At 69.1% G+C, this 57,671-nt stretch carries 41 protein-coding genes and 1 tRNA gene (1 of these 42 running past the window's edge); 23 read left to right on the top strand and 19 right to left on the bottom strand.

The genetic code is table 11. From position 1 onward, the window contains the following. Nucleotides 1-101: 101 nt before the first annotated feature. The 7 genes from J2Y58_RS05060 to J2Y58_RS05090 form a co-directional block, all read right to left on the bottom strand. The gene (locus tag J2Y58_RS05060; protein WP_310099632.1) at nt 102-899 is read right to left on the bottom strand and encodes an MBL fold metallo-hydrolase; all 798 of its coding nucleotides are present in this window, start codon (nt 897-899) and stop codon (nt 102-104) included. Beyond that, nucleotides 896-1,675: a TatD family hydrolase gene (locus J2Y58_RS05065; RefSeq protein ID WP_310099635.1), complete on the bottom strand. Its 780-nt coding sequence runs from the start codon at nt 1,673-1,675 to the stop codon at nt 896-898. Before J2Y58_RS05065 ends, J2Y58_RS05060 begins: the two co-directional genes overlap by 4 nt. Next, nucleotides 1,675-3,225, bottom strand: a complete 1,551-nt coding sequence (gene metG, locus J2Y58_RS05070; RefSeq protein WP_310099638.1) for a methionine--tRNA ligase — start codon at nt 3,223-3,225, stop codon at nt 1,675-1,677. Before metG ends, J2Y58_RS05065 begins: the two co-directional genes overlap by 1 nt. A gap of 247 nt (nt 3,226-3,472) precedes the next feature. Continuing rightward, complete coding sequence (locus J2Y58_RS05075) at nt 3,473-4,465, bottom strand: DNA polymerase III subunit delta' (RefSeq protein ID WP_310099641.1); 993 nt, start codon at nt 4,463-4,465, stop codon at nt 3,473-3,475. Further along, complete coding sequence (gene tmk / locus J2Y58_RS05080) at nt 4,462-5,091, bottom strand: dTMP kinase (RefSeq protein ID WP_310099643.1); 630 nt, start codon at nt 5,089-5,091, stop codon at nt 4,462-4,464. The genes J2Y58_RS05075 and tmk overlap by 4 nt, the downstream gene beginning before the upstream one ends. A 29-nt stretch (nt 5,092-5,120) precedes the next feature. Next, on the bottom strand, nt 5,121-6,296 hold the full coding sequence (locus J2Y58_RS05085; RefSeq protein WP_310099646.1) for a D-alanyl-D-alanine carboxypeptidase family protein: 1,176 nt from the start codon (nt 6,294-6,296) through the stop codon (nt 5,121-5,123). 58 nt (nt 6,297-6,354) lie between these two features. After that, nucleotides 6,355-7,383, bottom strand: a complete 1,029-nt coding sequence (locus J2Y58_RS05090; RefSeq protein WP_310099649.1) for a lytic murein transglycosylase — start codon at nt 7,381-7,383, stop codon at nt 6,355-6,357. 132 nt (nt 7,384-7,515) lie between these two features. Between J2Y58_RS05090 and J2Y58_RS05095 the strand changes: the two genes are divergently transcribed. The 3 genes from J2Y58_RS05095 (at nt 7,516) to J2Y58_RS05105 (ending at nt 11,005) form a co-directional block, all read left to right on the top strand. Further along, a tRNA-Ser gene (locus J2Y58_RS05095) sits at nt 7,516-7,605 on the top strand. Nucleotides 7,606-7,643: 38 nt separating this feature from the next. Then, entirely contained in the window at nt 7,644-9,950 is a 2,307-nt protein-coding gene (locus J2Y58_RS05100; protein WP_310099651.1) for a glycoside hydrolase family 3 C-terminal domain-containing protein, read from the top strand. A gap of 17 nt (nt 9,951-9,967) precedes the next feature. Beyond that, on the top strand, nt 9,968-11,005 hold the full coding sequence (locus tag J2Y58_RS05105; RefSeq protein WP_310099654.1) for a glycoside hydrolase family 5 protein: 1,038 nt from the start codon (nt 9,968-9,970) through the stop codon (nt 11,003-11,005). Between the two features lie 142 nt (nt 11,006-11,147). Here J2Y58_RS05105 and J2Y58_RS05110 read toward each other — a convergent pair whose 3' ends face one another. Genes J2Y58_RS05110 through J2Y58_RS05130 form a run of 5 tightly spaced genes read right to left on the bottom strand, consistent with a single transcriptional unit; the run spans nt 11,148 to nt 18,247 of the window. Beyond that, complete coding sequence (locus J2Y58_RS05110; protein WP_310099657.1) at nt 11,148-12,152, bottom strand: cupin-like domain-containing protein; 1,005 nt, start codon at nt 12,150-12,152, stop codon at nt 11,148-11,150. Beyond that, nucleotides 12,149-13,675, bottom strand: a complete 1,527-nt coding sequence (locus tag J2Y58_RS05115) for a tryptophan 7-halogenase (protein WP_310099660.1) — start codon at nt 13,673-13,675, stop codon at nt 12,149-12,151. Before J2Y58_RS05115 ends, J2Y58_RS05110 begins: the two co-directional genes overlap by 4 nt. After that, nucleotides 13,672-15,267 (bottom strand): tryptophan 7-halogenase, encoded by a 1,596-nt coding sequence (locus J2Y58_RS05120; RefSeq protein WP_310099663.1) that lies wholly within the window; start codon nt 15,265-15,267, stop codon nt 13,672-13,674. The genes J2Y58_RS05115 and J2Y58_RS05120 overlap by 4 nt, the downstream gene beginning before the upstream one ends. After that, nucleotides 15,264-16,730, bottom strand: a complete 1,467-nt coding sequence (locus J2Y58_RS05125) for a tryptophan 7-halogenase (protein ID WP_310099666.1) — start codon at nt 16,728-16,730, stop codon at nt 15,264-15,266. Before J2Y58_RS05125 ends, J2Y58_RS05120 begins: the two co-directional genes overlap by 4 nt. Before the next feature lie 2 nt (nt 16,731-16,732). Further along, the gene (locus J2Y58_RS05130; RefSeq protein ID WP_310099669.1) at nt 16,733-18,247 is read right to left on the bottom strand and encodes a tryptophan 7-halogenase; all 1,515 of its coding nucleotides are present in this window, start codon (nt 18,245-18,247) and stop codon (nt 16,733-16,735) included. A gap of 223 nt (nt 18,248-18,470) precedes the next feature. On the opposite strand from J2Y58_RS05130, the gene J2Y58_RS05135 reads away from it, so the two are divergent. Beyond that, on the top strand, nt 18,471-22,010 hold the full coding sequence (locus J2Y58_RS05135; protein WP_310099672.1) for a TonB-dependent receptor: 3,540 nt from the start codon (nt 18,471-18,473) through the stop codon (nt 22,008-22,010). 414 nt (nt 22,011-22,424) lie between these two features. Further along, complete coding sequence (locus J2Y58_RS05140; protein WP_310099674.1) at nt 22,425-23,375, top strand: cation diffusion facilitator family transporter; 951 nt, start codon at nt 22,425-22,427, stop codon at nt 23,373-23,375. Between the two features lie 82 nt (nt 23,376-23,457). Here J2Y58_RS05140 and J2Y58_RS05145 read toward each other — a convergent pair whose 3' ends face one another. The 4 genes from J2Y58_RS05145 to J2Y58_RS05160 all read right to left on the bottom strand — a co-directional run bounded on the left by J2Y58_RS05145 (nt 23,458) and on the right by J2Y58_RS05160 (nt 30,713). Then, nucleotides 23,458-24,504, bottom strand: a complete 1,047-nt coding sequence (locus J2Y58_RS05145; RefSeq protein ID WP_310099677.1) for an arabinan endo-1,5-alpha-L-arabinosidase — start codon at nt 24,502-24,504, stop codon at nt 23,458-23,460. Between the two features lie 81 nt (nt 24,505-24,585). Then, a complete protein-coding gene (locus tag J2Y58_RS05150) occupies nt 24,586-27,222 on the bottom strand; it encodes a TonB-dependent receptor (RefSeq protein WP_310099680.1) in 2,637 nt (878 codons plus the stop codon). Nucleotides 27,223-27,753: 531 nt separating this feature from the next. Then, on the bottom strand, nt 27,754-29,031 hold the full coding sequence (locus tag J2Y58_RS05155; RefSeq protein ID WP_310099682.1) for a sigma-54 dependent transcriptional regulator: 1,278 nt from the start codon (nt 29,029-29,031) through the stop codon (nt 27,754-27,756). Then, nucleotides 29,028-30,713 (bottom strand): ATP-binding protein, encoded by a 1,686-nt coding sequence (locus J2Y58_RS05160; protein WP_310099685.1) that lies wholly within the window; start codon nt 30,711-30,713, stop codon nt 29,028-29,030. Before J2Y58_RS05160 ends, J2Y58_RS05155 begins: the two co-directional genes overlap by 4 nt. 238 nt (nt 30,714-30,951) lie before the next feature. Here J2Y58_RS05160 and J2Y58_RS05165 point away from each other — a divergent pair, with 238 nt between their 5' ends. Beyond that, nucleotides 30,952-32,295, top strand: a complete 1,344-nt coding sequence (locus J2Y58_RS05165) for a dicarboxylate/amino acid:cation symporter (protein ID WP_310099688.1) — start codon at nt 30,952-30,954, stop codon at nt 32,293-32,295. Between the two features lie 65 nt (nt 32,296-32,360). Further along, nucleotides 32,361-33,887, top strand: a complete 1,527-nt coding sequence (locus J2Y58_RS05170) for an alginate export family protein (protein WP_310099691.1) — start codon at nt 32,361-32,363, stop codon at nt 33,885-33,887. A 44-nt stretch (nt 33,888-33,931) separates the two neighbouring features. Here J2Y58_RS05170 and J2Y58_RS05175 read toward each other — a convergent pair whose 3' ends face one another. Then, nucleotides 33,932-35,365, bottom strand: coding sequence for a sugar porter family MFS transporter (locus J2Y58_RS05175; RefSeq protein WP_310099694.1), 1,434 nt, complete (start codon nt 35,363-35,365; stop codon nt 33,932-33,934). A gap of 154 nt (nt 35,366-35,519) precedes the next feature. Here J2Y58_RS05175 and J2Y58_RS05180 point away from each other — a divergent pair, with 154 nt between their 5' ends. Continuing rightward, a complete protein-coding gene (locus tag J2Y58_RS05180; protein ID WP_310099697.1) occupies nt 35,520-38,003 on the top strand; it encodes a PepSY domain-containing protein in 2,484 nt (827 codons plus the stop codon). On the opposite strand, the gene J2Y58_RS05185 is transcribed toward J2Y58_RS05180, so the two are convergent. Beyond that, nucleotides 37,997-39,079, bottom strand: a complete 1,083-nt coding sequence (locus J2Y58_RS05185) for a PLP-dependent cysteine synthase family protein (protein ID WP_310099699.1) — start codon at nt 39,077-39,079, stop codon at nt 37,997-37,999. The genes J2Y58_RS05180 and J2Y58_RS05185 overlap by 7 nt on opposite strands. Nucleotides 39,080-39,288: 209 nt before the next feature. Between J2Y58_RS05185 and J2Y58_RS05190 the strand changes: the two genes are divergently transcribed. After that, nucleotides 39,289-40,524, top strand: coding sequence for a PQQ-dependent sugar dehydrogenase (locus J2Y58_RS05190; protein ID WP_405053071.1), 1,236 nt, complete (start codon nt 39,289-39,291; stop codon nt 40,522-40,524). Between the two features lie 3 nt (nt 40,525-40,527). On the opposite strand, the gene J2Y58_RS05195 is transcribed toward J2Y58_RS05190, so the two are convergent. After that, nucleotides 40,528-41,256, bottom strand: a complete 729-nt coding sequence (locus J2Y58_RS05195; protein WP_310099705.1) for a DUF1080 domain-containing protein — start codon at nt 41,254-41,256, stop codon at nt 40,528-40,530. Between the two features lie 160 nt (nt 41,257-41,416). Here J2Y58_RS05195 and J2Y58_RS05200 point away from each other — a divergent pair, with 160 nt between their 5' ends. The 14 genes from J2Y58_RS05200 to J2Y58_RS05265 all read left to right on the top strand — a co-directional run. Next, a complete protein-coding gene (locus J2Y58_RS05200) occupies nt 41,417-43,006 on the top strand; it encodes a sodium:solute symporter family transporter (RefSeq protein ID WP_310099707.1) in 1,590 nt (529 codons plus the stop codon). Nucleotides 43,007-43,192: 186 nt separating this feature from the next. Beyond that, entirely contained in the window at nt 43,193-44,056 is an 864-nt protein-coding gene (locus J2Y58_RS05205; RefSeq protein ID WP_310099710.1) for a 3'-5' exonuclease, read from the top strand. A gap of 51 nt (nt 44,057-44,107) precedes the next feature. Continuing rightward, nucleotides 44,108-44,872 (top strand): Crp/Fnr family transcriptional regulator, encoded by a 765-nt coding sequence (locus tag J2Y58_RS05210; RefSeq protein WP_310099713.1) that lies wholly within the window; start codon nt 44,108-44,110, stop codon nt 44,870-44,872. Nucleotides 44,873-45,017: 145 nt separating this feature from the next. Further along, complete coding sequence (locus J2Y58_RS05215) at nt 45,018-46,199, top strand: inositol-3-phosphate synthase (RefSeq protein ID WP_310099716.1); 1,182 nt, start codon at nt 45,018-45,020, stop codon at nt 46,197-46,199. Beyond that, nucleotides 46,196-47,104, top strand: coding sequence for a hypothetical protein (locus J2Y58_RS05220; RefSeq protein WP_310099718.1), 909 nt, complete (start codon nt 46,196-46,198; stop codon nt 47,102-47,104). The genes J2Y58_RS05215 and J2Y58_RS05220 overlap by 4 nt, the downstream gene beginning before the upstream one ends. Next, nucleotides 47,101-48,207, top strand: coding sequence for a methyltransferase domain-containing protein (locus J2Y58_RS05225; RefSeq protein ID WP_310099720.1), 1,107 nt, complete (start codon nt 47,101-47,103; stop codon nt 48,205-48,207). The genes J2Y58_RS05220 and J2Y58_RS05225 overlap by 4 nt, the downstream gene beginning before the upstream one ends. Further along, on the top strand, nt 48,207-49,184 hold the full coding sequence (locus J2Y58_RS05230) for a Gfo/Idh/MocA family oxidoreductase (protein ID WP_310099722.1): 978 nt from the start codon (nt 48,207-48,209) through the stop codon (nt 49,182-49,184). Before J2Y58_RS05225 ends, J2Y58_RS05230 begins: the two co-directional genes overlap by 1 nt. Then, nucleotides 49,175-49,990 (top strand): hypothetical protein, encoded by an 816-nt coding sequence (locus J2Y58_RS05235; RefSeq protein ID WP_310099725.1) that lies wholly within the window; start codon nt 49,175-49,177, stop codon nt 49,988-49,990. The genes J2Y58_RS05230 and J2Y58_RS05235 overlap by 10 nt, the downstream gene beginning before the upstream one ends. Continuing rightward, entirely contained in the window at nt 49,987-51,483 is a 1,497-nt protein-coding gene (locus J2Y58_RS05240) for a YcaO-like family protein (protein WP_310099728.1), read from the top strand. Before J2Y58_RS05235 ends, J2Y58_RS05240 begins: the two co-directional genes overlap by 4 nt. Next, the gene (locus J2Y58_RS05245; protein WP_310099731.1) at nt 51,480-52,310 is read left to right on the top strand and encodes a sugar phosphate isomerase/epimerase family protein; all 831 of its coding nucleotides are present in this window, start codon (nt 51,480-51,482) and stop codon (nt 52,308-52,310) included. The genes J2Y58_RS05240 and J2Y58_RS05245 overlap by 4 nt, the downstream gene beginning before the upstream one ends. Continuing rightward, the gene (locus J2Y58_RS05250; RefSeq protein WP_310099734.1) at nt 52,307-53,512 is read left to right on the top strand and encodes a glycosyltransferase family 4 protein; all 1,206 of its coding nucleotides are present in this window, start codon (nt 52,307-52,309) and stop codon (nt 53,510-53,512) included. Before J2Y58_RS05245 ends, J2Y58_RS05250 begins: the two co-directional genes overlap by 4 nt. Beyond that, nucleotides 53,509-54,195: a PIG-L family deacetylase gene (locus J2Y58_RS05255; protein WP_310099737.1), complete on the top strand. Its 687-nt coding sequence runs from the start codon at nt 53,509-53,511 to the stop codon at nt 54,193-54,195. The genes J2Y58_RS05250 and J2Y58_RS05255 overlap by 4 nt, the downstream gene beginning before the upstream one ends. 99 nt (nt 54,196-54,294) lie before the next feature. Then, nucleotides 54,295-56,799 carry an EAL domain-containing protein gene (locus tag J2Y58_RS05260; RefSeq protein WP_310099739.1) on the top strand — a complete coding sequence of 835 codons (2,505 nt, stop codon included), beginning with the start codon at nt 54,295-54,297 and terminating at the stop codon, nt 56,797-56,799. A gap of 47 nt (nt 56,800-56,846) precedes the next feature. Beyond that, nucleotides 56,847-57,671 carry the 5' portion of a serine hydrolase gene (locus J2Y58_RS05265; RefSeq protein ID WP_310099742.1) on the top strand. The gene runs 570 nt beyond the window's last position, so the window shows 825 of its 1,395 coding nt (coding positions 1-825); it begins with the start codon at nt 56,847-56,849; its stop codon lies off the right edge, out of view.

Here is a 57,671-nt window from a genome sequence, read left to right on the forward strand (position 1 = left end):
CGAGATCCAGATGCGTGTAGCTGCCCATGCGCAACCCTCCGCCGGGTGGAACCCTCACTTAAGCTAGGTTTTCGCACTTCGATCTAGAATGCACCGTCCGCCTAGCCACCGATGCGATAATCAGCATTATGTAAAGGGAGCATGAGTTCGAGGCCGTCGTGCCCGGGACGGACATGCGGCGGCAATTCTGCGATCAACCCGGCGTAATCCATTGATTGATCCATATGCACCAGCGCGGTCTGACGCGGTCGCAGTTCCCCGATCCAGCCGAGCACCGTCGCCAGATCGGGATGCGTCGGATGCGGACGGCGACGCAGCGCATCGACGATCCATATGTCGAGACCTTCATACAGCCTGCGCATATCATCGGTCATGTCGCTGATATCGGTGGCATATCCGATCGCGCAGCCACCGGCCTCGAAGCGAAGACCGGCCGACGTGATCCTGCCGTGCGGCTGGTCCACCACACGGATATCGATCGCGCCGACACGAAGCTGATCGGGAAGGTCGTCCAGGCGAACGGTGGGCGGATAGCCGCCGTTTCCCGTAAAGACGTAACCGAATTGGCTCGTCAGCGTGGCTGCGGTGCGTGGCCGCGCATAGCCCTTAACGGGACGCCCAAGTACATGATATATCTGCCGAAGATCATCGATCCCGAAGACGTGATCGGCATGTTCGTGAGTCCAGATCACGGCGTCGACGGCGGCAACGTTGGCGTCCAGCAATTGCTGACGCATGTCGGGACTGGTGTCGACGAGGATGCGGGTGCCGTCATGCTCGACGAGTATCGAGGCGCGCGTTCGACGGTTGCGGGGGTCGTTGGGGTCGCAGTCGCCCCAGTCGTTGCCGATGCGCGGGACGCCGGAGGATGTGCCGGAGCCTAGGATGCGGACCTTCATCTTGACCGTGTTTTCGCGAAGAGGCTGTAGAAGTTTTCCGCCGTATAGCGTTGTAGATCCTCAGTTTCTTCGCCGCGCAGCTTGGCCAGGTACGTGGCGGTATCGGCGACGAAGGCGGGTTCGCCGGGCTTGCCGCGGTGCGGAACGGGCGCGAGAAACGGCGCGTCGGTTTCGATCAGGAGCCGCTCGCGAGGAAGTGTCGCAGCGATCGCTTGCAGGTCGGTGGCGTTGCGGAACGTGACGATCCCGGAAATAGAGATGTACATTCCAAGATCGAGCGCTTTGCGCGCGAAGTCCGCGCCTGCGGTGAAGCAGTGGATCACGCCGGTGTAGGCGCCCTCCTCCATCTCCTCGCGCATGATGGCGGCCGTATCGTCCTCCGCATCGCGGGTATGGACCACGATCGGGACCCCCGCCTGCCGCGCCGCCGCGATATGCGCGCGGAAACTCGCCTGCTGGCGCGCGCGGTCGGAATGGTCATAGTGATAGTCGAGCCCGCTCTCGCCGATGCCGACGACGCGCGGATGGCGGGCACGCTCGACGAGTTTCGCCGTGTCGACATGCGGATGCTGGTCGGCCTCGTGCGGGTGGATGCCGACCGTCGCCCATACGTCCGGCGCGCGCTCGGCGGTCGCGAGCACCGCGTCCCATTCGCTCTCGCGGGTCGCGATGTTGAGCATCGCGGTGACGCCGCGCGCGCGGGCGCGTTCGAGCACCGCCTGCTGTTCCTCGACCAACCCCTTGTAATTCAGGTGGCAGTGGCTGTCGGCAAGCATCAAGCGATCTCCGCCTCGGAGGGTAGCTCAAGCCGGGGGAACGCCGGTGCCGGGGCGGCCAGGACGAAGCCGGCATCGACGTGGCGCTGGTACCAGCCAACGTCGTCGATCGCAGCATGATCGCGCTGCTCGACGCCGAGCAGGTCGAGCACCCGCCCCGCCCCATCCGGCACGACCGGCACGATCGTGATCGCAAGCATACGGATCGCGCGCACCAGCGTCCGAAGCACCGCATGCATCCGCTCCGGGTCCGTCTTGCGAAGCGCCCACGGTGCCTGCGCGTCGATATATTGATTGCAGGCGAACACGCCGCGCATCCACGCCTCGATGCCCTGGCTGAGCAGCAGGTCGCCGAACGCGGCCTTGAAGCCGGCACAGGCGACGACGACTTCCTCGATCAATTGCGCGTCGGCCGGATCGGCGCGACCCGGCTCTGGCAGCGCGCCGCCCAGGTTCTTGGCAATGAACGACAGGGTGCGTTGCGCGAGATTGCCGAAGGCGTTGGCGAGTTCCGCGTTGACGCGGGTGACGATCGCGTCGGCGGCATAGCTGCCGTCCTGCCCGAAGCTGACCTCGCGCAGGAGGAAGTAGCGCAGGCCGTCGACACCGAAAGCACTTGCTAGATCAAGCGGATCGACGACGTTGCCGAGACTCTTCGACATCTTCTCGCCGCGATGAAGCAGGAAGCCGTGCCCGAAGACGGTCTTCGGCAGCGGCACGCCCGCGGACATCAGGAACGCCGGCCAATAAACCGCGTGGAAGCGGACGATGTCCTTGCCGATCAGGTGGATGTCGGCGGGCCAATGCGGCATTGCACCGTCCGGGTAGCCCGCACCGGTGAGGTAGTTGGTGAGCGCGTCGACCCACACGTACATGACGTGACCGGGGCTATCGGGCACGGGAACGCCCCAGTCGAAGCTGGTGCGCGAGACCGACAGGTCGGCGAGTCCACCCTCCACGAAGCGCAAAATCTCGTTGCGGCGGCTTTCGGGACGGATGAAGTCGGGGTTGGCGGCGTAGAAGTCGAGCAACGGCTGCTGATACTTGGACAGGCAGAAGAACCACGTTTCCTCCGCGGTCCATGTCACCGGCGTGCCCTGCGGCGAGAGCTTCGCCCCCCCTTCCCCGTCGACCAGTTCCTTTTCGTCGTAGAACGCCTCGTCGCGGACCGAATACCAACCCTCGTAGCGATCGAGGTAGAGGTCGCCGGCATCGGCCATCGCGCGCCACAGCGACTGGCTGGCGCGATGGTGGTCGGGGTCGGTCGTGCGGATGAAACGATCGTAGCTGATGTTCAGAGCATCGCACATCGCCTGGAAATGCCCCGACATTTCGTCGGCAAGCGCGCGCACCTCGACCCCCTTGTCGCGGGCGGTCTGCACCATCTTGAGCCCATGTTCGTCGGTGCCGGTCTGGAAGCGGACGTCGCGTCCGGCCTGCCGCTGGAAGCGCGCGATCGCGTCCGCGGCGATCGCTTCATAGGCATGGCCGATATGCGGACGTCCATTGGGGTAGCTGATCGCGGTGGTGATGTAGAAAGGGTCGCCCATGGCGCTTCCCTAAAGCCTGTGTTCGGGCGCAACAAGGTGGGGTCGCCCTCGCAACGCGAGCATTGCGCTAGAGGATGCTGATCTCAGCCGTCATTCCCGCGAACGCGGGAATCCAGACGCGCCGGTCTTCGCAAGAGCCGGAAGATCGGAGGTTCTGGATTCCCGCCTGCGCGGAGTTGACGATGGGGCCGTGCGGCGCGCCGCGGGACGATGCAGACATGGGCCCCTGCCTGCGCACGGGTGACGGTCAGCAAGGCGATTGGTCGGGTGCGGCCAGCCGGGCGACGATGCCGGCCAGTTCGTAGACGGTTCCCTGCGTATCGAGCGACAGGCTGCGTGCGGCGGCGGCGACCGAACGCGCTTCGTCATAGGCGTCGAGCGCGGTGCGCAGGTCGGCGCCGTGGCGGAGCGCCGCCATGCGCGCGATGACGGTCGGGACCCGGTCGAGGAATGCCTCGTAGCGCGCCTGCGCGGCCTTCGGTGACAGCGCGCGGGCCAAAGCGGCGCGGCGCGCGAGGCCGGGATCGCCGTCGCGGCCGATCGCCTCCACGGCGGCGTCGACCGCGCCGAGATCGAGCCCGGCATAGCCGATCGCGCGGCCGGGCGCCCCCTCCCCGATCCGCACCAGCGCGGCGCGCTCGTCCGGGTCGGCATCGGGGAGCGCGCGTGCCAGCACCGCGGCCATATCGGTATCGTCGAGCGGCTCGAAGCGCAGCAGGCGGCAGCGCGAACGGATGGTCGGAAGCAGCCGGCCCGGCGCATGGCTGACGAGCAGGAAGACGGTACCGGCGGGCGGTTCCTCAAGGCTCTTGAGCAAGGCGTTCGACGCGCCGGGACGTTCGAGATCGTCGGCGGCATCGATCACGATCACGCGGCGCGGCGACAGCGAGGGCATCGTGCCGAGGAACGGCCCTAGGCTGCGGATCTGGTCGACGGTGATCGACCGCGCGAGTTCGTCCTCCTTGTCCTTCTTGGGCAGGCGGCGCAGCACGCGCAGATCGGGGTGCGAGCCCGCCGCCATCAACTGCGCGGCACGGTGATCGGACGGGACGTCGAGCCCCGGCGGCAGTGTGCCCGGCGTCATCGCATCGGCGAGCAGCCGGAGCGCGGCGGCCTGCGCGAAGGTCGCCTTGCCGATCCCCTGCGGCCCGGCGAGCAGCCACGCATGGTGGAGCGCGCCGCCGGTGCTGGCGGCCAGGAACGCGTCGATCGCGCCGCGGTGGCCGCGCACGTCGCTCACGGCAGCCAGTCCGCCAGCGAGTCCAGCATCGCCTGCGTCACCGCCGCGGGCGGCAGGGTAGCGTCGATGCGGCGGAAACGATCCGGCTCCTGCGCGGCGAAGCGGTCGAACGCTGCGGCGACCTCGGCGTGGAAAGCCGAGCCGCGTGCCGCGAAGCGATCCGCGGCCAGCCCGTCGCGCGCGGCGGCGCGCGCTGCGCCGACCTCGGTCGGAAGCGCGAGCAGGAACGTGCGGTCGGGCAGCAATCCCTCCGACCCGAAGGCGTGAAGCGCGAGGATCGCGTCATCGTCGAGCCGACCGGCGAGCCCCTGATAGGCGCGGCTGGAATCGAGATAGCGGTCGCAGATCACCCAGCGTCCCGCGGCAAGCGCGGGGCGGATGACGCGCTCGACATGGTCGGCGCGCGCGGCGGCGAACAGCAGCGCCTCGGCGCGCGGGCTCCACCGCGCGGCATCGCCCTGCATCAGCAGCGCGCGGATCGACTCCGCACCGTCGCTGCCGCCGGGTTCGCGCGTGACGACCGCCTCGACGCCGCGCGCGGCGAGTGCCGCCGCGAGCGCGCGTCCTTGCGTCGATTTGCCCGCCCCTTCGCCGCCTTCGAGGCTGAGGAACCGCCCCGCGTTCATCCCCGCGGCACTCCCCTGCGTGCTGCCGGTCAGCCGAATAGCCCGGTCAGGCCGTGCCACGCGCGGCCGAAGAAGCCGGCCTCGCCGACGTCGGCGGCCGCGACCAGCGGCATCCGCTGCTCGGGCAGTCCCGGCGAGGAAACGACGAGATCGGCGACATGCGCGCCCTGCTTGATCGGCGCCTTGATCGGACCGTCATAGACGATCTTGGCGGCGAGTTGCGGGCGGCTGCCCGAGGGGATGGTGACGGTCAGGTCCTTGGGCGCGACCAGCTTCACCTCCGACGCGCTGCCGAGCTGGACCGCGGCGGCGCCGACTTCTCGGCCGGCCTTGACGACCGGCTTGGCCTGCCACGCGCGAAAGCCCCACTCCATGAACCGCACCGATTCCTGCGCGCGCTGGTTGAAGCTGGTCAGCCCGGCGAGCACCATCACCAGGCGGCGGCCGTTCTGCTCGGCCGAGCCGGTGAAGCCGTAGCCCGCCTCCTCGGTATGGCCGGTCTTGAGGCCGTCGGCGCCGGCCACGCGGCCGAGCAGCGGATCGCGGTTGGCCTGGGTGATCGCCTGCCCGCCGCCCATCGTCTTGCCCCAGGTGAAATCTCGGCGCGAATAGAATTGCTTGTAGAGCTTCGGGTGCTGCTGGATCGTCGCCGCCGCCAGCGTCGCGAGGTCGCGCGCGGTGACATAGGTGACGCCGCCGTCCGGCCAGCCGTTGGCAGTGCCGAAGTGGCTGTTCTTCAGCCCCAGCTTCGCCGCATCCTCGTTCATCCGCTCGACGAACGCCTGTTCGGTGCCGGAAATGCCCTCGGCCAGCACGATGCAGGCGTCGTTCCCCGACAGCGTCACGATGCCGTAGAGGAGGTTGGCGACCGAGACGCGCTCGCCCGACGAAAGGAACATCGTCGAGCCGGCCTGCGGCCCGTGCCACTTGGCCCACGTCTCCGGTCGAACCTCGAACTCGGTGTCGAGCTTCAGGTCGCCGCGCTGGATCATCTGGAACGCGGTATAGACCGTCATCATCTTGGCCATCGACGCCGGGGGCATGCGCCGGTCGGCATCGCGCGCGAACAGCACCGCGCCCGACGACAGATCTTCCATGAACGCCACCGGCGCCGGCGTGTCGAACTTCGGCGCGGCGGCGATGGCGGGTACCGCCAGCGCGACGGCGGCGGCGGGCAGCGCGAGGACGGTCAGCAGCTTGGTCATGCAGGAGTTCCGTGGGCGTCAGGAGGAGAGGATCGCGGTGCCATAGCGGGGCGGTGCGTTACGACGCAATCGCATCCGCAAGCAGCCCGACCGACAGCGCGTAGAAATTCGAGCAATTGTAGTCGAGGATCACGCGGTAATTGCCGGTCAGCAAATAGGCGGTCTGCCCCGGGCCATCGGGCTCGATCAGCGCGGCTTGGACGTCGTCGGCGAGGGTGCGGCCCTGCGCCGCGACGCCCAGCGCGCGCCATTCGCGCATCGATCGCCAGCCGCTGTGCCGCTCGAACACCCGCGGGCAGCGCGGCGAGACGAGGCGGTTGCGCACCTCGCCACGGTCGAAGGTGGTCGGCACGTTGACCGCCACGCCCCACGGCTGCCCGCGCCGCCAGCCCGCCTGCGTAAAGTAGTTGCCGATCGAGGCGAGCGTATCCGCGGCGGAGTTCCAGATGTCGGCGCGGCCGTCGCCGTCGCCGTCCTTGGCAAGCCGCAGGTAGATCGACGGCAGGAACTGCGGATTGCCCATCGCGCCCGCCCAGCTGCCGGTCAGCTGCGTGCGCGAGACGCCGCGGTCGATCATCTTGAGCGCGGCGATCAGCTCGCCTTCGAACAGCGGGCGGCGACGGCCTTCGTAGGCCAGGCTCGCCAGGCTGCGGACGGTGTCGAAATTGCCGGTGTACGACCCGTAATTGGTCTCGTGCCCCCAGATTGCGACCATGATCTGTTCGGGCACGCCGGTCGCCGCCTCGACCTGCGCCAGCCGCGCGCGCTGCGCGGTGTAAGTGGCGCGGCCGCGCGCGATGCGGGCGGCGTCGACATGCGCGGTGCGATAGGGCGCGAAGCGCGGCACCGGCGCATTGGGGCGCGCCTCCGGCTGCTGCTGGTCGAGCGCCACGACGCGCGGGTTGTAGGTCAGCGTCGGCAGCACGGCGTCGACGGTCGCGGCGCGCACCCCGGCGGCCAGCGCGCGCGCCCGCACCTGCGTCATATAGCTGCGAAAGCCCGCGTCGTCCTGTGCCCAGGCCGCGGTCGGCGCGATCACGCACGCCCATGCGGCCAGGCCGCGCCAGAGAAGAGCTACCCCGTTCATGAAGCCGCGGTTCTGGCACAGCGCGCACCGCGGCGGAACCGCGAACCGTCGCCGCCACGGCACGGGTGGCCGCAGCAACGGGAGGGTTGCGCCCGCGCGAGGCTTGCTGCCATAGGCGCTGCCACCGCGCGAGGAAGAGTGGCCGAGCGGTTTAAGGCACCGGTCTTGAAAACCGGCGAGGGTGCAAGCTCTCCGTGGGTTCGAATCCCACCTCTTCCGCCAGCACTTGTCATGGCGAAACAGTGCGATACACAACCGCCATGTCCGCTTCATCGCTCCGCGCCGCGCTGCGCCTTTCCGCCGCCGTCCTCCTTTCAGGGATCGTGTTTGCGCCTGCGGGTGCGCAGACCACCAACAATGCGCCGGGCGCTGCCGCCGCGCCGACGGGAGCGCCGACCGCGCGCCCGTGGGCCGATCCGACGCTCAGCGCCGATGCGCGCGCGGATCTGCTCGTCAAGGCGATGACCCTAGACGAAAAGCTGCAGCTGACGTTCGGCTATTTCTCGACCAGCGCCGACTGGCAGAAGACCGCGACCAAGAACTGGCAGATGCCCAAGGACGGGTTGCCCGCCTCGGCCGGGTTCGTGCCCGGCATTGCGCGGCTCGGCGTGCCTGCGCAGTGGCAGACCGACGCCGGGATCGGCGTCGCCAGCCAGCGGACGCCGACGCCGCGGCTGCGCACCGCGCTTCCCTCCGGCATCGCCACCGCCGCGACCTGGAACCCCGAACTCGCGCAGGCCGGCGGTGCGATGATCGGCAACGAGGCGTTCCTATCCGGCTTCAACGTCCAGTTGGCGGGGGGCATGAACCTGACGCGCGAGCCGCGCAACGGCCGCAATTTCGAATACAGCGGCGAGGATCCGCTGCTCGCCGGTATAATGACCGGGCGGCAGATCAAGGGCATCCAGTCGCAGAACGTCGTCTCGACGATGAAGCATTTCGCCTTCAACGGGCAGGAGACGAACCGCTTCAACATCGACGAGCGGATCGAGGAACAGGCGGCGCGGCAGTCCGACCTGCTGGCGTTCGAGATCGCGCTGGAGGTCGGCGACCCCGGCTCGGTGATGTGCGCCTACAACCGCGTCAACGGCTTCTACGCGTGCGAGAACGACTGGCTGCTCAACCGCACGCTGAAGCAGGATTGGAGCTACAAGGGCTATGTGATGTCGGACTGGGGCGCGACCCATTCGACGACGCAGGCCGCCAACGCGGGCCTCGACCAGCAATCGGGCTGGGCGTTCGACCGTTCGCCCTATTTCGCCGACGCGCTGCGCGAGGCGGTCAACAACGGCTATGTCACCGAGGCGCGCGCCACCGACATGGCGCGGCGCATCGTGTGGGCGATGTTCAGGAACGGGCTGTTCGACAAGCCGGTGGCCGGCGACCGTGCGACGACGATCGACTATGCCGCGGATGCCGCGGTGACGCGCGCCGATGCCGAGGAAGGCATCGTGCTGCTGAAGAACGAGCGCGGGCTGCTGCCCGTCGCGCGCTCCGCGAAGTCGATCCTGCTGATCGGCGCGCATGCCGATGTCGGAGTGCTGTCGGGCGGGGGATCCAGTCAGGTCTATCCCCACGGCGGGCCGCCCAACGGACTTGCGATTCCCGACGAATATCCGGCCGGCTTCCCGGGGCCGAAACTGTTCTACCCCTCTTCGCCGATGAAGGCGCTCCAGGCGCGCACGGGCGCGTCGGTCACCTATCTGGACGGCAAGGACGTCAAGGCGGCGGCTGCGGCGGCGCGCAAGGCCGATCTGGTCATTGTCTTCGGCGAGCAATGGACCGGCGAGTCGATCGACGCGCCCGACCTGAACCTGCCCGCCGGGCAGGACGCGATGATCGCGGCGGTGGCGCGCGCCAACCCACGGACGGTCGTGGTGCTGGAGACCGGCGGTCCGGTGCTGATGCCGTGGCTGAAGAACGTCGGCGCGGTGCTGGCGGCGTGGTATCCGGGCACGTCGGGCGGCGAGGCGATCGCACGCGTGCTGACCGGAGAGGTCAATCCTTCCGGGCACTTGCCGGCGACCTTTCCGGCATCGTTGCAGCAACTGCCGCGCCCGGTGATCGAAGGCGATCCGAAGCTGGACCGCGACTCGCACCCGATCGGCAATTACAATATCGAGGGCGCCGCTGTCGGTTATAAGTGGTTCGACAAGACCGGTGCCAAGCCGCTGTTTCCGTTCGGTTTCGGTCTGTCCTACACCGACTTCCGCCTTGGCGGGCTGAGCGTCGCGCCGGCAGGCAAGAGCGTGCAGGCGCGCTTCTCGGTCACCAATACCGGCCGCGTCGCGGGCAAGGCGGTGCCGCAGGTGTATGTCGCGGGCGCGGGATGGGAAGCGCCAAAACGGCTCGCCGGGTTCGAGAAAGTCGAACTGGCGCCCGGCGAGACGCGGCAGGTGACGGTGACGGTCGACCCGCGGCTGCTGGCCACCTTCGATCCGGCCACGCGCGGGTGGCGAATCGCGGACGGTCGCTACGAGCTGTTGCTGGCGACCTCCGCCACCGACGTGGTGGCGCGCGCACCGGTGACGCTGGCCGCCGCGACGCTCGACCAGCACGGACGCTGACGAAAAGGGATAAGGTGATGCCGATCGGAACGCTCCTGCTGGCCGCCGCGCTGCACCTCGGCGCGGCAGCGACCCCGCAGGCGCCGGCCGCCGCCGCGTCGAGCGCGACCCCACACAGCGGCCCCGCATGGCAGGCGGCGGCGCGGCTGAAGCGTGGGGTGAACATTATCGGCTACGACCCGATGTGGCGCGATCCGGCGAAGGCGCGCTTCCAGACGCGGCATTTCCGCGTCATCCGCGAAGGCGGGTTCGACTTCGTCCGGGTCGTGCTGCAATCGTTCGACCATATGGACGCGCAGAACCGGCTCGATCCCCGATGGCTGGCGACGCTCGACCGGGTGGTGAAGGAAGCGACCGCCGCCGGGCTGGGCGTCATCCTCGACGAGCATGATTTCAACCGCTGCTCCGAGGCGCCGGACGCGTGCGAGCCGAAGCTGCTCGCCTTCTGGGAGCAGATCGGAGCGCGTTATCGCGACGCGCCCGACACCGTGCTGTTCGAGCTGTTGAACGAGCCGCACGCGCCGCTCGACGCCGCGCGGTGGAATGCGATGCTGGCCAGGCTGATCCCGGCGGTCCGCGCGACCAACCCGCGCCGCACGCTGGTGATCGGGCCGACGCGCTGGAACAATCTCGAGGAACTGCCGACGCTCAGGCTGCCGGAGCGCGACCGCAACATCCTGGTCACCTTCCATTCCTACGAACCGTTCCGCTTCACGCATCAGGGCGCGTCGTGGGCGGGCGAGATGGCCAAGCTGAAGAACGTGCCCTTCACCGCCGCGGACGAAGCACGGATCAAGGCCGATTACGACAAGGTAGCGGCGTGGTCGAAGGCCAACGACCGACCGGTCCTGATGGGCGAGTTCGGCGCCTATGAAAAGAGCGGCACGCCGGTCGCCGACCGCGCGCGCTACACCGCCACCGTACGACGCGAGGCGGAGGCGCATGGCTTTCCCTGGGCCTATTGGCAGTTCGACAGCGACTTCATCGTCTACGACATCGATCGCGATCGCTGGGTGGAGCCGATCCGCGCGGCGTTGATCCCGGCGGAACGGTAGCGCCCTCCCTCCGGGGCGACAGCAGTCGATCCGTGGAGTGGGCGACCATAGCGGTCGCGGCGGCTGGATCGCCCGTCGTTTTCGACCCGGTGGCGTGCACGGGCGGCGGGTCAGGTGCGCAAGGTGACGAGGGCCGATACCGCTAGCGTCGCGCGAGGCTGTCGAGCAGCGTCGCGCGGATGCGTCCCGCGGTCGTCGCATCGACCGGCCCCAGCACGCCCTTCGCCGCATCGGGCAAATGCGCACCCGGATCGCCGTCGTCGCGAAACACCAGATGGTCGAACACCGCGCGATAGGCGGCGCGCTGGTCGGCGGGCAGCGTCGCGATCGCCACGAGCGCGTGCAGCAGCGCGTCATAGGGGTTGCCGAGACCGGCGCGCGCCGGGTTCCACCAGTAATTGACGAACGCGTTGACCGGGTCGAGCGACTCGACCGCGTGCCACCAGTGGAACGGGATGTAGATGCCGTCGCCCGGCTCCAGCGTCGCCGACTGCGCGACGCGTGCGGCCTCGGCGAAACGCGGAAAGCGTGCCAGGTCCGGCGCGTCCGGATCGACGAGGCTGACCGGCGTGCCGGCGGGCGTCAGTTCGAGCGGCCCCATGTAGAGGTTTGCAAGCTGATCGGGCGGGAACAAGGTGAAGCGCCGCCGTCCCATCACGACGACGCCGACATTCTCCATCAGGTCGTAATGCGTCGCGACGCGGATCGCATTGCCCAGCCACATCCGCGGCACCACGCCGCGGGCTACCAATGCGGTGGCGTTCACCTCCGCGAAGCCCGGCAGCAGCTCGGGCAGCGGCACGGACTGGACCGCCATCGCATAAGGCTGCGCATGGTCGCGGTCGCGCAGCAGCCGGTCGAGGAATGGTTCGAGCGGCGTCTGCCCGCGCACGAAGTTCATTCCGGTCAGATCTTCATTGTAGAAGAACCGCCCGTTGATCGACGGTTCGCCGAGGATCGCGGGCACCGCGTCGGGGCGGCTGAACCGCTTCAGATAGGCCGTGCCCTCCTCCACCAAGGCGCGCGCGGCGGCGACCGCCGGCCAGTCGCGCGCGATGCCGCGCAACACGACCGGACACGCCGCGGGGCGGATCTCGGCGTCGAACGTGCGCCGGTCGACGTTCTCGATCTCCGGGAGCGCCGTCACGCCGCCGCCTCCACCAGATCGCAACCGATCCGCGCCAGCAGCTCGTCCTGGCGCGGCAACAGCTGCGCGGTTTCCGCCACCACGTGGCGGATGTGCGCCAGCCGCTCCAGCGTCTCGGCATCGGACAGCAGGTCCGCGGCGGGATGGTAGCCGCCCGCCCGCATCCCCTGCCCCACCATGACCGACAACCAACTCGTCTCGGTGAACAATTCCTCGCCCTCGCGAAACACGCGGCCATTGGCGGCGAACACCGCCAACTTCTCGGCCAGCTCCGGCGGCGGCGCAAGTGTGCGGCAATAGTCCCAGAAGGCGCTGTCGCGCCGCTCGGTCGCCTTGTAATGGAGGACGAGGAAGTCGCGGATATCGAGATAGTCGCGGACATGCGCGGCGTTGAAGCGCTCGATCTCGATCGCCTCGAAGCGGCGCGTCGGCCAATAGGTCAGCAGCCGCGCGATCGCCGACTGAACGAGATGGATGCTGGTCGATTCCAGCGGCTCAAGGAAGCCACCGGCCAGCCCCAGCGCGACGACATTGCCGACCCAGGCACGGCGGCGATGCCCAGCGGCGAAGCGCAGGAAGCGCGGCTCGGCGAGCGGCGCACCGTCGAGGTTGGCGAGCAGCGTCGCCGCCGCCTCATCGTCGGACAGGTGTGTCGACGCGTAGACATAGCCGTTGCCGATGCGGTGCTGGAGCGGAATGCGCCACTGCCACCCCGCGGCGCGTGCGGTGGAGCGGGTCAGCGGCTGGCGGTCGCCGCCGTTGGCGCACGGCACCGCGACCGCGCGATCGCACGGCAGCCACGCGCTCCAGTCCTCGAACCCGGCCTGCATCTCGCCCTCGATCAGCAGCCCGCGAAACCCCGAACAGTCGATGAACAGGTCGCCTGCCACCCGCGCGCCCGATGCCAGCGTCACCGCCGCGACATGCCCGCTCGCGCCGTCGCGCTCGATCGCGACGATCCGCCCCTCGGTGCGCCGCACGCCGTTCGCTTCCGCCAGCCGACGCAGGAAGCGCGCGTAGAGCCCGGCATCGAACTGAAAGGCATAGCCCAGCTTCGACAGCGGCGACCCCGGCTGGTCGGGGCGCGGATGGCCGAACCGCCCCTGCAACCCCGCGACGATCGCCAGCGAATAGGCGTCGAGCGGGGTCGCGTCGCCCAGCGCCTGCCCCTTCAGCCAGAAATGATGGAATTCGATCCCCTTCATGTCGAGCCCGTAGGAGCCGAACGGGTGGACGTAGCGGTGGCCGGGCCGCACCCAGTCGACGAACTCGATCCCCAATTTGTACGTCGCGCGCGTCTCGCGCATGAACGCCGCCTCGTCGATGCCGAGCATGCGGTTGAACAGCACGATCTGCGGGATCGTCGCCTCGCCGACGCCGACCGTCCCGATCTCCTCGGATTCGATCAGCTCGATCGCCAGTCCCGGCATCTCGCCCATGACGCGCGCGATCGCGGCGGCGGCCATCCATCCCGCGGTGCCGCCGCCGACGATCACGACCCGGCGGATGGCATCGGTCCTCACAGCGGATCGGCCGAGAAGTCGAACGGCGTCTCGGACGCAAAGGAGAAGGTCGGCATGTCCGGAGGTGCTGGCGTCGCCGGCTGCACCGGGGCGGTGCCCGCGACATGGCGCAGGAAGTCGCCGTGGCTCGGCAGCCGTGCGGCGACGTCAAGATAGTCGCGCCGCATCTCCTCGATCGCGCCGGCGACCTTCTGCTCGTCGAGCGCATCCACCGCGGGCTCGTAATCCTCCGGCACGATATGCTGGCCCAGGCATACGCTGACCCAGCTGGTCGTCGCGAACAGCTCGCGGCCCTCGCGAAACACACGGCCCTTGGCGCGGAACAGCGCGATCTTGCGCGCCAGCGTGTCGGGAATGTCCATCGTGCGGCACCGGTCCCAGAACGGCGTGTCGCCGCGGCGCGTCGCCTTGTAGTGGAGGATGACGAAGTCGCGCACGTCCTCGTACAGTTCGTGCATCTGCGCGTTATATTCGTCGCGCTCGACGGGATCGAAGCGCCGGTCGGGAAACAGCGCGATCAGCCGGGCAATCCCTGACTGGACGAGGTGGATCGAGGTCGATTCGAGCGGCTCCACGAACCCGGATGCCAGCCCGAGCGCGACGACGTTGCGATTCCACGCCAGCTTCCGCCGCCCGGTCGTGAACGCCAGGTGGCGCGGATCGGCGAGCGGCGCGCCATCCAGATGCGCGAGCAACTCGCGCTCGGCGGCCTCGGGCTGCTGGAAGGCGCTGCAATAGACCAGGCCGTTGCCCATCCGTTGTTGCAACGGGATGCGCCACTGCCAGCCCGCGCCGCGCGCGGTGGCGCGGGTGTACGGCTCGGGATCGCCGGCATAGGCGCTCGGCACCGCGACCGCGCGGTCGCACGGCAGCCAATGGCGCCAGTCCTCGTATCCGGTTTCCAGCGTCTCCTCGATCAACAGGCCGCGAAACCCGGAACAGTCGATGAAAAGGTCGCCCGCCACCACCTGCCCGTCCTCCAGACGCAACGCGGTGACGTGCCCGTCCTCCGGGCGCTGCGCGACCGCGGCCACCTTGCCTTCGACGCGCTGAACCCCGCCGCGGTCGGCGAAGCGGCGCAGGAACACGGCATAGCGGGCGGCATCGAAGTGGAAGGCGTAGAACAGGTCCTTGACCGCCGACTGCGCCTGTGGGGCGGGCGGTGCGAACTTGCCCGCCTGCGCCGCAACCGCACTCATCGACCAGGCGGAGATGTCCGGGAGCACGCGACGCTTGCGCTCGCGCAGGTACAGCTGGTGAAAATGCACCCCGCCCAGATCGTGGCCGTGGGCGCCGAACGGGTGGAAATACCGCTCGCCGATGTCGCCCCAGCTGACGAACTCGATCCCCAGCTTGTACGTCCCGCCGGTTTCGCGAATGAACTCCTGCTCGTCGATCCCGAGCATCCGATTGAACGTCCGCAACGGCGGGATCGTCGCCTCGCCGACGCCGACCGTGCCGATCTCCTCCGATTCGACCAGTGTGATGCGGGTGACGCCGTTGTTCAGGAAGCGCGACAGCGCCGCGGCCGCCATCCAGCCGGCGGTCCCCCCGCCCAGGATCACCACGTTGCGGATCGTATGTTCGTTCATTGCGTCAACCGTTGTCGGTGAAGGTGGTAATGGTCCTGCGCGCTCGGGCAGCGCTGTACCGCCGCCGCGATTGCGGTGCGGTACGCCGCCATCGCGCGGTCGCTTTCGGCCGGATCTGTGGTCTCGATCAGCGGATCGATGCGGCGCGGGCGCACCCCCTGCCCCAGCAACACTGCCAGCCAGTCGTCGCGCGCGAACGTCTCCTCCTCGAAGAAGGGCAAGCGGCCGCGTTCGCGGAACAGCGCGAGCGTGCGCGCGAGACTGTCGGGCAGATCGTCGGGCGGTTGCCAGAACGGCTCGGGTCGATCGGCCACGGCGTAGTGGCACAGCACGAAGTCGCGCACGCGCGTCACCTCCGCCTGCGCTTGCCGGTTGTAGTCGGCGACTTCGAGCGGATGGCAGGCCCGGCCGGGCAGCATCGCGACGATGCGGTCGATCGCGCTGTGCGCCAGATGCAGATTGGTGAAGTCGAGCGGCTCGATGACGGTCGCCGCGTCGCCGATCGCGACGCAGTTGCGGGCCCATGGCATCGGGCGCGTGCCCTGGCGGAACGGCACGGCCGATCCTGTCGCGCCCTCCATTTGCTCAACCGCCGCCGCGTCGGACAGGAACGCGCCGGCATAACACAGCCCGTGCGACACCCGCCCGACCGCCGCCGTCCGCCAGCGCCAGCCGGCCGACAGCGCGGTCACGCGGTCGAGCGATGACAGCGGCTCGGCCGGGCTTTCGGCCATCAGGAGCCGGTCGCAGCGGAGCCAGCGTCCCCAGTCCTCCCATCCATCGTCGATCGTGCTGCGGATCGTCGCCTGCGGGCCGGACGCGTCGACGAACAGATCGGCGCGCAACATGCTGCCGTCGCGCATCGATACGTGGTCGACAAAGCCGTCTTCGGTACGCAGCGACACCGACGTCGCTATGTCGTCGTGCACCTCGACCCCGATGTGCTGCGCGAACGCCGCCAGCATGGCCCGGTACCGCGGTACGTCGAGCACCAGCGCGCTCTGCACGTCCGCGAAGAGCGGAAGCGACGGCACCGGCATGCGCCCGGCCCGCGCCAGCATTGCCGCCGGCGCGTGTGCGTCGAACGCCGCCGCCCCTTCCCCCCGCGCCGCACGCAGCCAATGGTGATGGAACGACGCGGTACCGAACGGCTGCCCGTACGATCCATAGGCATGAACATAGGGCGGCCGCCCTTCCGCCCATCCCTCGAACAAGGTCCCGAGCCGCCATGTCCCGCCGGCACGCAATACGGCATCGTCCTCGCGCAGCCCGAGATCATCGTGGAAGCCGACCGTCGAGGGTAAGGTATGGGGAACGCGATCCGCCAGCGCATCAGGCGGTGGCGGCGCCGCGACGATCGTCACCGCCAGCCCCGGCACGCGCCGCCGCAACGCCACCGCCGCCGACCAGCCGACGATGCCGCCCCCGACCACCACGACGCTCCTGATCGGTTGGTCCTGCATCGTCACGCCGCCGTCGGCATCGGGCAATAACGCGCAAGAAACGCCGCATGATCGGGCATCGCGGCCACGGCGGCGTCGATCTCGCCGCGCATCCGATCGAGACCGGCGGCCAGGCTGTCCACCGACGGCCCCTGTGCGCGCGGATCGGCGTCGACAGGGTACACACGCTGCCCCAGATAGACCGACACCCAGCTGGCATCCAGGAACGCGCCCTCGCGATATTTCACCACCCGGCCGCGGCGCCGGAACAGCTCCATCTTCTCGGCCAGGCTGTCCGGGATCTGCATCGTGCGGACGTAGTTCCAGAACGGCGAATCGTCACGCTCAGTGGCGTGGTAATGCAGGATCAGAAAGTCGCGGACGCGGTCGTATTCCATGTTGATAAGGCGGTTGAACTCGTCCCGATCGACCGAGCAAATGCGGCGCTCGGGAAACAGCTCGATCAGCGCCGTGATCGCCTGCTGGACCAGATAGAGGCTGGTCGATTCGAGCGGTTCGAGGAAGCCCGACGCGAGCCCGACCGCAACGACGTTGCCCACCCAGCTGCGCGCACGGCGCCCGGCCTTGAAGCGTAGCGTGCGCGGCGCGACCAAGGGCATACCTTCGACCGCGGCGGTCAGTGCGTCGGCAGCGGCGCTCTCCGACAGGAAGTCGCTTGCGAAGACGTAGCCGTTGCCGGTGCGGTGCTGGAGCGGAATGCGCCACCGCCAGCCCGACGGCATCGCGATCGCGCTGGTGAAGGGCGTGACCGACGTCGCAGTCCGGCATGGCATCGCGACCGCGCGGTCGGCGGGCAGCCAGCGCGACCAGTCCTCGAACGGTTCGCCCATCTCTCGGCCGATCAGCAAGGCGGCGAAGCCGGAGCAATCGACGAACAGATCGCCTTCGACACGGCGTCCGTCCTCCAGGACCACAGCCGTCACGTCGCCGCTCTCGGCGTCGCGTTCCGCGGCGACGATCCGCCCTTCGGTCCGCCTCACCCCCAGACGCTCGGCGAAGCGGCGCAGATAAGGCGCAAAGGCGACCGCGTCGAATTGATAGGCATAGCCGAAGGTCGAGGCGATCTGCTGCGGGTCATGCGACGGCAGACCGAACCGGTTTGCGCGCGCCAACGAGCAGGCCATCGAAAAGGCCTCGATCGGCGGCAACGCTACGCCGGCATTGCGTAGCCGCGTGTAATAATGGTGGAACTGCACGTCGCCGGTCCCGCGACCGAAGGTGCCGAACGGGTGGATGTAGCTGTCGCCGATCCGGCCCCAGTTGCGGAACTCGATTCCCAGCTTGAAGGTCGCGCGGGTAGCGGCCATGAACTCGGCCTCGACGATCCCCAGCCGCTCGTTGAACGCGCGCAGATGCGGCAGCGTCGCCTCTCCGACGCCGATGATGCCGATCGCCTCCGATTCGACCAGCGCGACGGAGCAGCGCGTCGGTAGCAGCCGGGCAAGCGCGGCGGCGGCCATCCAGCCGGACGTGCCACCGCCGACCACCACCACGCGTTGCCGTCGCTCCCCTTCCATCCGCTCCACCCACAGAGGATCAGCGCGCTCGGGCGCGCCGTTGTCGCCTCAACATACCGTGGTTCGGCCGGACCGAAAGCGACATTCCGGCACTTGTGAAAAATTGTGGTAGCGCAAACAAAACGTCTTGCATCAGGCCCGGAGCGGTCGTACCGCTTTGTGGAAGACGCCACGCGACATTCGCGATGAGACGTTCGAGTGGAATAAAAAGCGGGGGGATGTCATGACAGTCATCGATATGCAGCGTACGCGCAAGGCGCGGATCGGTGTGCGGAGCAAATCCGTGCTGGCGGGTGTTTCCGCTACCGCCATGTGCGTGTTCGCGCTGAGCGTTCCTGCCTATGCGCAGACCGGCGCGGCGAGCGGCCAGAACACCGCGGGCGCCGCGACATCGACCAACGTCCCCGGCGGCGATCCGGCGGCACAGCAAACCGGCGACGTGCCCGCTGCCGACGCGGAGGGTGCAGACGACGTCGTCGTCACCGGCATCCGCCAAAGCCTCGCCAACGCGCAGACCATCAAGCGCAACTCCGACACGGTAGTCGACGCGATCACCGCGCAGGATATCGGAGCCCTCCCCGATCGTTCGGTCACCGAAGCGTTGCAGCGCGTGCCCGGCGTGTCGATCAACCGCTTCGCGGGCAACAACGACCCCGACCACTTCTCGGTCGAAGGATCGGGCGTCAACGTTCGCGGTCTTAACTTCGTGCGGTCCGAGTTCAACGGCCGCGACACCTTTTCGGCCGGCATCGGCGGCCAGGCGATCAACTTTGCCGACGTGCCGTCCGAACTGCTCGGCTCGGTCGAGGTCTACAAGAACGCCACCGCCGACCTGATCGAGGGCGGTCTGGCCGGCACGGTCAACCTCAACACGCGCAAGCCCTTCGACAACAAGGGCTTCCATATCGGCGGCGGCGCGGAGGCCAATTACGGCGACTTCGCCAAGAAATGGGCACCGACCGGTTCGTTGCTCGTCTCGAACACCTGGGAGACGCCGATCGGGCGCTTCGGCCTGCTCGCCAACGCATCCTATTCGCGACTGAAGAGCCGGGCTGACGGCATCCAGGTCACCAACTTCCAGACGCGCGACGGCGTTCAGGCGGCGACCGGCACCGGCACCAACACGACCGTCACCTGCCGCAGCCAGCTGCCCGGCAGCACCGATGCCAGCACCCTGCTGCCCGGCACGGTCACCGGCGTCGGCGGCGCTTCCTTCCCCAACCCGGCCAATACCTGCGGCAATGGCGGGGTGGCGGGCGCGGACGGCTTCGCCGATCCGCTCGGCGTCGCCTATGCGCCGATCGGCGGTCAGTTCCGCAGCCAGGACTATGATCGCAAGCGCGACGGCCAGGCGCTCGCGGTGCAGTGGCAGAGCAACGACGAGCGTACGACCTTCACCGCGCAGTTCCTGCGCACCCACTCCAGCAATGCGTGGGGCGAGCATACGTTCGAGACCGCGCCCGACCTGTCGGAGTACAACACCTTTCCGGCGGGGTGTCAGCAGAACACCAATGGCCCGCTCAACGGCGCCGGCAACACCACGACCCGCGCGGAATGTCAGCTGAACGGGTCGGGGCAGTTCGCGTTCGGGAACAATCAGCGCGGCAACGGCTATAATCCGGCCGGCGGCGCCTATCCGAACTACGTCTACGACAGCAGCGGGCTGTTTCAGAGCGGCTTCATCACGCTGCCGGGCGCCGGCTGGCGCACCGCGTCGAGCGGCTCGGCGACCACGACCGTGCCCTCGGGCGGCGCGCAGCAGTCGCTGTCGCGGCGGCAGGTCTATGACGAGAACCTCGTCAAGGATGCCGGCTTCAACCTGAAGATCAATCCGGACGATCACTGGTCGATCGGGCTGGACGTCGACTATACCTATGCCAAGCACGACGTGGTCGACCTCAGCATCTTCGGTTCGACCTTTGCCGACTCCGAGCTCGACTTGAGCGGCAATCTGCCGGTCGTGGTTCCGCACAAGCCGCTGACGCTGGCGGCCAACTGGGCGACGCCGAACCCGGCGATGGCCGCGGCGACCGACAGCGAATATTTCTCCAACCGCGACTTCCAATTCTGGCGCGCGGCGATGGATCACATCGAGCGCAGCGTCGGCGAGGAATATCAGGTCAAGGGCGACTTCGCCTACAAGTTCGACGACGGCAACTTCCTGCAACGCGTGAAATTCGGCGCGCGTTATGCCGAGCGTACGCAGGACGTTCGCTACACCGCCTACAACTGGGGTGCGATCAGCGAGATCTGGTCGGGCGCGCCGGTCACCTTCAATCAGGGTGATACCAGCAAGTCCTCGCTCTATTCCTTTGACAACTTCTTCCGCGGGCAGACCAGCGCCCCGCCGAGCGCCTATTACTACAACGGTGACTTGATCAACGGCTACAACTCGGCAGTCGCCTTCACGCAGACGCAGAACGACATCTGGCGCAACACCAACGGGGCGACCGCTTCGAACCGCTTCCTCGCGGCCGGGCAGCGCGTCGGCGCGCTGCCGGGCACGGCGTTCCTGCCGTCGGAGGTGTCGAACGTGCGGCAGATGGACACCGCGGCCTATGCGATGCTCCAGTTCGGCAGCAACGAGCCGGTGTTCGGCGACCTTCGCCTGTCGGGCAACGTGGGCGTGCGTTACGTCCGCACGACGGTGAACTCGCGCACGGCGACCGCGGTGCCGAACCGGTCGGAACTGGGCGTCGTCGATCCGTTTACGCAGCGGTGCGCCACGACGACGCGGCAATTGCCGGACGGCACGACGCAGGTCACCCAGCCAAGCGGCGTCTGCAACCTGGGTCAGACCGAATACGAGCGGTTGCGGACGTTCGCGACCGACGGCTTCGCCTCGCAGCCGGCGTTCTTTACCAACAGCTACGACTATTTCCTGCCCAGCGCGAACCTGAAGCTCGGGGTGACCCGGGACGTGATCGTTCGTCTCGCCGCGTCCAAGGTGCTGACGCGGCCCGACTTCGCGAACATTCGCCCGTATGTCACCTATGCGCTGGAGCCGGGTTCGGGCACCGTCACGATCAACGCCGGCAACCCGTATCTGAAGCCGGCCACCGCGTGGCAGTTCGATGCGACGGTCGAATGGTATTTCGCACGGGTTGGGCAGCTGTCGCTCGACGCCTTCTACAAGACCGTCGACGGCTTCTTCTACCAGTCGCTGGTCAACCGGTCTGTCACCAACAACGGCATCACCCAGAACATCCAGGCGCGAGGGCCCGCGAACTACGACGGCAAGGGCAAGATCAGGGGCTTCGAGGTCGCGTACCAGCAGACCTTCGACTTCCTGCCCGGCTTCCTGAACGGGCTTGGCTTCAACGGCAACTATACGTTCATCGACAGCTCGGGCTTGCCGAACTCGTTCCTGAACGGTGGCACGCCGTCGTCCAACTCGACCATTGCCAGGGGGAACTTGCCGCTGGAAGGGCTGTCGAAGCACAATTTCAATGCGACTGCCTTCTATGAGAAGGGTCCGGTGTCGCTTCGTGCCGCGTACAACTGGCGTTCGCGCTTCCTGCTGACCGCCGCGGACGTGATCTTCCCCTATACGTCGATCTTCAACGACGCGACCGGTCAGCTCGACGCGTCGGCGTTCATCAACCTCAACAAATACGTCAAGCTGGGTGTGCAGGGCGTCAACCTGACCAACACGACGACCAAGCTGTTGCAGGCGTATAAGGGCGGGTCCGACGATCTGGCGCCGCGGTCGTACTTCACCAACGATCGCCGCTTCTCGATCATCCTGCGCGCGAACTATTGAGCGATCCGATGAGCGGCGGGTGGGTGACGCCCTGCCCGCCGCCCGTCAGGTCGTTGCGTTTCCGGACGGCGGCTGCTCGCCGCCCCGCGTAGTCAGTAAGACGTGTCGGTCGCTTCGCCGCGCGCTTGTCTTCCGGAACCCATCACCGAACCATCCTTGCCCTCGTCGACGACCTGCCGCCACGCAGATCGAGGATAACGGCCGCCGGGGGAGGCGGCGCGGACGTGCTGGCCGAGAATGCGCAGCACGGGTTCGAACTGCTCAACGAACGCTATTCGATCGAACAATTGTCGCGGATGCTGCGGCGGGCGCTTTCCCGAAGCGCGCGCTGGCGTTGCGGCTAGCCCGGCGCGCGCGATGCCGCGGAACCGATGTGGGCGGCAGCGCTTCTCGACAGGGCAAAAGGAAGCGGTGTTGAGCGAAAAGAACCCGAAGGGCTGGCGCGAGAACATCGTGCTGTTCGGCGCCCTTGCCGCCAACCTCGGCATCGCGGTGGCAAAATTCGTCGCGGCGGCGATTACCGGATCGTCGTCGATGCTGACCGAAGGCGTCCACTCGGTGGTGGACAGCGGCAATCAGGTGCTGCTTCTCTATGGCCAGCGGCGCGCGCGGCGCCCAGCCGATGCGGCGCATCCGTTCGGTTACGGACGTGAGCTGTATTTCTGGGCATTCGTGGTCGCGATCCTGATCTTCGCGGTCGGCGCAGGCGTGTCGATCTACGAGGGCTATCTCCACATCATCGAGCCCGAGCCGCTGGCCGACCCGCTGGTCAATTATATCGTGCTTGGCATCGCGTTCCTGATGGAAGGCGCGTCGTGGACGATCGCGATGCGCGAGTTCAACAGCGCGCGCGGCGAGTTGGGTTGGTGGCAGGCGATCCATGAATCGAAGGATCCGGCCGGGTTCATCGTGCTGTTCGAGGACAGCGCGGCACTGATCGGGCTTGTCGTTGCCGCGATGGGCGTTTGGTGCAGCCACTTCTTCGCCGACCCGCGCATCGATGGGGTCGCCTCGATTGTGATCGGGGCGATCCTGGCGGCGGTCGCCGTCGTGCTGGCGCGCGAGGCCAAGGGGCTGCTGATCGGCGAGCGCGCCGACCCGCGCGTGATCGCCCGCGCCCGCGCGATGGTTTCCGCACACCCGGAGATCACGTACGTCAACCATGTGCGCACGATCCACACCGCCCCCGACATGGTTTTCGTCGCGATCAGCGCCGATTTCGTCGATACGCTCGACATGGGTGCCGCCGAGACGCTGGTCGAGACGATCGAAGCGGAGCTGCGTGCCGAGCTGCCGCAACTGACGTCGATCTACATCCGCCCGGAAAAGCGCGAGGCGGCGGTGACGATCCCGCCAGCCCCCTGAAGGGCGCGCGCCCGCGCGAACAGGCGCGCGAAACCGCGGGGCGCCTGGCCGCGGCGCTTGAGGGTCGGCGAAGCTTTCGACGTCACTGACCTTGCGCGATCGGCCATCCGTCGGCACCCCACTGCAATCCGACGATGCGCAGCGTCGGCGCGCCGTTCTTCTGGCTGTCGTAGGCATGATAGACGACGTAGTCGGTGCCGTCCCTGTCACGAAGATGCCCGGCGTGGCCGGGGCCCCGGTAGCGTTGTTTTTCGCGCAGGTCCGCGCGTAGCAGGATCGTGCCGCCCCCGCGCAGCATCGCGCTGCCATCCTTGCCGAGGTACGGGCCCTCAACCGACTTTGAGCGGCCGACGACGGTGTAATAGGTGCTGTTCACGCCCTTGCAGCAATAATCGTATGAGGCGAGCAGCCAGTAGAAGCCGCCGTGCGCGAAGATATAGGGCGCCTCGATGATCGAGGGTGCTCCGGCCGGCACCGGGCGCGCGGCGATGGAGCGGGGCCGCTCCGCCTGGTCGAGAAGCTTGCCGGTCGCGGGATCGAGCCGGAACAGCTTAAGGCCGCTCCAGAAGCTGCCGAGTGACAGCCAGTGGCGGCCCTGCGCATCGGCGATGAAGGCGGCGTCGATCGCGTTGAAGTCGTCCCCGGGCCTGGACATCACCACCATGCCCTCGTCGCGCCAGCCGTAGCCCGGCGCGGACGGATCGAGCGTGGCACTGGTCGCCAGACCGATCGCGGAGCGATTGGAGCCGAAGGTCGAAACCGCATAGTACAGCCGGTATCGCCCGTTGACGTAGCTGATGTCGGGGGCCCACATGTTCTGCGCGCCGGGGATCGCCTTCGTCGCCCAGTCGGGCAGGCGCTCGAACGGGGCGCGCCCCCGCGACCAGTTCACCAGATCGCGCGACGTGCGTGACGACAGAATGCGCTGTCCGCCTTCACCGATGCCGGTGGAGAAGACGTGATAGACGTCGCCTTCCCGAATGATGACCGGATCGTGGACCGGCATGATGTCGCCGGCGAGCCGCGAATTGAGATCGCTCGCCGACGCCGGCGCGGAAGTGGCCTGGGGTGGCACAGCCGGGAGCGAAGGCGATGCCGCGACGGCCAGCGCCGCGAGAAGCATGTACATGGTCGTCCCCTTCACCAATCGGTCGCGCCGTCTCAAACCGATCACCGGCAAGCGTCGCGCCCGCCTGCCGGCGACGCGCCGCTAGAACTTGACCCGCGCGCCGATCTGGATCGTGCGGTCGTAGGTACGGGTATCGCGCGGCGAGTCGTAATAGAGGCCGTTCAACGAGTTCAGGCCGCGGAACCGATCCTGATAGACGTCGTCAAGGATGTTGGTCGCATCGAACGTCAGCGTCAGCCAGTCGGTCGGCGAATAGCTGCCCGAGAAGTCGAGCCGCGCGACCGGCTCCGCCAGAATCGTGCTCGCCTGCACGCCGCCCGAATTGTAGCTGTCGACGTAGCTCGACCGCCAATTGTAGGCCAGGCGGGCGGACACGCCATACTTCTCGTAGATCGCGACTGCATTGTACGACCATTTCGACACGTTGACGATCCGCTGCCGCCCGCCGTTGATCGGATCGTCGGTCTTGCCCTCCGTATAGGTGCCGTTCAACTGCACGCCGAGACCGCTGAACGCGCCGGGCAGGAAGTCGAAGAATTGCTGGTAGGCAAGCTCCGCGCCGGCCAGGAAGCCCTTGCCCGCGTTTCGCGGACGGCTGACCAGATACGATCCGCCGAAAAGCTCCGGCTGCGAATAGGTCTGGATGTAGCCCGTCAAATCGCGATAGAAGCCGGCGGCGGTCAGTGACGTGCTGGGCGCGACATACCATTCCAGCGACGCGTCGTACGCGGAAGACTTGATCGGCTGGAGCGACGGATTCCCGCCGCTGCCGGTGCCGACATATTGCTGCGTCCCGGTGCTGCCGCTGGGTACCAGTGTGACCAACGGGTTCAACTGCGCAAATTCCGGACGCGTGATCGTCCGTCCCGCCGCAGCGCGCGCGAACAGTTTGTCGGTCAGCCCCAAGCGTGCGTTGACGCTGGGCAGCACGTTCAGATAGTTCTGGCGGCTAGACACGTTGTTGCCGTTGAGTTGCTCGACCGTGTTGACCACGCGCGCGCCGATCACGCCGTCGAGCGGCATACCCCCGATGTCGAAGCGGTAGCCCGCCTGACCGTAGAAGGCATAAGTGTCCTCGGTGTTGAAGAAGGCCAGGTTCGGCTCGTAGGGCCGCGGCCCCGCCGGCTGACCGAACAGGGCGCGGATCTGGTCGGTGTTGTTCAGCAGGAAGTCGGTGTCGGCGGTGATGAACCGATCGACCCCCAGTCGTCCCTTCACCAACCCGCTCGGCGAGAGGCTGGCGAAATTCGGGATCGAGGTCAGCGGCGCGCCCGCCGCCGTCGGGAACGCCAGCGGAATGGAGGCGGTCGCTTGCGAGTTCACGGTGCGATGGGTGTAACGCGTCCCGATCTTGAGCATCTCGACGACGCCACTGTCCGGCTTGATCGTCAGGTCGTTGCGCCACGCGATCTGCTCGCTGGTGTCCAGCCCGTTGTTATCGAACAATGTGCGCATCGTGTAGATGCCGGGATCGGTCAGATCGACCCCGGTCAGCCCGACGCGCGGCGTGCCGTCCACATCATAGTCGATGTCGAGCCGCGGCACGTTGAACGACGTGTCGAGGATCGCGTTGCGGTTGGGCACCTTGCTGTAATTATAGGTGACCTCGGTGTTCAGCACCGCCTGCCCCAGCGTCCACTTGCCGCCGACGACCGCCTGGTAATTGTCGGTGCGGTTGCGGAACGCTTGCTTGCTGGTCAGCGTGTAGGCGTTGGTCGTGCTGCTGCTGTCAGCCAGGATCGGATAGGTGGCGTTCGGCGTGACCTGCGTCAGCGTACCCGCCTTGGGCAGGCCGATGAAGAAGTCGACCGCGATCTGGTTCTCGTAGCGGGTGAACACGCCGTCGGCGTAGAATTCGACGTCCGCCGACGGGCGCCACTGGAACGAGGCGTTCAGGGCGGTGCGGCGCCGGTCGCCGGCGGTGTAAAGACCGCCGACGGTGTCGGGGGTCGCGACCGGTGTGCCCGACGAGACGAAGTCGAACGCAGTCTGATCCTGATACAGCCGCTTGTTATAGGAGCCGGCGAGCAGCAGGCCCATCTCGCCGATGCCGGTTTCCCAACGGTCGCTGACCAGCGCCGATCCGATATAGCCCCATTTGTCTGACTGGTCGCTGTACACCGCGCGGCCGCTGGCGGCGATCTGGCGACCGGCGAAGTCGAAGGGCCGGCGCAGCCGCACGTCGATCAACCCGGCCACGCCGCCCTCGACCAGATCGGGCGTGCTGGTTTTGTAGACGTCGACGCCGGCGATCAGCTCGGCCGGAATATCCTGCAAGGAGAAGCCGCGGCCTACGCCCGTGAACGCTTCGCGGCCGTTCAGCACCGTCGCGACGTTGGGCAGGCCGCGGATCAGCACGCCGGTCGCCTCGCCGGCGCCGCGGGTCACCTGCACACCCGTCACGCGCTGCAACGCGTCGGCAACGGTATTGTCGGGCAATTTGCCGATGTCCTCTGCGACGATCGAGTCCACGATCTGTGCAGCGTTGCGCTTGAGCGCCTGTGCAGATGCGAGGCTGGCGCGGACGCCGGTCACCATGACGTCGTCGCCCGTCGCTTCGCTGACGGGAGCTTCCGCATCCGCGGGCGTCGCGTTTACGGCGCCGCTGTCAGCACTTTGCGCGGCAGGCGTGGTGGCTTGCACCGCTCCGGTGCGCGAAGCCGGCGTGCCGCTCGCGTCCTGCGCCACGGAGGGCTGCGCCAGCAACAAGACTGCCACCACTGACATAGAAGCGCCTGAGCGCACGAACCGCCGGTACCGCATGAACCCTCTCCACCCGGCGATCGTCGCCGGTATTAGTCCTACATTAAGCCGGAGTGGCGGAGCTGTAACCGCAAATTGCTGATGTCAAAAAGAAAGTTCATGACCGTGCCAGAATGGCCACACTGCTGCTGCGATTTGAGAGAATCTCTCCATCAACCGCGGCAAGCAATCGGCGAATGGCGGTGCCGCGGGCCCGCGTCCGCATGGCGGACGGCGACCGCTCCGCCCCGGCGACCAGCGCGACGGGGCGCGAGAATGGTGCGTCCGTCGTTTCGGGGCTACGCGATCCTGCCGCGTGCCGGGCGAGGTGAAGGCGAGACCGACAAGGGCCGTTGGTCGCACTCGCCGGTGCGGCTGCACAGCACCGCCCGACGCGGTGGTGCAACTGCTCGGTGCACAGCGCCGGGCGACGGACGCAGGCATGCTCACCGCTCCCGCCACCTGCCTTCAGCGGCCTTGCACGCGCGGTGAGCGGGCCGATCCTACCTAGGGAATCTCGCCCTCCGCGCGCAGCCGGCGCAGGTCGATGCCCAGCCGCTTCACCCGATAATAGAAGGTCTCGCGCGGGATCCCGAGCAGCTCGACCGCCCGCGTCACCTCCCCGCCGGCGCGCCTGACCGCTTCGGCGATCAGCGCTCGTTCGTAGGCCCGCATGCGGTCCGGCAACGGCAGTTCCGCTCCCGTAGGCGCGGCGTCGTCCAGCCCCAGCACCACGCGCTCGACCGCCATCTCCAGTTCGCGCATATTCCCGGGCCACTCGCGTCGCGCGACAAGATGCGCGACATCGGCCGCCGTCGGCGCGGTCGCGCGCTCCCCGCGACCGCCGGAGAGGAAGTGCATCGCCAGCAGCGGCACGTCCTCCATCCGCTCGGTGAGCGGCGGCAGGCGCAGCGATACGGCGGCCAGCCGGTGGAACAGCGCCGGCAGCACCCGCTCGCGTGCCCCTTCGTCGACCGCGGCGACGATGCGCGCATCGACCCGCACCGGCTCGCGCGCGTCGAGCGCCACCGCGCGCTGCTCGGCAAACTGCGCCAGCCGGTGCTGCAGGCGCTCGTCGGCGCGGTCGAGATTGTCGAGGAACACGGTGCCGCGATGCGCGCGCGCCAGGGTGCCGAACGCGTCGAACAGCGCACTCTCCGCGCCCGCCGGCCACGCGGCACAGTCGACCACCACGAAGCGGTGCCGGGACCGTCGTCCGCCGCGGTGCAGCAGCCGGGCGAGCAGTTGCTTACCGGTCCCGGTCGCACCTTCGACCACCACGTCCATGTCGGCGTCCGCCAGCACCGGCAGCATCGCACGCAATCGGCGGATCGCAGGGCTGTTGCCGACCAGCTCGTCGGCGGCGGACGCCTCGGCGAGCGTGCGCAGCCGCCGGTTCTCCAGCGTCAGCGCGCGCGCGGTGGTGGCGCGCGCCACCGCCGCGAGCAAGGCGTCCGGGTCGAACGGCTTGGTCAGGAAATCCCATGCGCCGGCCTTCAGCAGCGACACCGCCATGTCGACATCGCCATGCCCGGTCATCAGCACCACCGGCAGCTCCGCATCGCGCGCTGCCAGTGCCCGGAACAGCTCGATCCCCGACATGCCGGGCATCCGGACGTCGGTGACGACGACGCCGTCGAAATCGGCGTCGATCGCGCGCGCCGCCTCGGTCCCGCTGGCGAAGCCACGCACTGCATAGCCGGCGAGGTCGAGCAGCTGCGCGGTCGCTGCGCGCAGCTCGTCGTCGTCGTCGACCAGCGCGACGATCGATCCCGCTTCGGTCATGCCGCCACCATCTCCAGCTCGAAGCGGGCGCCACCGTCGCCCGGTACGTGGCGCAGCGTGCCGCCCAGCTCCACCATGATGTCGTGCGCGATCACCAGCCCGAGCCCGAGACCGTCGCTCCGGCTGGTGACGAAGGGCGTGAACAGCCGCGCGACCACGTCCGCCGACACGCCGGGGCCGTTATCGGTCACGGCAAGGATCACGCGTCCCGCCCCGCCGCGATCCAGCGTGAGCGCGATGCGCGGACCTGGCGTTTCGCGCAACGCCTCCAGCGCGTTCTGGAGCACGTTGACCAGCACCTGTTCGAGCCGGATGCGCCCACCGGTCACCATCAACTCCGCGGGGATCGGATCGCGCGTCAGCGTCACCGCGCGCAACTGCTCCTTCAGGATCAGGAGCGCGCCGTCGATGACCTCCGCGAGCGAGACCGGGCGCAACGGGCCCGCGCGCCGCCGCGAGAAGCCGCGCAGCTCGCGCGTCACCGCACCGATCCGGTCCGACAGCCGCGCGATCGTCGCCAGGTTTTCGCGCACCGCGCCAGTATCGCCGCGATCGAGCAGCGCCGCGCTCGTCTGCGCATAGGTGCGGATCGCCGCGACCGGCTGCGCGGTCTCGTGCGCGACGCTCGCCGTCACCTGCCCCAGCGTCGCCAGCCGGTTCGCCTGCCGCAATCCCTCCCGCAGGTCCGCCGCGCGCGCCTCGCCCGCGGCGCGCTCCTCCATCTCGCGGGTCAGCTCGCTGGTCCGCGCGCGCACCGCTTCCTCCAGTTCGGCGGTGCGACGGCGGGTCAGCTGGACGCGCTGGTACAATCCCCACAGCAGCGCCGCGAGCGCGATCACGCCCAGCCCGGCACCGATCCCGGCGGTACGCGCCGCCGCGCGCTCGATGGGGCCGCCCGGCCGACGCAACGTCAACGTCCAGCCCGGATGCGCGGTCGGTACCGTCGCCGTCACGTCGCGCGACGAGGTCGGCAAGGGGCGCAGCACACCGTCGGGGAGGCTCGCCTCCGCCCGCACTGCCGCCATCGCCTGCGGCGACAGCGGCCGCGCCGTCGCGAAATGCCATTCGGGCCGGCTGCTCACCAGTACGATGCCGGCCGCATCGCGAACGAACGTGTCGCCGCCTGCGCGCGCCCAATCGGCCTCGATCCGCCCGAACTCCAGCTTCACCACGACGACGCCGCCGTTCACCGTCCGCCGGGACAGATACAGGCCGGCGCGGTGGCTGACGGTGCCGCGCGCGAATTGCGCCGCCGCCCCGAACCGTTGCGCGTCGCGGGTATAGCGACGGAAACCGTAGTAGCTGCCGACGAAGCTGGAGGGCGTGCGCCAGTTGCTGGCCGCCGCGCCGGTGCCCGAGCGGTCGAGCACGTAGATCACCGCCGCCCCCGTTGTGCGCGCGAGCGCCTCGAGCTTGCGGTTGAGCTGTTCCGTCGCCCCGGGCGTACCGCTCAGCGTCGCCACCACGTCGCGGTCGTCGGCCAGCGCCAGCGGCACCAGACGATAGCGCGCGATCTCGCTGTCGAGCAGCGAGGCGCGCAAGCGCGCGTCGGTCAGGACGTTCTCTTGCAGTGCATCGCGGGCGCGAAGGCGCGCGACATGGCCTACCGCCACCGCGATCAACAACGCGATCAGCAGCGTTCCAAGGATCCAGCGGATGCCAAGGGCGGAGAAACGACTCATCCCCGCCCTTCTTACGAGCATGATGACCGCGTGCAACAATTTGCATTCGACACGCGGTCAGTCCGCAGAAATCCACACGTCCGGCAGTATGCACTGACTCTAATGCGCGCGTAGTCAGCTGATTTGTAAGCGTAATCTGCGAAGTGCCGAAATATTCCCGCCCGCATCGCCAACCGCTTCAGCATCGCCCCGTCAATGATCCGCTCGCAAGTGGCGGAAGGAAAAGGAGAGGACGGACATGCTGCACACCGGTTATCCCACTCATCAGGCGGCGCCGCCGCCCGCCAGGCCCTGGTATGCGCAGCTATACGTCCAGGTGCTGATCGCGATCACGCTCGGCGTGCTGCTCGGACATTTCTACCCCGCCGTCGGCGAGGCGATGAAGCCGATCGGCGATGCCTTCATCAAGCTGGTGAAGATGATCATCGCCCCGGTGATCTTCCTGACGATCGTCACCGGCATCGCCGGCATGCGCGACCTGTCGTCGGTCGGTCGTGTCGCCGGCAAGGCCTTCGCTTATTTCCTCTTCTTCTCCACCTTCGCGCTCGTCATCGGCATGGTCGTCGCCAACGTCGTCCAGCCGGGTGCGGGGATGAACATCGACCCCTCCACGCTGAAGACCGACAAGATCGCGGAATATGCCAGCAAGGCGCATGAGACGACGATCACCGGCTTCCTGACGGGGATCATCCCCGACACGTTCGTCGGCGCGCTGACCGAAGGCAACATCCTGCAGGTGCTGTTCGCGGCGATCCTGTTCGGCATCGGCCTGGCGCTGCTCGGCGATCGCGGCGACCGCCTGCTGACCGTGCTGGAGGACGTGTCGCTGGCGGTGTTCAAGGTGGTCGCGATCCTGATGCGTGCCGCACCGGTCGGCGCGTTCGGCGCGATGGCCTTCACGATCGGCAAGTACGGCGTGGGCAGCCTCGTCAACCTGGCGACGCTGGTCGGCACCTTCTACCTCACCAGCCTGCTGTTCGTCGTCATCGTGCTCGGCATCGTCAGCCGCCTGGCCGGCTTCTCGGTCTTCAAGCTGATCGCATATCTGAAGGCCGAACTGCTGCTGGTGCTCGGCACCTCGTCGTCGGAAAGCGCGCTGCCCTCGCTGATCGAGAAGATGGAACGCGCCGGCTGTCCGAAATCGATCGTCGGGCTGGTCGTGCCGACCGGCTATTCGTTCAACCTCGACGGCACCAATATCTACATGACCCTCGCGGCGCTGTTCATCGCACAGGCGTGCAACGTCGACCTGACGATCGGCCAGCAGCTCCTGCTGCTCGCGGTCGCGATGCTCTCGTCGAAGGGGGCGGCGGGCGTGACCGGCGCGGGCTTCATCACGCTGGCCGCGACGCTGTCGATCGTCCCCTCGGTGCCGGTCGCGGGCATGGCGCTGATCCTGGGCGTCGACCGCTTCATGAGCGAATGCCGCAGCCTGACCAACTTCATCGGGAACGCAGTGGCCACGGTCGTCGTGTCGCGCTGGGAGGGCAAGCTCGACACCGTGCAGCTCCACGATGCGCTGAACGGCCGCCCCGGACCGCGCATCGACCAGCTGCCCGCCAACGCCGTTCCCGCCGAATAACTGCCCGCGGGAAGCGCGTCGGCTTCGTCCGGCGCGCTTCATCGCCCCCCTGAAGGACCATGGTCATGACGTTTCGTTTGCGGAGCCCTGCTACCGCTATTGCCCCCGCCGCGCTCGTCGCCGCGCTCGCCACCGCCACCGCCATCCCCGCCTTCGCACAGACCGCGACCACCCCGCCGGCCACTATCCAGAACGAGCGGGCGCGCCAGACGCTGGCCGCGCCGCTCTCCGAATCCTACCCGGCCGAGGCGATCGGCGACGGCGTGACCACCGGCGGCTACAACCAGTCGCGCTGGGTCGAGGACTGGAGCCGCCTGCGCGATCCCGCCAAGCGCAAGACGATCCTCGACAAGCTGAAGTACATCCCGATCGGCGGCGACGACGTCTATCTGACGCTGTCGGGCGAGTTGCGCGGGCGCGTCAACCTGACCACCAACCCCGACCTGCGCGATCGCGAGGCGCAGCGGCAGGATATCGTCCGCGTCGTCGGCGGGGCCGACCTGCACGTCACCGACCATTTCCGCTTCTTCGGCGAACTGGCGCACGGCTATATTCAGGGCGAAAACATCGGCGCGCCCTCGGGCTTCCTCCGCAACAAGCTGGTCGTGCAGCAATCCTTTGCCGATGCCACTGCCGAAGTGGCCGGCGCCGACCTCGGTATCCGCGTCGGACGCCAGACCTTCGCCGACGGTCCCAACCTGCTGGTCGTCCCGCGCGACAACAACACGATCTTCTTCACCTTCAACGGCTGGCGCGCCTGGGGCCGCGCCGCCGGTGCGCGCGTCGACGTGTTCGACTTCACCCCGACCCGGCTCGGGAACGGCGGCACCGGCGACGACCTGAACAAGGACACGCGCCGCTTCTCGGGCGTGTCCACCGGCATCGTCGTGCCCAAGACGTTCCTCGGCGGCTCGAAGCTCTACGTCGATCCGTTCCTCTGGCGGCTTCGCAACGATGCCGCGGTGTGGGGCGGGCGCAGCGCGCGCGAGGTGCGGCACTTCTACGGCCTGCACGTCTGGGGCGATGTCGGGCCCGTCAACCTCGACTGGACGATCAACCACCAGGGCGGCCAATACGACAACCGCGACATTTCCGCCTGGCTGCTGCTGTTCGCGCAAAGCTACCGCATCGGCAAGGATCGCAGCGCGCCGCGCGTCGGCGTCCACGCCGATTACGCCTCGGGCGGCGGCGCCTACGGACGCGGCACGCTGAAGACCTCGCTCGCGCCGTTCGGGAACAACATCTATTACAGCTACCAGCTGTATGCGACGCCGACCAACCTGATCGCGGTGGCGCCGAACGTCAGCTTTCAGCCGATCCCCAAGGTCCGCGCCTCGCTCGAATACCAATGGTCGTGGCGCGACAGCCTGAACGACGCGGTGTACCGCGCCAACGGCCAGGCGTTCGCCGGCACGCAGAACGTCGCGGGGCGCAAGATCGCGGAGACGGCGCGCGCGCAGATCGTCTGGTCGATCTCGCCGCGCGTGTCGTTCACCGGCCGCTACGAGCATCTGCAGGCCGGCTCGGCGCTGACCGGCGCAGGCTATCGCAGCTCGGACTTCCTCGCCGGCTGGCTCAGCTTGCGGCTGTAACGCGGGGCGGTGGTGCATCCGCAGTGGTGCACCACCGACGGGGCCTACCGCGACAGGTCCATGTCCTCCAGCGCGATGCCGTTCGTCTCCGGCATTACCCGCCACGTCCATACGAATTGCAGCGCCATCATCGCGCCGAAGAAGGCGAACACCCACCCGCCCAGCGATCCGGCGACGACCGGGAAAAGCCAGGTGATCGCCGCGGCCATCACCCAATGGGTGGTCGATCCCAGCGCCTGCCCCTTGCCGCGGACCGCGCTCGGGAACACCTCGGAGATGAACACCCAGATCACCGCGCCCTGGCTGACCGCGAAGGCGGCGATGAAGCCGAGCAGCCCCGCCAGGATCAGCGTGCCGTCCGGTGCCGCGCGCTCCAGCTGCCACCCGACCAGCAGCAGCGTCGCGGCGCAGACCACCGAACCGACATACAGCAACGGCTTGCGGCCGAACCGGTCGATCAGGAACAGCGACAGCATCGTGAACAGCAGGTTCGTGCCCCCCACCGCGATCGACTGCAACAACGCGGAGTCCGCCCCCGCTCCCGCCAGCTCGAAGATGCGCGGGGCATAGTAGAGCAGCGCATTGATCCCCGACAGCTGGTTGAACATCGCGATCGCGACCGCGCACCCGATCGCGATGCGGTGCGCCGGCTGGAACAGCCGCACGTCCCCCGCCCCGCGCTCGCGCCGTTCGGCGGCGTCGATCCGTGCCAGCTCGCCCTCGGGATCGAGGAAGCCTAGCCGCGCCATCGTCGCGCGCGCCCGCTCACGCGCGCCGTGGATCGCCAGCCAGCGCGGGCTCTCCGGCAGCAGGAGGGTAACGACGAGGTACAGCGCCGAGGGCACGGCGACGATCCCGAACATCCACCGCCACGCGCGCTCCGGCGGCAGCGCCTGCGCGATCAGATAGTTCGACAGGAAAGCGATCAGGATGCCGAGCACGATGTTCAGCTGGTTCATCGCCACCAGCCGCCCGCGGAACCGTGCCGGCGCCACCTCGGCGATATAGATCGGCGTCACCACCGACGCTGCACCGATCGCCAGCCCGCCCAAAAACCGGAACGCGATCAGCATCGCCCAGCTCGCCGCCAGTGCGGTGCCCAGCGACGACACGACATAGGCGATCGCCACCGACAGCATCACCGCGCGTCGACCGAACCGGTCGGCGGGCGCCCCCGCGAGCAGCGACCCGATCACCGTGCCGATCAGCGCGGAGGCGACCGTGAATCCCAGCGACGCGTCGGTGAGCGCGAACCGCGCCTGCAAGGCCTGCGTCGCGCCGGAAATCACCGCGGTATCGAACCCGAACAGCAACCCGCCGAGCGCCGCGCCCGCCGCACTGAGCACGATCGCGGCGGTCACGCGCGCGTCGCCGGTTTCTCCGGCCGCCGTCGAGCCGCTATGCACCAACGGCGTTCCGGCGCGCGCCGCCATCGCGACAGGATGCGGATGGCGAAACGACGATACGTCGGCGGTCATGGTGCATCGGTCGGCTTCCCCTCTTCTCTGCGCTCTGACCTGCATAAGCACGGCAGCGGAACCACGCCACCCCCGCGCGAGCCGACCCTTGACCGGTCGCCGATCAGTATCTAACGCGACTTACTCTCATTTGCGTAACGGCGGCGGCGGGGGCATGGCGCGGACGATCCTGTTTCAGATCCACTGGTTCCTCGGGATCACCGCCGGGCTGGTGCTCGCGATGATGGGCGTCACCGGCGCGTTGATGAGCTTCGAGGACGAGCTGATCACCGCGCTTAACCCCGGCATCGTCACCGTCACGCCGTCCGACGCCGCGCCCCTGTCCGCGCCCGCGCTGATCGAGCGCTTCCGCCAGCAGCAACCCGGTGCGCGCATCAACCGTCTGGTCGTCGAGCGCGATCCGACCCGCGCCGCCGCCGTGGGCTACACCGTGGCGGGTTCGAAGCAGCGCCACCGTACCTTTCTCGATCCCGCCACCGGTGCGATCCTGGGCGAGCCGCGCGGCACGCGCGTCTTCGGCGTAATCGAGGATCTGCACCGCTGGCTGGCGTTGCCCGGCCACGGCAACGGGCTCGGGCGGCAGATCACCGGCATCGCCGCGCTGTCGCTGATCTATTTCGCGCTGTCGGGCCTGTACCTGCGCTGGCCGCGCCGCCCGCTCGACTGGCGCAACTGGCTGGTGCTCGACTGGCGGATGACCGGCCGCAACCTCTACCGCGCGCTCCACGCGGTCGTCGGCGGCTGGGTGCTGATCTTCTATCTCGTCAGCGCCGGTACCGGGCTGTGGTGGTCGTACGGCTGGTACCGCAGCGGCGTGCAATATCTGCTGTCGGTGGAGCGTGGGCCGGAGGGGCGCGGCGGCGGCGGTGGCCCCCGCGGCGGCAAGGAAGCGGCGGTCGACTGGCCGCGCGCCTGGGCGCACTTCGCCGCGGCGACGCGTGGCCGCGCCTACGACAGCGTCACCGCCAGCGCGCGCGACGGCACGACGGTGCAGTTCCGCGCGCTGCTGCCGAACGCCCGCCACGACCGCGTGTCGGACGACCTGTCGATCGACAGCCGCACCGGCGCGATCGTCTCCGACCTGCGCTACGCCGATCGGCCGCTCGGTACCGACATCACCGCCAGCGTGCTGGAGATTCACCGCGGCGCCTATTTCGGCATCGTCGGCCGCGTCGCGATGATGCTGGCCAGCCTCACAATGCCGCTGTTCACGATCACCGGCTTGCTGCTCTACATCGACCGCCGCCGCCGCAAGCGCGCGCTTGCGGCCGTGCCGACCCCCGGTCATGCGGCGGGCACCGGCGATCCGACCACGATCGTCGCCTTCGCCAGCCAGACCGGCTCCGCCGAGCGGATCGCCCGCCTCACCGCGCAGGCGCTGCCGGGCGCTCGCGTCATGCCGATCGCCGCGCTCGATGCGCCCACGCTCGCCGCGGCGACACGATTGTTCGTCGTCGCCAGCACCTATGGCGAAGGCGAGCCGCCCGACGCCGCGCGCGGCTTCGCGCGCCGGATGGCGGAGCCGGCCCCCGACCTCCCGCACCTCTCCTATGCGGTGCTCGCGCTCGGCGACCGCGAATATGCCGATTTCTGCGCCTTCGGGCACCGGGTGGACCGCTGGCTTCACGCCGCCGGCGCACGGCGGCTGTTCGACCCGGTAGAGGCGGACGGCGACGACGCCGATGCGCAACGCCATTGGCAGCAGCAGCTGGGCGGGCTGGGCGCACGCACCGACCAGCCGGATTGGGCGCCCGCGCCGATGGCCGCGTGGCGGCTGGTCGAGCGCCGGATGCTCAACGCCGGCAGCGCGGGCGCCGGCGCCTGGCATATCGCGCTCGCGCCTGTCGACGGCGCGGCCGATTGGCAGGCCGGCGACATTCTGGAGGTGCTGCCCCGGCAGGACCCGGCGCGCGTCGCCGCGTTCATCGCCGCCAACGGCTTGCCCGACACCGCCGCCACCCGCGCATCGCTGATGCAGCGGCTGCTTCCGGCGGACGGCGATGCGCCCGCCGATCCCGCCACGCTCGCTCTGCTGCCGCACCGTGAATATTCGATCGCCTCGGTGCCTGCGGCGGGTCGGGTCGAGCTGATCGTGCGCGCCTGTCGCGCCGCGGACGGCTTTGCCGGGCTCGGCTCGGGCTGGCTGACCGAGGGCGCGGCGCTCGACGGCGTCGTGCAGGCGCGGATCCGCAGCAATCCCGGCTTCCACGCCCCCGCCGACGCGGCGACGCCGCTGATCCTGATCGGCAACGGCACCGGGCTCGCCGGGCTGCTCGCGCACCTGCGGGAGCGCGCATCGGCGGGTGGCGCACCGGCATGGCTGTTCTTCGGCGAACGCCATCCCGACCACGACGATTTCCACGCCGCCGAACGCCACGCGCTGGCCGCCGACGGCGTCCTGTCGCGGCAGGCCGCCGCCTGGTCGCGGCTTGGCCACGGCCACCGCTACGTGCAGGATGCCGTCGCCGCCGCCGCCGCCGACATCGCCGCAGCGGTCGCGGGCGGCGCGGCGATCTACGTCTGCGGCAGCGTCGCCGGCATGGCGCCCGCCGTCCATGCCGCGCTCGCCGCGATCCTCGGCGACGAGCGGCTGGAGGCGATGCTCGCGGACGGCCGTTACCGCCGCGACATCTATTGAGCGCCCGATAGCAGCGCCGTCATCGCCGCCGCGGCGTCGCGCCACGCGATGCCGCGCGCGGCCAGCCAGTCGTCGTCGTAATAGGTGCAGCCGTAGCGCTCGCCACCGTCGCACAGCAGCGTCACGATCGACCCCGCCTGCCCCGCCGCGGCCATGTCGGCGATCAGCTGCGCGCACGCGACCAGGTTGGTGCCGGTCGAGCCTCCCACGCGCCGCCCGAGCCGCGCCGACAACGCGCGCATCGCCCCGATGCTGTCGCCGTCGTCGACCGCGATCATCCGGTCGATGACCGCGGGAATGAAGCTCGGCTCGACGCGTGGGCGGCCGATCCCCTCGATGCAGCTGGCGCAGCCTTCCGGCAGCGACACCGCGCTACGGTCGGCATGGTGGCGGTGGAAGATCGAGTGGACCGGATCGGCCACGCACAGCCGCGTGGCGTGGCGCTGATAGCCGATATAGCGCCCGATCGTCGCCGAGGTGCCGCCGGTGCCCGCCCCGCAGACGATCCACGACGGCACCGGATGTTCCTCCGCCGCCATCTGCGCGAAGATGCTCTCGGCGATGTTGTTGTTGCCGCGCCAGTCGGTGGCGCGCTCGGCATAGGTGAACTGGTCGAGGTAATGCCCGCCGGTCTCCGCGGCCAGCCGGTGCGCCACCTCATGGACGGTGCGCGGATCGTCGACCGCATGAATCTCCCCGCCGTAAAAGCGGATCGCGTCCAGTTTCGGCGCGGCGGTGGTCGCGGGCACCACTGCGATGAAGCGCAAGCCCAGCATCCGCGCGAAATAGGCTTCGCTGACCGCGGTCGACCCCGACGACGCTTCGATCACGCACGTGTCCGCGCCGATCCAGGCGTTGCACAGCGCATACAAGAACAGCGAGCGCGCCAGTCGGTGCTTCAGGCTGCCGGTCGGATGGCTGCTTTCGTCCTTCAGGTACAATTGGATGGTCGGATGCCGCGGCAGGTCGACGCGGATCAGGTGCGTGTCCGCAGAGCGGTTGAAGTCCGCCTCGATCCGGCGGATCGCCTCCCTGCGCCAGGCGCGCGCCGCCGCGCTCCCGTCTTCCCCGTTCATCGTGCCTGTGCCCCCTTCCGATCGTCCGTCGGGCGGGTGCGTTACATCATCTCGTCGCGCGGCGCGACCGCAGAGGCAAGGCCCAGCAGCGCAGCGCGTCGGGATTGTTCCAGATCACATATTTAGCGGCTGGTCGCCGCCGCGCCCATTCGGCAGAACATGCCCGAAACTTCGACAGGTGGCGTGTGCTTCGTTTCTCTTCGGCGGCAATGGTGACAATCCTCGCGCTCGGCGGCTGCGGTGCAGCGAACGACGCGCAGCAACCCGCCGCGCAGGCAACCGCGGCGCCGGTCAACTACGGTTCGTCCAAGCCGGCGCCGACCAGGCCCTTCACCGCACAGCCTGTCGCCACGTTCGACGGCCCCTGGGCGCTCGCCTTCCTGCCCGACCAGCGGATGCTGGTGACCGAAAAGTCCGGCCGGTTGTGGCTCGTCACCGCCGCGGGCGCCAAGACGCCGGTGGCCGGCGTGCCGCGCGTCCATGACGAAGGGCAAGGCGGGCTGCTGTTCGTCGCGACCGCCCCGGACTTCGCGCAGAGCCGCCACGTCTATCTCACCTATGCCGAGCCGGGCGAGGGCGGCGACGGTCTCGCGCTCGCCCGCGCGACGCTGGACGGCGACGGCGCGGAGCTCACGGACCTGCACGTGATCTGGCGCCAGCTGCCGCGTGGCAAGGGCGGGCAGTTCGGCGGCTATATCGCCTTCTCGCCCGATGGCCGCTACCTGTTCCTCACCTCCGGCGAGCGGCAGCGCTTCACCCCCGCGCAGGACCCCGATCAGGCGCTCGGCAAGATCCTGCGCCTCACCCTCGACGGCAAGCCGGCGCCCGGCAACCCGGCCGCCGGCAAGACCGGCGCGACCACGATCGGCGTCATCGACCCGCCCGAGAACACCGGCGCCGCTGCCAAGGCACCGGTGCGCAAGATCACCCTGGCCGGCCCCAATCTCACCCCCGCGGAAACCTGGAGCACCGGGCACCGCAACCCGTACGGGCTGGCCTTCGACGCGCAGGGCCGGCTGTGGGAAACGGAGATGGGGCCGCAGGGCGGCGACGAGCTGAACCTGATCGAGGGGGGCCGCAATTACGGCTGGCCCCTGGCGTCCTACGGCAAGAACTACGACGACACCCCGATCCCGTCGCACGCGGGCAATACCAGGTTCCAGCAACCCGCTCTTTACTGGAACCCGGTCATCGCGCCGGCCGGCCTTGCCTTTTACAACGGCAACATGTTTCCCGAATGGCGCGGGTCGGCGTTCGTCGGCGGGCTCGCCTCCACCGCGCTGATCCGCATCGCCTTCGACGGCGCGGTCGCGCGCGAGGCGGAGCGTTGGGACATGGGTGCGCGCGTCCGTGCCGTGATGGCCGGTCCGGACGGCGCCTTGTGGATTCTGGAGGACGGCGCGGACGGCCGCCTGCTGCGGCTCGTCTCCAAACGCGCCGGCTAAGGGTTACCGTACGGCCGAGCCCGCGATCCGCCGCAGCTTGATGTTGCGGAACGCGACCGGCTCCCCGTGATCCTGTAGCCCGATCACGCCGCTGGAAAAGGTGCCGAACAGCGGCATCTTCGCGAACTTCGACCCCGCGACCCGCTGCCGCCACGCGGCGTCGCCATAGCTGACGTCGGCGGTCGGGGTGCCGTTCAGCCACTGCCGGATACGCCCGCCCTCGACCAGCAGCCGCGCATGGTTCCAGCTTCCTGCGGGCCGCACGACGCCCGCGGGCGGGACGGTCATGTCATAGAGCGCACCGGCGCGGTGCGTCGGGATCTTGCCGTCCGGATGTGCCGCATCGTCGAGCACTTGCATCTCCAGCCCGGTCTCATAGAGCAGCGGCGCGCCGGCCACGTTGCGCGCCAGGTACAGCACCCCGCTGTTGCCGCCGCGCTCGACCCTCCAGTCCAGCGTCAGCTCGAACGCCCCGAACGTCTCGGCGGTGACCAGGTCGGTCCCGCTCATCTGTCCGTCCGACTTGGTCAGCGTCAGCACGCCGTCCTTGACCGTCCAGGTCGCCGCCGGCGCCGATCCGTCATAGGACCGCCACCCGCTGAGGTCGCGCCCGTTGAACAGCAGCCGCCACCCCTGCGCCTGTTCCTGCGCCGTCAGCACGTTGTCCGCCGGGCGCGCCGCGGCCGGGGTTGCGATCAGAAGGGCGAGCCCGAGCCCGAGTGCCGTGCGCATCATGCTTCTCCCGTTCGTCGCCGTGCCGCGACGTGTGATGTCGCGCGCCGGCTTAGCGCGTGGCCACTCGTTTACAAGCAATCGCAGCCGGATAGCCGCCGACGTGGACTCCGCGCCGCCTTCGTCTACACACGTCGCTCCACCGCGGGGAGGATGCGGAATGACGTTGCAGACGATCGATCTGGTCGTGGTGATCGGCTATGCGATCGGCATCTTCGTGCTGGCGCAATGGGTCAGCCGCGACAAGGCCGGCGAGAGCAAGGACAGCTCCGACTATTTCCTCGCGTCGAAGGCGCTGCCGTGGTGGGCCGTCGGCGCGTCGCTGATCGCCGCCAATATCTCCGCCGAACAGATCGTCGGCATGGCCGGTTCGGGCTATGCGATCGGGCTGGCGATCGCCTCCTACGAATGGATGGCGGGCGCGACGTTGCTGATCGTCGGCAAGTTCTTCCTGCCGATCTTCCTGCACAACAAGATCTACACGATGCCGCAGTTCCTGGAGCAGCGCTACGGCGGCAACATCCGCACGATCATGGCGGTGTTCTGGCTGGCGCTGTACATCTTCGTGAACCTCACCTCGATCATCTGGCTCGGCTCGATCGCGGTCAATCAGGTCGCGGGGATCGATCAGAACGTCGCGCTCGTCGGACTGGGCGCCTTCGCGGTCCTCTATCAGCTGCGCGGCGGGCTGAAGGCGGTGGCGCTGACCGACATCGTCCAGGTCACGCTGCTGGTGCTCGGCGGCCTGCTGGTTTCCGCGCTGACGCTGCGCGCGATCGGCGGCGACGCGGGCATCATCGGCGGTTTCGGCGAACTGACGCGGCGCGTGCCGGGCCATTTCGACATGATCCTGTCGCCCGACAACCCGCACTACAAGGAACTTCCCGGTCTGGCGGTGCTGGTCGGCGGCATGTGGATCGCCAACCTCAGCTATTGGGGGTTCAACCAATATATCATCCAGCGCGCGCTCGCCGCCAAGAGCGTGGCAGAGGCACAGAAGGGCATCGTCTTCGCCTCGTTCCTGAAGCTGCTGATGCCGCTGGTGATCGTCCTGCCCGGCATCGCCGCGGTCGTGCTCGCGCCCGACCTCGCGAAGCCCGATCAGGCCTATCCGACGATGCTGCGGCTGCTGCCGCCCGGGCTGCTGGGGCTCGTCTTCGCGGCGCTGATCGCGGCGATCATCGCCTCGACCGCTTCGAAGATCAACGCGATCGCGACGATCTTCACGCTCGATCTCTATGCGAAGCGCCTGCCGCGTGGCGCGGATGGTGCGCCCGCCGATCCCGCGCACGAGCGTCGGCTGGTGCTGGTCGGCCGCGTTGCCGCCTGCGTGTCGATCGCGATCGCGATGCTGACCGCGCGGCCGCTGATCGGCCAGTCGGACCAGGCGTTCCAGTTCATCCAGGAATTCTCCGGCTTCTTCACGCCGGGGATCACCGTCATCTTCCTGCTGGGATTGTTCTGGAAGCGCGCCAACGAGGCCGGGGCGATCGGCGCGGCGGTCGCATCGGTGGTGCTGTCCTACGTCCTGCGCGCCGCCGTCCCCGACCTGCCCTTCCTCAACCGCATGAGCTGGGTCTTCTTCCTCAGCCTGGCGCTGGCGGTCGTACTGTCGCTGGTGGTCCCTTCGCGCGCCGATGCCAACCGCGTGACGGTGCGCGACGTCGACTTCCGCACCACGACCGGGTTCAACGTCGCCTGCCTCGGCATCGTCCTGATCCTGGTCGCGCTTTACGCCACCTGGTGGTGACAGCCCGGCGGCGGCACGCGCCACAGCAGGTCGCCCAGGCCGGCGAGCCGGCGACGCTCGGCTTGAGCCGTTCTGAACGCTTGATCGCTCGCAATAGGGAGATGAACGACGGCCGGCGGTAGGGGCGGTGGCCCCCGCCGCCGGACCCGATTGCCGCGCCCGCTGGCGCGTTGCGACGGACCTGCTATGTTCCCGCGCGTGTACCCCGTCCTGCCCGATCCGCTGCCGCCCGTCGACTTCGTCGTCATCGATGTCGAGACCGCCTGCTCACGCGTCGGCAGCATCTGCCAGATCGGCATCGTCGGGTTCCGCGGCGGCGCGGAGGTGTTCGCGTGGGAGACGATGCTCGACCCGTGCGACGAATTCTCGCCCTTCAACGTCCGCATCCACGGCATCACCAGCGACCATGTCGTCGGCAAACCGACCTTCGCCGATGTCCATGCCACGGTCAGTGCGTGCCTGTCGGGCCGCGTGACCGTCGCGCACTCCTTCTTCGACAAGGGCGCGCTCGCCGCCGCCTGCGCGCAGCACGACCTTCCGCCGATCGCCTGTACCTGGCTGGACAGCGTGCGCGTCGCCAAGCGCGCGTGGCCGGAATTGCCGAGCCACCGTCTCGACACGCTCACCCGCTTCCTGAAGCTGCGCCACAAGCATCACGACGCGTTGAGCGACGCGCGCGCCGCCGGCATGGTGGTCGTCCGCGCGATGGCGCATACCGGCATCGACCTGGCGGGCTGGCTCGCCCCCGTCTCCAACCGCGGCCGCTCCGCCCCGCCCCCGACCGCGGACGGGCCGCTGAAGGGGCAGCGCATCGCGATCCTGGGCGCCGCGCGCGACGGCCCGCTCGCGTTCCGGCTCGCCGCGCACGGCGCGCGGATCGTCGCCTCGGTGGGCACCACGGCGACGATGCTGGTCGTCAGCAATGCGCAGCCCTATGGCCGCTTCGTCCACGCGCACGCCGATTACAAGCGTGCCGAGGCGCTGCGCCGCGCCGGCAAGCCGATCGAGATCGTCGCCGAGGACGACCTCCTCCTGCGCGTGGCCGGCTGAACGCCCGCCGCGGAGCGACCGCGCGACATCGGCGTTCAGCGGTGCATGACGATGAGCTCGCTGGAAACCCGCCTCGCCTATCATCTCGACCTCACCTTCTCCGAACGTGAGGCGCTGCGCTGGCTGGAGCGGCGCGAGCGGTCCTTCGCGCCCGGCGAGATCGTGGTGCGCGAGGGCGAGGCCTGCGACACGTTGTTCGTCGTCGCCAGCGGCTGGCTGCACGGATCGGTGCAATTGCCCGACGGCCAGCGGCAGATCCTGCGCTTCTATTTCGTCGGCGACATCACCACCACGCTGTCGATCGCGTGGGGACGCAGCGCCGCGACGTTGCAGGCGGTCAGCGGCGCGACCCTGTTCGAAATGCCCAAGGCCGCCTTCGGGCGGCTCTTTCGCCAACATCCGCGGCTGGGCGCGCTGCTGTATGCGGTGTCGGTGTCCGAACAGGTCGCGGTCGCCGATCGGCTGACCTCGGTCGGGCGCACCGACGGCATGACCCGGATCGCGACGCTGCTGCTCGACATCCGTTCGCGGCTGCGTGTCGTCGACGGCATCGACGGCGCCACCTTCGAGCTGCCGCTGACGCAGCAGGACCTGGGCGACGCGGTCGGGCTGACCAAGACCCACGTCAACCGCTCGCTCAAGGCGCTGGAGGAAACCGGCCTGGTCCAGCGCGCCGGTCGCGTGATCCGCATCACCGATGTCGAGCGGCTGTGCGCGCTCGTCGGCTTCAACGATCGCCACGGCGAGATCGCGACCGACTGGCTGCCCGCGCCGGGGAGCGCACAACCCTCGCCCGCCGCTGCGGAAATGACCTAGGTTACCGCCGACGCGTGAAGAGGTGACCTATGTGCCGCCTATGTAACTATTTGGCCGACCTGGCCGATAATTCCTGAACCCCGCCCCGCCGCCGTGATTGTCGCATCACGGACGGCTCGCTTCGGGCCTGGTGGGGATGGATGACATGGCGGAACGGCTGGGCGTGGCGATCGTGGGAGTCGGCGGTGCCGTCGCGACCACGGCGATCGCGGGTATCGAGATGATCAAGGCCGGCTCGAACAGCCTCGACGGGCTGCCGCTCGCCGACCGCGACATCGCCGGCATGGCGGCCTATCGCGACATGGAGTTCGGCGGCTGGGACCTCGCCGACGACACGCTCGGCGCCTGCGCGCTGAAGCACGGCGTGATCGGCGAGAAGGAGCTGGCCGACGGCGCCGCCGCGCTGAACACGATGCGGCCGTGGAAGGCGGCCGGCAGCACCGGCTACTGCGCCAACATCGACGGCACCAACAAGCTGTCGGGCGGGCACCGCGGCGTCGTGGCGCAGATCCAGGACGACCTGCGCCGCTTCCGCGAGGAGCGGAACCTCGATCGGGTCGTGGTCGTCAACCTCGCCTCGACCGAGCGCGTGCCGCACGCCGATGACGCCGCTCTGCAATCGCGCGAGGCGTTCGAGCGCGGGCTGGACGATGACGATGCCGCGATCAGCCCGGCCATGCTCTACGCCTATGCGGCGATCGACGCCGGTACGCCCTATGCCAATTTCACCCCCTCGGTCGCCGCCGATGTCGCGCCGCTCGCCGCCTTCGCCGCAGAGCGCAACGTGCCCGTCGCGGGCAAGGACGGGAAGACCGGGCAGACGTTCATGAAGACCGTCATCGCGCCGGCGCTGCGCGACCGGGCGCTGCACGTCGACGGCTGGTTCTCGACCAACATCCTCGGCAATTCCGACGGCCTCGCGCTCGACGATCCCAAGTCGCTGCAATCGAAGCTCGGCACCAAGGGCAGCGTCCTGAACCAGATCCTCGGCTATCCCGTCGAGGATCACATCGTCATGATCCATTATTACCGCCCGCGCGGCGACGACAAGGAAGCGTGGGACAATATCGACCTGACCGGCTTCATGGGTCAGAAGATGCAGCTGAAGCTCAACTTCCTCTGCAAGGACTCGATCCTCGCCGCCCCGCTTGCGATCGAGATCGCGCGCTGCCTCGATCTGGCGCAGCAACGCGGCGAAGGCGGTGTTCAGGAGCAGATGGGCGTGTTCTTCAAGCTGCCGCAGACCGCGGGCGGACGCGAGCCGGTGCACGGCTTTCCCGAGCAGCAGCTGATCCTCGACCGGTGGCTCGATCGCACCCCTTCGTGACTGCCACCGGCCTGACCCCGGCCGCGTTGCCGTTCCTGCGCGAGCTGGGCGACCTGAAGCGGATCCGCTCCGCAGCAGCCCCCGGCTCGATCGCGGAGCGACTGTTCGTCGCCGGCTGGGTCGCGCTGCTCGGCGGCGATTCGCCCGCACAGGTCATGGAGCAGGTGACCGCCGCGGCGATCGTCTCGGCGCGGCTCGGGGACCTCGACCTCGCGACGCTGCACGCACTCGGCCTCGCCGACGACGCGCTCGCGATTGTGGCGCGCGCGTTCGACGAGGTGACCGGAGACGTGCCCGCGTCCTTGCGCGATCGCCTGCGCGCCGCGCTCGCGCTGGGCCGCCCCGCGACCGGCGTGACCGCACCGTTCGTCACCCGGCTGGCGCGTCAGCCGCGTGCCGGGGTCACCTGCCCCGGCCGGCCGCGCATCCTGCTGCAACCGCCCGAGAACCACGCCGAACATTGCCTGATCGTCGCGGTCTACGGCGTGTTGGCAAGCGCCTGGCAGGATGCCGATCCCACGTCGGTGTTCCTCGCCGGCATGGCGCACCATTTCCACAACGCCGACATGCCCGACAGCGGCTATTCGGGCGAGATGCTGCTGGGCGACCGGCTCGACGCCGCGATCGCCCACGCCCGCGTCGCCGCGCTGGCGGAGGTGGCGGCCTGCTCGCCGGACCTCGCGCGACAGGTCGAGGCCGCACTGGCCCCCATCGCCGGCGATGCGACGCCCGAGGCACGCGCCTTCCACATCGCCGACGTGCTCGACCGTGTGCTGGAGATCGAGCAGCACGGTCGCGCCGCGCAGCTCACCATGCCGGTCGTGCTCGGCGAGTACGGATTGGTCCACGACGGACCGGTCAAGCCGTTCCACGACCGGATCGTGGCCGACGCCGGGTGGCTGTGACGCGCGTCTGGCAGTCGCCGCGCACCGGGCGCGCGCTGGTGGCCGACACGCCGCACTCGCTGGCCGCGCCCGGTGAGCGCTGGCCGGTGGTCGACGGCATCCCCTATCTGCGCACCGACAGCGAGGGGCTGGTCGCGGTCGCGCTCGACCATCTCGACGCCGGCTGCCCCGACGACGCGCTGGTCGCGCTGCTCACCGACCAGGACGCGTGGTGGACCGGCCCGGCGACCGACCTGTCCGAGTTGAAGCGGCTGGTCCGCGAACGCGACACGCTGACCTTGCGCGCGGCGATGGCCTTGCTGCGGATGGGGCCGGTCGCCGACTATTTCGCCTATCGCTGGAGCGACCCGACCTATCTCGCCGGGCTGGCGCTGCTCGCCGCCTACGACACCGCGCCCGCGACCGCTTTCGAGCTGGCGTGCGGCATCGGCCATTATCTGCGCGACCTGACACGGTGCGGCACCGCCTGCCTCGGCGCCGATGTCGTCTTCGCCAAATGCTGGCTGGCGAAGCATTGGATCGCCCCCGCCGCCGACTACGTCGTCTTCGACGCCGCGGCGCCGTGGCCGATCGCGACGCAGCGCTTCGACCTCGTGATGTGCCACGACGCCTTCTACTTCCTCCCCGATCAGCCGCGCGTCGCCGGGCGCTTGCGGGGTGCCGTCGCGCCGGGCGGTACGCTCGCGATCAGCCATCTGCACAATGTCGGCGTCGCGGGCGGCGCGAAAGGTCCGGCGCGTCCGGCCGCCGAATGGCGCGACCTGTTCCCCGCGGCGCGCGTCCACGACGAACGGGCGCTCGTCGACGCGCTGATGACGCGCGGCGTGCCGCCCGAGACCTCGTGGCGCGATGACCCCGCAATCGAGGCATGGTCGCTGGTCGAGGGCGCGGGGGCGGCGTGCGCGATCGACGGCGGACTGGCGCTGCCCCCGCCCGGCGCGACGTTGCGCCGCAATCCGCTGCTCGGCGACGACGGTCAGGTCCGCTGGCCCTCGCCGCGCTATCGCGACGAATATGCCGCCGGCTGCCGCTTCGCACGGCCCGGTGGCGCCGAGGACGACATCCGCGTGCGGCGCGTCGTCGATTTGCCGGAGCGCTGGTGATGCGCTGGGGCATCATCGGCTGGGGCTGGGTCGCACGCGACCATATGGCCCCCGGCATCGCCGCGTCGGGCGGGCGGGTGAGCGCGGTCGTCGACCGCTCGCCCGCCGCGCGCGCCGATGCCGCGGCACGCGGCATCGCGGCCTTCGACACGGTCGGGGCGATGGTCGCCGCGGGCATCTGCGACCTCGCCTATGTCGCCACCCCGAACGACGCGCATCTGGAACCCGTTCGCGCCTGCGTCGCCGCCGGCGTGCCCGTCCTCTGCGAGAAACCGCTCGCCGCCACGCTCGCCGATGCCGAGGCGATGGCCGGCGCGGTCGGCGACACGCTCTACGGCACCGCCTTCGATCAGCGTCACCACCCCGCGCACCGCGCGCTGGCGCAGGCGATCGCCGGGGACGCGATCGGCCGCGCGATCGCGGTGCGGATCGTCTATGCCTGCTGGGTCGGTCCGTCCTGGACCGCCGACAATTGGCGTGCCGATCCCGTGCGCGCCGGTGGTGGCGCGGTCATCGACCTCGCGCTCCACGGGCTCGACCTCACCCAATATCTGCTTGCCGAGCCGCTGGTCGACCTGTCGATCATGCTCCAGCGCCGCATCCACGATTACCCGGTCGACGACGGCGGGATGCTGACCGCGCGCACCGCCTCCGGCGTGCTGATGCAGGCGCATGTCGCCTACAATTGCCCGGAGGTGCTGCCGCGCCGCCGGCTGGAGGTGCTGGGCGAGCGCGGGCTGCTCGTCGCCACCGACACGATGGGGCAGACGCCCGGCGGCACGTTGGTGCGGCGTTGCGGCGAGCGCGGCACCGAAACCGCCCTGCCCTTCGACGCCGATCTCTCCCCGTTCGCCGCGCAGGCCGCCGCCTTCATGGCCGCGGCGCGCGGGGGCCGCCACGATTTCTCGATGGAGCGCGACCTCATGCTGATGCGGCTGTTCGACCGCGCATATACGAAGGCGCGGCGATGCCGCTGAGCTGGTTCGCCTGCGCGCACTGCGGCTTCTGGCAGCATCATTTCGCACCGCCCGATTGCCCGGTGTGCACCGATGTCCGCAACGACCTGCCCGCCGACGGCTGGCGCTTCCTTCCCGAGGCGGACGTCGCCGCTACCCACGACGGCACCGTCCGCGAGGTGGCGCCGGGGCTGTGGGCGTTCACCACCTCTCCCGCGCTCGGGCTCGCGGGTACCGGCTGGCTGATCGTGCGCGACGGCGGCAACATCGCGTTCGAGGCCGCGCCTTATTATTCCGCCGCGATGCTGGCGCAGCTCCGCGCGCTAGGCGGCATCCGTTTCCTGTCGGCCAGCCATGCGCACGGCTATGGTGCGCTCTTCCAGCTCCAGCGCGTGTTTGCGCCGGACGTCGTTGCGATCCAGCGGCTCGACCTGCGCATGACCAAGGCGTTCCGGGTCAATATGCCCTTCGACGACCGGCTCGCGCTCGCCCCAGGCTACACGCTCCACCATGTCGGCGGGCATTACGAGGGGCAGGCCTGCCTCCACGACGCCCCCGGCCGCCGGCTGTTCTGCGGCGATATGTTCAAGATCGATCAGGACGCCGCCGGCCGCTCCCACGCGATCTCCAGCCACAAGGCCTTCCACAAGGACATTCCGCTGACCCACATGGAATTGCGCCAGTATCGCGACACGATCGCCCCGCTCGATTTCGACGCATTGCTCACGCCGTTCGAATATGCGCCCGAGGTGGACCGCGCGGTCGCGCTCGCCGCGCTGGACGACGGTCTGTCGCGTGCGCCCGGCGTGCACAGGCTGCCGCTGTGAGGTGCGGGCTGCCCGACGGGCTGGGAAGCGCCGCGCACGCCTATCTCGACGCCTTTCCGAAAGGCGATGTCGTCGCCTTCCCGATCCATCCGCTCGATCGCCTCGGCCTCCCCGTCTGGGTCGTCGCGCTCTTCCCCGAGGATCGGGCACTTGCCGGCATCATGCCGTATGGCGTCGGCTACGGCGCCACCGACGAGGCCGCGGTTCTCGGCGGTTTGGGCGAAATCGCCGAAATGGTCTGGCCTACCCTGACCCTGGGTGCCCGCGAAAAGACCCGTGGCAGCTACCGCGCGCTCGCCCGGGCACTGGGCGCCCGCGCGGTCGCCGATCCGTTCACGCTCTGCCTTCCCGCCGGGTCGCCGGTCGACCACGATACGGAACTGGAATGGGTGGCGGCGAAGCGCTGGGCGGATGACAGCATCGTCCTCGTTCCCATCGATCTCGCCGCCTATTCATCCAAGGAGCTGACACCCGGCTATCGCCCCTTCACGACGATCATCTCCAACGGCATGGGCGCCGGACCGGACCTCGACTGGGCGGTCGGGCACGGACTGTGCGAGATCCTCCAGCGCGACGGCAACGGCGTGCTGTTCCGTGCGCTCGACCGCGGGGTCACGCTCGACCTCGCCGACGCGGACCTCGTCGCCTCGACCCGCGCGATCCTCGACCGCTTCGCGGCGGCCGGCATCCGTGCGATGCCGAAGTTCGCCGCCGACCAGTTCGGCCTTCCGAACCTCTATTGCGTCGGGGTCGACACCCACGCGCCGCCCGCCGCCCCGATCATGGTCACCGCATGCGGAGAAGCCTGCCACGCCGATCGCACCGCCGCGCTCGAGAAAAGCCTGACCGAATATGCCGCCAGCCGCGCGCGCAAGGCATTCGCGCACGGCCCGGCCGATCTCGTCGCGCAGGTCGCCCCGGAGGGCTATGTCGCGCGCTTCATGGCACAGGCCGGCGGCGCCGCGAAGTCGAGCGACACCCGCGCCTTCGACGCGATGCGCGACTGGTCGGCGCGCGACGCATCCGAACTGCGCGGCTGGCTGGCCGGCAACATGCTGTCCGAGCGCTCCTCGCACCGCTTCGCCGACCTGCCGACGCAGCCCGCCCCCGACGGCCACGCCCGCGCCCGCACCGCACGCGCCGCGGTCGAGGCGGCCGGATTCGACGTCCTCTACGTCGACATGAGCCCGCCCGACCGCGCGGTGACCGTCGTCAAGGTGATCGTGCCCGGCATGGAGGTAGAGACGATGAGCTATTACCGGATCGGCGCGCGCAACACCGAGAAGCTGCTCGCGCTCGGCTCCCCGCTGATCCGGTTCGGGCAGGAAGAAGGCGCCGCCCTGCGCCGCATCCGGCTCTCGCCCGCGGATGCCGAGCGGCTGGGTCATCCGCTGTTCGACACCGCGGCCGCCGACCGGCTGGTCGGGCCGCTCTACCCGCTCTATCGCGAGCCCGAGGCCCACCACGTCCGATGGGCGGAGGCGCGCGCATGACGCTCCGCTTCGCCTATAATACCAACGGTGCGGCCAACCACCGGCTCGACGATGCGCTGCGGCTGATCGCCGATTGCGGCTACGACGGCGTCGCCCTGACGCTCGACCACCATCACCTCGATCCGTTCGCGCCCACATGGGAGCGCGAGACCGAGCGGATCGCGGCACTGCTCGCCGACCTGCGGCTGGGCAGCGTGATCGAGACCGGCGCGCGTTACCTGCTCGACCCGCGCCGCAAGCACGAGCCGACCTTGCTCGCGCCCGAGGCCGACGGACGCGCGCGCCGCGTCGCCTTTCTCCACCGCGCGCTCGATATCGCCGCCATGCTCGGCAGCGAGACCGTCTCCTTCTGGGCGGGCGTCCCGCAACCCGGGGTCGATCGCGCGGAGGCGCACCGCTGGCTTGATGAGGGCGTGGCACGCGTCCTCGACCACGCCGAGAAGGCGGGCGTCGACGCCAGTTTCGAGCCCGAGCCCGGCATGCTGGTCGAAACGGTCGCGGACTATGACGCGCTCGCCGCCCGCCACCCGCGGCTCCGGCTCGCGCTCGACACCGGCCATTGCCTCGTCACGCAGGACGTCGATCCGGCCGAAGCGGTCCGCGCCTGTGCCGCGCGGCTCGGCACGGTGGCGATCGAGGACATGCGTCGCGGCGACCACACGCATCTGCCGTTCGGCGAAGGCGACATGGACATACCCGCGGTCCTGACCGCGCTCGACGACATCGGTTTCGAACGACTGGTCTGCGTCGAGCTGTCGCGCGAAAGCCCGCGCGCACATGCTGCCATCCCCGAATCGATCGCCTATCTGCGGGCGATCGCGCGATGAGGATCTGCTTCGTCTCACGCCGCTTCTTCCCCGCGATCTCGGGCATGTCGATCTATGCGATCAACCTGCTGCGGCAACTGGTCGCGCACCGGCATGACGTGGTGATGGTCAGCCAATATTACGGCGATCCGGCACGCGCGCGCGTCTATGGCGGCGGTCCGCCCCCGGCGGTGCCGGGCGTGCGCGTCGTCGGGCTGGAGGCGCTCGGCGAGCAGGACGGCGGCGATTTCGAGCGCGACGTCGACGCGATGATCGCCGCGATCGAGCGCGAACACGCCGCCGCCCCCTTCGACGTGCTCCACGCGCAATATGGCTATCCGACCGGCTGGGCGACCTTGCTCGCCGCGCAGCGGATCGGGGTGCCCTGCGTCGTCTCGATCCAGGGCGGGGATGGCCATTGGGTCGGCTCGTGCTGCGAGACGCACCGGGTTGCGATGCGGCGTGTGCTCGACGGTGCCGGCGCGCTGCTGATCGGCGGCGAGAGCTTCGCACGCGAGGTTCACGAGCGGCTCGGCACCGCGCTCGACCGCTTCACCATCGTCCCCGGCGCGGTGGACACCGATCGCTTCACCCCTGCGGCGCCGTCGGGAGGCCCGGTGCGGCTCTTCTATCACGGCCGCGTCGACCGGCGGAAGGGCGTGCTCGACCTGCTCGACGCGCTGCCGGCGGTCGCGGGCGACTGGCGCTGCACGATCTCGGGGATCGGGCCGGACCTCGACGCGGCGAAGGCGCTGGCTGACGATCTGGCACTCGGCGAACGAGTTACCTTCACCGGCTATGCCGATTACGACACGGTGCCCGATCTCTACCGCGCGCATGACGTGTTCGTGTCGCCGACCTATGCCGAGGGGTTTTCGAACACCATTCTGGAGGCGATGGCCAGCCGCCATGCGGTGCTGTCGTGCCATGCGGTCGGGGTCGTCGATTGCCTGCGCCATGGCGAGAACGGGCTGCTCGTCGATCCGGGCGACATCACCGCATTGGCGCAGGCGCTGACGCGGCTGGTCACCGATCCCGCGCTGCGTACCCGCCTCGCCGAGGCGGCGCTCGCGGAGTGCCGGCGCGTCTACAGCTGGCACGCGGTCGGGGCGCAGATCGTCGGCATCTACGACGGGCTGCGCGGCACCCTGCCGGCGCATGGCATCGACCCTCACATCCCGGTCGCGCCCTGCCGGTTCCGCGCCGAGCCGCATCTGCTGTGACGCACGTCGTCGCCATCTCGCCGCATCTCGACGACGCGGCGTTCTCGGTCGGCGGAGTGCTCGCCGCGCATGCCCGCGCCGGCGACCGGGTGACGATCGTCACCTGCTTCACCGGCAACGTCGCGGCGCCGACCGGCTTCGCGCTGGCGTGCCAGCTCGACAAGGGGGTGGATGCCGAGGTCGACTACATGGCGCTGCGCCGCGCCGAGGATCGCGCCGCCTGTTCGGTGATCGGCGCGCAGGCCGTCCACCTTCCGCTGCTGGAGGCGCCGCACCGCGGCTATGGCAGCGCGCACGCCTTGTTCGGGCCGCGACGAAATGACGACACGATGCCGGCGACGTTGACCGGGGCTCTGGCCGCGCAGGTGGACACGCTGGCGCCCGACGTGCTCCTCGGGCCGCTCGCGATCGGCGACCATGTCGACCATTGGCTGGTCCGTGACGCGCTGGCGGCGATCGGCCGGCCATTGCTGTTGTGGGAAGACTGGCCCTACCTCACCCGCGCGAGCGACCTGCCGTCCGCGCCCGCGACGCGCACGCACCGCCTCGACGACGAGGATCGTGCGGCGCGACTGGCGATGTGCGCGGCCTATACGTCGCAGATCGGCTTCCAGTTCGGATCGCTCCACGCGCTCGCCGATGCGGTCGCCGCCGTCACTGCCGAGCGACTGCATGCCGCCTGATCGTTATCGCCATGTTGCGCTGCCACGCATAAAGGTTGTCTTACGTTAGCTTCTTCCTGATAGCGCCGGTCACGTCATCCGTCGCGAGGGACCGGAAGGGTGAAGTCGAAGCTCCGGGCGCTCGCGCTCGCATGGTTGCTGCTGCTCGCCGGTCTGGCGCCAGGTTCGGCGTCCGCCACGGTGGTCGACCTGCGCGGGCGAGTCTGCACGGCCACGCTCGACACCACTCCCGACGCGCGCGCCGTGATAGCGGCGCGATATCAATGCGGTACCGGACAGCCGACGCGGAGCGACAGGTGGCTATGGCTGCGGCTCGACGTCAAACGGCTCGGCGACCTTCCGCCGCGCTGGAACCTGCTGATCGACCAGACCCGTTTCGACCGGCTCGCGATCCTCACCGTCACCGATCGCGGTTCGACTTTCCACGTACACGCCGCGACCGATCTGGCGAGCAACTGGTCGCCCGGTGGCGTGCTGCGCTTCGCCATCGCACCCGCCGGTCGCGATATCCGCGCGTTGTACATCGGGTTCCAGCGGATCGACGACCTTTCGCTGATGCGCAAGGTGACCGCCATCTCGGCAGATGCGCTGGCCGCAACGGTCAGCGGCTGGATGCTGCTGATGGGCGTGTTCGTGGGAACGTTGCTGTCGGCCTTGCTCTACAACACGGTGATCCACACCGGGCACCGGCACGCGTTCCAGCGCTGGTACCTGCTGTGGGTCGCCGTGGCGCTCGCTTATGGTCTCGTCTGGACGAACATGGCGGCGTTCGTCGTGCCGGGGCTCGTCGGGCCATGGGCGGTGCGCGTCGATTTCGTCCTCATCGGGCTGCTGGTGGCGGCGGCCACCATGTTTCTCCTGGCGGTGATCGAAGAAAGCGTGTTGCCGCGTGCGCTGGTCCGGATCGCCCGGGCGCTGGCGGGCGGGGCCGCGGCGCTGGGCTGTATGGCGGCCGCCGATCATGTGTTTCCGCCGGTTCTCGCGGATCGATTGTTCAACTATGTCATCGCGCTCAGCATGGTGATCCTGCTGCTGACCAGCGCGATCGCCGCGCGGCGCGGCAGCCGGGTGGTCTGGTTCTACCTGGTCGGCTGGAGTCCGGTGATCGCAGTGTTCCTGCTCCGGCTGGCGCGCAATCTCGGCCTGACGTTGCAGGACGATCGCGTCGATATGGCAAGCTTCGCCGCGCTGGCGTTCGAGGCGCTGGTGCTGTCGCTGGCGATCGCCGACCGCTTCCGCCTGATCCGCCAGACGCTGGAGCAAGCGCGCCAGCGACACGAGGTCGACCGCGCCGAGGCTAACGCGCTGCGTTTCGCGGCGCATACCGATTTTCTCACCGGGCTCGGCAACCGTGCCGCCTTCCAGGATCAGACTCAGCGGCTGATCGCGGAGGCGGCGCCGTTCGACCTGTTCCTGATCGACGTCGACTATCTGAAGGACGTGAACGATCGGCTCGGCCATGCGGCCGGGGACGCGCTTCTCCGCGCGATCGCTGCCGCTCTGTCGGACGCGACGCAGGCGCTTCCCGATGCGCGGGTGTGCCGCATCGGCGGCGACGAGTTCGCGATCCTGTGTCCCGGCGGTCCCGACGCCGCCGCGGCGCTGATCCAGGCGATCGCCGCCGCTCAGGGCGAAAGCTGGTCCTTCGCCGACCAGACCGGCACCATGTCGCTTAGCATCGGCTCGACCCGCTATCCGGAAGACGCACAGGCGCTCGACCTGCTGTTCCAGAACGCCGACCTCGCGCTCTACACTGCCAAGCGCATCGGGCGCGGGCGTCATTGCCGCTACGACCCGTTGCAGCGCAGCCTCCGCGAGTTGCGCACCGAGTTCGCGGGCGATGCCGAGGCGGCGCTGATCCGCGGCGAGTTCGAGCTGCATCTCCAGCCGATCGTGTCATTGCACGACGCTGCGATCTGCGGGCACGAGGCGTTGCTGCGCTGGAACCATCCCGTGCACGGACTGATGTCGCCGGCGCGCTTCGCCGACGTGCTGGTCGCCGAGCGGATCGGGCTGCGTATCCAGGACCACGTGCTGGACCTGGCGCTGGCCCGCCTGCGCGACGATGCCGCGGACCTGGGGGTGCTTGCCGTCAACTTCACTTCGGCGCAGCTATCCGGCCCGCGCGCGGCACGGCGCGTGCTCGACCGGCTTGCCGATCACGGCGTCGCGCCGTCGTCGCTGTGCGTGGAGGTGACCGAGGGTGTCATGCTGGACCGCGCCGCCGACAGCATTCTCGCCAATCTGCAAGCGCTGCACGAAGCCGGCGTCTGCATCGCGCTCGACGATTTCGGCACCGGCTATGCCTCGCTGGTCCATCTCCGCCGCCTGCCCGTCGACCGCATCAAGATCGACCAGTCGTTCATCGCCGGCATCGACCAGCTGAGCGGCGGGACGACCGCGATCGTGCGCGCGATCGTCGGCCTCGGCCGCGGGCTCGGCAAATGCGTGGTCGCCGAGGGGATCGAGACCGAGAGCCAGGCGCTCGCGCTGAAGCGGCTGGGCTGCCAGATGGGGCAAGGCTTCCTCTACGGTCGCCCCGCGCCCCTCGCCGCGAACGCTGTCGTCACCTACCCCCGGGTTCCGGCCGTCGTCGCTTCGTAACCGCCAAGCCGGCCAATCACGCATTGCCCTGCGGCGCGCGGGATGGAATGACCGTCACCATGCGCCGCACCTTCGCCCTCGCCGCCCTGATCGCCCCTTCCACCCTCCTTGCCGTGGCCATGCCTGCCATGGCGCAGTCGCCGCAGTCGGTCCGCGCCGACGATCGCGCCAATTACGTCCGCGCCGTCGCGGCGGGCTACAAGGCCGCCTTTCTCTGCGCCGGCGTCTTCAACGCCGGGCGCAGCGAGCGTCAGATCGAAGCGCTCGACCTGAAGGGCATCTACCCCGAATATGACGAGATCGTCCCGACGCTCGCCGCGCAGGTGGATCGCCGCGCCGGCACCGTCAGCGTGACGTTCGATCGGCAATTGCCCCCGCGCCACGCCGGCTGGAGCGCCGGCAAAGGCTGCACGCTGGCCCCGATCGGCGCTGCAACGGCTTTCGGCGCCCGCGCCACCCCGCCGCGCCCCGCCGGCGCCGATCCGCGCCCCTGGCCGATGGGCGATGCCGGCATCGCGCCGCGCCCCGACGAGGCACTGGCGCGCGTCGTCGAACGCGCCTTCGACGGCGCCTATGGCCGCGGCAGCGAGACGCTCGGCGTCGTCGTGCTGCGCGATGGACGGATCGTCGCGGAACGCTACCGCGACGGCTTCGGCCCGTTCACCGCCAATCGAACCTGGTCGGTCGCCAAGAGCATCACGGGGACGCTGGTCGGCATGAGCCGGGTCGACGTCCGCCGCCCGGCCGACATCCCCGAATGGCGCAGCCGCTACGGCGCCGATCCGCGCGCACGGATCACGCTCGACCAGTTGCTGCGCATGTCGTCGGGTCTGCACAGCGACACTGCCGGCAACCGCACCGACGCGATCTAC

The organism is Sphingomonas sp. BE138 (assembly GCF_031456125.1).
In the GTDB taxonomy this organism is placed as follows: domain Bacteria; phylum Pseudomonadota; class Alphaproteobacteria; order Sphingomonadales; family Sphingomonadaceae; genus Sphingomonas.

What these genes read in the sequence shown, in the direction of transcription:
- J2Y58_RS05060 (WP_310099632.1), bottom strand. Translation starts at nt 899, where the DNA reads ATGAAGGTCCGCATCCTAGGCTCCGGCACATCCTCCGGCGTCCCGCGC.
- J2Y58_RS05065 (WP_310099635.1), bottom strand. Translation starts at nt 1,675, where the DNA reads ATGCTTGCCGACAGCCACTGCCACCTGAATTACAAGGGGTTGGTCGAG.
- metG (WP_310099638.1), bottom strand. Translation starts at nt 3,225, where the DNA reads ATGGGCGACCCTTTCTACATCACCACCGCGATCAGCTACCCCAATGGA.
- tmk (WP_310099643.1), bottom strand. Translation starts at nt 5,091, where the DNA reads ATGAACGCGGGGCGGTTCCTCAGCCTCGAAGGCGGCGAAGGGGCGGGC.
- J2Y58_RS05085 (WP_310099646.1), bottom strand. Translation starts at nt 6,296, where the DNA reads ATGACCAAGCTGCTGACCGTCCTCGCGCTGCCCGCCGCCGCCGTCGCG.
- J2Y58_RS05090 (WP_310099649.1), bottom strand. Translation starts at nt 7,383, where the DNA reads ATGAACGGGGTAGCTCTTCTCTGGCGCGGCCTGGCCGCATGGGCGTGC.
- J2Y58_RS05100 (WP_310099651.1), top strand. Translation starts at nt 7,644, where the DNA reads ATGTCCGCTTCATCGCTCCGCGCCGCGCTGCGCCTTTCCGCCGCCGTC.
- J2Y58_RS05105 (WP_310099654.1), top strand. Translation starts at nt 9,968, where the DNA reads ATGCCGATCGGAACGCTCCTGCTGGCCGCCGCGCTGCACCTCGGCGCG.
- J2Y58_RS05120 (WP_310099663.1), bottom strand. Translation starts at nt 15,267, where the DNA reads ATGAACGAACATACGATCCGCAACGTGGTGATCCTGGGCGGGGGGACC.
- J2Y58_RS05125 (WP_310099666.1), bottom strand. Translation starts at nt 16,730, where the DNA reads ATGCAGGACCAACCGATCAGGAGCGTCGTGGTGGTCGGGGGCGGCATC.
- J2Y58_RS05130 (WP_310099669.1), bottom strand. Translation starts at nt 18,247, where the DNA reads ATGGAAGGGGAGCGACGGCAACGCGTGGTGGTGGTCGGCGGTGGCACG.
- J2Y58_RS05135 (WP_310099672.1), top strand. Translation starts at nt 18,471, where the DNA reads ATGACAGTCATCGATATGCAGCGTACGCGCAAGGCGCGGATCGGTGTG.
- J2Y58_RS05145 (WP_310099677.1), bottom strand. Translation starts at nt 24,504, where the DNA reads ATGTACATGCTTCTCGCGGCGCTGGCCGTCGCGGCATCGCCTTCGCTC.
- J2Y58_RS05155 (WP_310099682.1), bottom strand. Translation starts at nt 29,031, where the DNA reads ATGACCGAAGCGGGATCGATCGTCGCGCTGGTCGACGACGACGACGAG.
- J2Y58_RS05160 (WP_310099685.1), bottom strand. Translation starts at nt 30,713, where the DNA reads ATGAGTCGTTTCTCCGCCCTTGGCATCCGCTGGATCCTTGGAACGCTG.
- J2Y58_RS05165 (WP_310099688.1), top strand. Translation starts at nt 30,952, where the DNA reads ATGCTGCACACCGGTTATCCCACTCATCAGGCGGCGCCGCCGCCCGCC.
- J2Y58_RS05170 (WP_310099691.1), top strand. Translation starts at nt 32,361, where the DNA reads ATGACGTTTCGTTTGCGGAGCCCTGCTACCGCTATTGCCCCCGCCGCG.
- J2Y58_RS05175 (WP_310099694.1), bottom strand. Translation starts at nt 35,365, where the DNA reads ATGACCGCCGACGTATCGTCGTTTCGCCATCCGCATCCTGTCGCGATG.
- J2Y58_RS05180 (WP_310099697.1), top strand. Translation starts at nt 35,520, where the DNA reads ATGGCGCGGACGATCCTGTTTCAGATCCACTGGTTCCTCGGGATCACC.
- J2Y58_RS05185 (WP_310099699.1), bottom strand. Translation starts at nt 39,079, where the DNA reads ATGAACGGGGAAGACGGGAGCGCGGCGGCGCGCGCCTGGCGCAGGGAG.
- J2Y58_RS05190 (WP_405053071.1), top strand. Translation starts at nt 39,289, where the DNA reads ATGGTGACAATCCTCGCGCTCGGCGGCTGCGGTGCAGCGAACGACGCG.
- J2Y58_RS05195 (WP_310099705.1), bottom strand. Translation starts at nt 41,256, where the DNA reads ATGCGCACGGCACTCGGGCTCGGGCTCGCCCTTCTGATCGCAACCCCG.
- J2Y58_RS05200 (WP_310099707.1), top strand. Translation starts at nt 41,417, where the DNA reads ATGACGTTGCAGACGATCGATCTGGTCGTGGTGATCGGCTATGCGATC.
- J2Y58_RS05205 (WP_310099710.1), top strand. Translation starts at nt 43,193, where the DNA reads ATGTTCCCGCGCGTGTACCCCGTCCTGCCCGATCCGCTGCCGCCCGTC.
- J2Y58_RS05210 (WP_310099713.1), top strand. Translation starts at nt 44,108, where the DNA reads ATGAGCTCGCTGGAAACCCGCCTCGCCTATCATCTCGACCTCACCTTC.
- J2Y58_RS05215 (WP_310099716.1), top strand. Translation starts at nt 45,018, where the DNA reads ATGGCGGAACGGCTGGGCGTGGCGATCGTGGGAGTCGGCGGTGCCGTC.
- J2Y58_RS05230 (WP_310099722.1), top strand. Translation starts at nt 48,207, where the DNA reads ATGCGCTGGGGCATCATCGGCTGGGGCTGGGTCGCACGCGACCATATG.
- J2Y58_RS05235 (WP_310099725.1), top strand. Translation starts at nt 49,175, where the DNA reads ATGCCGCTGAGCTGGTTCGCCTGCGCGCACTGCGGCTTCTGGCAGCAT.
- J2Y58_RS05245 (WP_310099731.1), top strand. Translation starts at nt 51,480, where the DNA reads ATGACGCTCCGCTTCGCCTATAATACCAACGGTGCGGCCAACCACCGG.
- J2Y58_RS05250 (WP_310099734.1), top strand. Translation starts at nt 52,307, where the DNA reads ATGAGGATCTGCTTCGTCTCACGCCGCTTCTTCCCCGCGATCTCGGGC.